Consider the following 57,671-nt stretch of genomic DNA (forward strand, 5'->3'; position numbering starts at 1 on the left):
CATCCACTGATGGTTTATAGACAATTTCCAACGATTCCAGCCCTCTAGAAATCCCCTTATGAATGGGTTTAGCCCAATTTTCAAGCAAATAAAGAAACTCGAATCGCTTTAAAACAATCTTTACGGCCATATTAATAAACTGCTCGGTAAGAATTTCAAGCATGGTTTGGTCAGTCTGTTTTTTTATCTGCAGCATTTTCAAAAAATGATTACGCTGTTGTAGTATTTTCTGATATTGACTCATATCATGTAAATAAACAGGTGAAACCTGTCCAATTTCCATATCAATAAACCGCCGTCTTACTTGCGGGCTGCCCTTAACTAAATTGAGATCCTCTGGTGCAAACATGACAACATTCATATTCCCAACATATTGACTCAATTTTTGCTGTTCCATATGATTACATTTAGCCTTTTTGCCCTTTTTTGAAATAATTAATTGTAAAGGCAGTGAGCTATATTGCTTTTGAACCCTACCCTCTATTTTAGCATATTCTTGGTCCCAGCGAATAAGTTCTTTATCATTTGAGGTACGATGGGATTTTGCCATTGCCAAAACATAGATAGATTCCATCACATTTGTCTTCCCTTGGGCATTTTCCCCGAGAATCACATTCACTTTATTTTCAAATTCAACCGATAGGCTTTCATAGTTTCGATAATTTTTTAGCGCTAATTGTTCAATATACATAATTAGTCGGTAATCAAAAACTCACCAAACCCAGGAATTTGAATCTTGTCCCCAGCTCGTAGCTTTCTTCCTCTTCTTTGATCTTGTTCGCCGTTAATAAAAATTTCATGTTCACTCAAAAACCATTTTGCCATTCCACCAGATTGGATGACGTCAGCCAATTTAAGAAATTGACCTAACGTAATAAACTCAGTACTTAGCTTTAATTCTTCAGGCAATGTTTATCACTCATTTCTAAAATGGTCTCAATACTATATTTTACTAAAAATTAATAAATAAAGAAAGTCACCAAAAACATGGTGACTATTTTGTCCTAATACGTTCGGACTGGCAAAATCAGCTGCAAAGTGGTTTCATCGTGCATCGGCTTGATAACAAAAGGTCTCATAGCACCAGTAAAACTTACTCGTATATCTGTACCCTCAAGTGCTTTTAAGGCATCCATCATGTATTTAGCACTGAAGGAAATCTTTAATTCTTCACCATCAATAGACTGGCTTTGAATTTCTTCGACAACTTTACCCACTTCAGGTGTATTTGAGGAAATTTCAATCACACCTCCATCAATGGTTGAAAGTTTTACAACATTGTTCCTGCCTTCACGTGCTAGTAATGATGCGCGATCGATCGCATGAAGGAAATCCTTCGTATTAACGGTAATATCAGTTTTACTTTCATTTGGAATCAGTCTGGATGTGTCAGGATAATTACCTTCTAATAATCTTGAGAAAAACAGCAGATGTTTTGCTTTAAATAAAATTTGATTTTCAGTAATAACAATATCAATCAATTCATTTGAGTCATCAATAATTTTACTTAGTTCGTTCAAACTTTTACCTGGAATGACGACATTGTAGTTTTCATTATTTTCCGTTTCAATTTTTGCTTTTCTTAAAGCTAGGCGGTGGCTATCTGTTGCAATACAGTTTAGTTCGCCATTTTCGATTCTCCAGTTTACACCTGTCAAGATAGGGCGTGTTTCCGATGTAGACACGGCAAAAGAGGTCTGTCGAATCATGGTTTTTAAAAGGTCTGTCGCAATATGAAATTTATTATTTTCCTCTATTTGCGGGAGGTGAGGATATTCTTCTGCATCTAGACCATTTAAGTTAAATTCTGATTTTCCAGAACGGATTACGGTTTGCAATGATCCCAGTACCTCAATTTCAACGCTGTCTGTAGGCAGTTTTTTAACAATTTCACTAAAGAATTTTGCTTGAAGGACAATTGAACCACTTTGTTTAATCTCAACGATTTCGTCTCCAGCTTCCTCTTTTGGTATAAATGATTCAATCGAAATATCCGAATCACTACCTGTTAAGGTAACTCCTTCGCTGCTAGCTGTAATTTTAATTCCTGTCAGAATGGGAATAGTCGTTCTTGATGTGACGGCCTTCATTACATCTTGAACACTTTGAACGAGGCGATCCCGTTGGATGATAAATCTCATTTAATAATCCTCCCAGCAAATTTTTATTCTAAGTATGCATAAATGGAATTTCTTAAACATATAATAATAAGTTTTTTAAATAAAAAACAGTAGAAGTACTAGTAGGGCCTGTTGATATGTGGATAACTTATTTTACACCATAGGAACACAGCCTATCCACATGTGGACAGACTGTGTATAAAGGAGTACAAGTTATTCACAGATGTATTAAACTTTCAACAGCTCATTTATCTCTTTCATTTGCCTTTGCAGCTGAATATCAGTTTGTAACAGCTTAGAAATTTTTTCGTGAGCATGAATAACTGTAGTATGATCACGGCCTCCAAACTCTTCACCTATTTTGGGTAATGAATAATCGGTTAATTCCCGTGATAAATACATTGCAATTTGTCTAGGGAATGCCACAGATTTCGTTCGTTTCTTCGCCTTAAAATCTTCAAGTTTAACACTAAAGTGTTCACCCACGGTTCTTTGGATATCGAGTATGGTGATTACCTTAGGCTTTGAACTTGGAATAATGTCCTTTAAAGCTTCGGAAGCTAAATCTGCGTTAATATCTTTATTAATTAAGGAAGAATAAGCGACTACTCGAATCAATGCTCCCTCAAGCTCTCTAATATTTGTATCAATTTGGTTTGCTATATAGAGCATAACTTCATTCGGTATATCCAAACCTTCTGCTTTAGCCTTTTTCCTAAGAATGGCAATCCTTGTTTCTAGATCGGGCGGCGTTATATCCGTAATTAATCCCCATTCAAAACGTGATCGTAAGCGGTCCTCAAGTGTCGGAATTTCCCTAGGCGGCCTGTCACTAGAGATAACAATTTGTTTGCTTTCCTCATGAAGAGTATTAAAAGTATGGAAAAATTCCTCTTGTGTTGATTCTTTTCCAGCTAAAAATTGAATATCATCTATTAGCAAGACATCTACATTTCGATATTTATTACGGAATTCGACAGCTTTATTGTCTCGAATTGAATTGATAAATTCATTTGTAAATTTCTCTGAGGATAAATAGACAACTTTGGCGTTTGGTTTATGTTCTAACACATAATGACCAATCGCATGCATTAAGTGTGTTTTGCCTAAACCTACCCCGCCATAAATAAATAATGGATTGTACGCTTTTGCTGGAGCTTCTGCAACAGCAAGGGAAGCTGCGTGAGCAAATCGGTTTCCTGAACCAATAACAAAAGTGTCAAATAAGTACTTTGGATTTAGAATATTTTGAGGAAAATCATGTTGATCGTCCTCTCTTTTTGCCTTTTTAGCAGGCAAATGCAAATCTGAATCATCCTCTTTTTGATTTTGCGGAATAATGAACTTTATTGATAGTTCTTCCCCAGTAATTTCATAAAGAATACCGGAGATTAACTGGGAATAGCGCTCCTCAAGCCAATCGCGTGCAAATTCATTGGGAGCAGTAATCACTAGTAGATCGCCTTGAAGGGAATGGGCTTTAGTGGACTTCAGCCAGGTGTCAAAACTAGGCTTGCTAATCTTTTTCTCAATATTGGATAGAGCAGCGTTCCAAAGATCCGCAATATTCTCCAACGGTTATCCCTCCTTTTTCTTTTTATCTGTCTATTATTGAAATGCACTTTGCAGGTATGTTTTTTGTCTAAACTCCATATATAAAGATATTTTTTCACAAACAGTTGTGAAGTATCCTTGCATCATTTTTATATCAAAATGGACAAGAGTTCCGCGGAAAAACAATGTTATACAAGTTGTACAACCTACTAATTTATAAATATACGAAACAATGATTGTGGAAAAACATAATATAGGAAATAAAGTGGAGTTTCGACAATATCCACTGCTTGTGGACAAGTTTCTTCAGTGTGCTTGAACAACTTGTCCACATGTTATCCACAGTTTGTGGATAACGTATTTAGGGGGCAAAGTTATTCAGAGTGAAAACACAAATATAATATCAAATAAAATGCAGATACGCAATGCCTTTTAATGGTTTATCCACAACCACAACAATATGTGATTAAAACTTGTCCACAAGTAGTGTTTCCTGTGTAAAAACTGTCAATATCTTGTGAAATGGTGAAAAAAATGTCGAAAAAAGTATCCACAGGATAAATTTAAGAGGAAATTGGAGTTATTAAGATTTTTTGGGATGAAAAAAATCTGTGTGAAAAAAATAGTGATACAAGTACAATATTTTACGGGTAGTTGACAAGATAAAAGTCCGTCTTTATAATTAGTTAGACTGTCTTTAACAGCTATTCCTCAGGGAGGTGTCATATAATGAAAAGAACATATCAACCAAAAAAACGTAAACATAGTAAAGTTCACGGTTTCCGCAGTCGTATGAGCAGCGCTACTGGACGTAAAGTTCTAGCACGCCGTCGTCAAAAAGGAAGAAAAGTATTATCAGCTTAGGCCACTGAAACATCAGTGGTCTTTTTTCTAATATAGCTGTTGCCTAATGCTTATTGTTAAAATCTTAAAGCTGATTTTAACGCGGCAATAGCCTTTTGTGCTTAAGAATTAAATTTGTAGGCACTTTTCTTAATGAGTTATTCTTTCTCCGGAAAACTTAGCGCAATCATTAATTTTGTTCCAAAAACAAAAATGTAACAGAAAAGTGCCTATAATAAAGTGTCTTTCTCAATGGAAAAGTTTTGGTATAGATGGAAGGTGTTTTCTATGAAGAAAGAATTACGTGTGAAGAAGAATAAGGAATTTCAAGAGGCATTTCAAAAGGGGCAATCCTTTGCGAATCGACAATTTGTTGTATATAGTCTAAAAAAGGAAGATCAGGACTATTTTCGGATTGGACTTTCTGTAAGCAAGAAGATAGGAAATGCCGTAACAAGAAATCAAGTTAAACGATACATAAGACAAGCCGTTTTCGAATTATCCGATTTGCTGATGCCAGGGAATGATTACGTAATCATTGCTAGGAAGCCTGCAGCAGAAATGGATTTTTTTGAGGTAAAAAAGAGTTTAACTCATGTCTTTAAAGTGGGAAAGGTCTTAAAAAAACGATAATTTGTCAAAATATAGAGGTATCGTCATAAATTTAGGAGACAAATTATTCTAAAAGATGGTAAAATACCTATGAAATATTCCAAATGGATATAGTAGTTTAATCTATATATATATATACATTGTTCAAGGAGGAAAATTCAGGTTGAAAAAACGAATATTACTTTTGCTTGGTTTTGTTTCTGTCATTCTATTCCTTTCAGGATGTACTGAAATCAATAAACCAATCGATGCCGAAAGTACAGGTTTTTGGAATGAGTACATCGTATACCCGCTATCCTGGGTCATTGTGAAATTTGCAGATATACTAGGCGGAAGCTTTGGTTTTTCATTGATAGTCGTAACAATTTTAATTCGATTAGCGATTTTACCGCTAATGATCAAGCAGACAAGAAGCTCGAAAGCAATGCAAGCATTACAGCCAGAAATGAAGGCGCTTCGAGAGAAATACAGTTCAAAGGATCAAAAGACTCAGCAAAAGCTGCAGCAAGAAACAATGGCACTTTTCCAAAAGCATGGAGTAAACCCAATGGCAGGCTGTTTCCCATTAATCGTTCAGATGCCGATTTTAATTGGTTTTTATCATGCTATCTCTAGAACAAGGGAAATTGCAGATCATAGTTTCCTTTGGTTTGATCTAGGGGATAAGGATCCATATTTTATTCTTCCGATTGTTGCAGGGATCACAACATTTATTCAGCAAAAGTTGATGATGGCTGGACAGGAGCATAATCCTCAAATGGCGATGATGCTTTGGATGATGCCGATTATGATCGTCATTTTTGCTTTCAATTTCCCAGCAGCACTTTCTTTGTACTGGGTAGTTGGTAACATTTTCATGATTGTACAAACTTATTTCATTAAAGGACCGGACTTGAGGAAGACTGCAGAGGCCGGTAAAGCGGGAGGAGCAAAAAAGTGAAACAAGTAACTGCTACCGGACAAACTGTCGAAGAAGCAGTGGAATCAGCTTTAGCTCAACTAAACACAACAAAAGACCGCACGGATGTAGCCATTATTGATGAAGGAAAAAGGGGTATTTTTGGAATATTTGGTTCTCGCCCTGCTGTCGTTAAGGTTACGGTTATTATCGATCCAATTGATGAGGCAAAGAAGTTTCTGCTTCAGGTTAGTGAACAAATGGGTGCGCCTGTCAGTATTGAAGTTAAACGGGATGGTAAACAAGTGCATTTCGTTTTGACAGGCGAAAAGATCGCTCTTTTGATTGGAAAAAGGGGACAAACATTAAATTCATTACAATATTTAACGCAGTTAATCATCAATCGCTTTTCGAATCATTATTTAACCGTTATTTTAGATGCAGAGGATTACCGAAACCGGAGAAATGATACGCTTATCCAATTAGCACATCGTCTAGCCCTGAAGGCAATTAAAACAGGCAAGGATGTTGCATTGGAACCAATGCCTTCATATGAGCGTAAAGTTATTCATACAGCTTTATCCGATAATAAACGAGTAAAGACGTATTCAGATGGTTCAGATCCACATCGCCATATTGTTATTTCACCTGTCAGATAAATAAGAAAAGGCATCCTTTTTTGAAGGATGTCTTTTTTTTGGTCTAAATGACCTGTGAATAACAATTATTTGAAATTCTATGTTTTATTGTTATTCACATGTGGATAAGTTAAAATAATACGTGGACATTTATTTGGTTGTGGATAATTATTTTATAAGGTTTTTTGGTTTTTACACAAAACCAGATGTGGTATTCTAATATTTTGAGAAAAATAATTTGTATTTATATATATAAAGAGTGGTGAATGTAATGGAATTTGATACGATAGCTGCCATATCGACACCAATGGGTGAGGGAGCAATTGCAATAGTACGATTGAGTGGCGATGATTCCATTAAAATTGCGGATCAAGTTTTTCGAAGCATTAGTGGAAAAAGGTTGATAGAGGTACCAACTCATACGATCCATTATGGACATTTAATCGATCCAAAGAAGGATCAGGTTATTGAAGAGGTAATGGTATCGGTCATGAAGGGACCTAAGACTTTTACAAAAGAGGATGTAGTTGAAATAAATTGTCACGGCGGGATTGTATCTGTTAATCGTGTTTTGCAGCATGTATTAGCTCATGGAGCTAGACTTGCAGAACCAGGTGAATTTACCAAGAGGGCGTTTTTAAACGGACGGATTGATTTATCACAAGCAGAAGCCGTAATGGACTTAATTAGGGCAAAAACAGATCGGGCAATGAATGTGGCTCTAGGACAAATGGAAGGACGATTATCGAAGTTAATTAGGGGATTGCGTCAGGAAATCTTAGAGATCCTCGCACACGTTGAAGTAAATATCGATTATCCTGAATATGACGATGTTGAAGAAATGACTCATAAAATGTTATTGGAAAAGTCCATTTATGTTCGGGATGAATTAAGAAAGCTGCTGCAAACCTCACAGCAGGGGAAAATTTTACGAGAGGGACTATCGACCGTTATTGTCGGCCGCCCGAATGTTGGAAAGTCTTCTTTATTAAATAGTCTTGTTCATGAAAATAAGGCAATTGTTACCGATATTCCTGGGACAACCCGTGATGTAATTGAAGAATATGTAAATGTCCGCGGAGTCCCGCTAAGACTATTAGACACAGCGGGTATTAGAGAAACGGAAGATATTGTTGAACGCATAGGAGTAGAAAAGTCACGGCAGGTATTAAAAGAAGCTGATTTAATCTTGTTAGTGCTAAACTACGCAGATGAATTTACAAAAGAGGATGAAAACCTTTTTGAAGCGGTTAAAGGGATGGATGTCATCGTCATTGTGAATAAGACTGACCTTGAACAGCATATTGATATGGACCGTGTTAAGGAGTTGGCAGCGGAGCATAAAATCGTCACCACTTCCTTATTAGAGGACCGTGGTGTGGATGAACTTGAAGAAGCAATATCCTCTCTGTTCTTCGCCGGCTCCATTGACGCTGGTGATATGACCTATCTCTCAAACAGCCGCCATATTGCGTTGATTGGGCAAAGTTTGCATACGATAGAAGAAGCCATCGCTGGAGTAGAAATGGGCACTCCAATTGATATTGTCCAAATAGACGTTACAAGAACCTGGGAGATACTTGGGGAAATTATCGGTGATAGTGTTCATGAAAGCCTCATCGACCAGTTATTCTCACAGTTCTGTTTAGGAAAATAGGAAAATAATAAAAGCAGCAGCACCTTCGGAACAAGCACAGCTTGTTCCTGCGAAGATTATTCTAAGGAGCATTCCTTAGCGTTCAGCCCCGAGGTTACCTCGGGGGGCTAGGTGCTGCAGCTAGAAAATAAGAAAGTTGGTGAAGTAAAATGTCATACGAAGCAGGTAATTTTGACGTTGTGGTCATTGGTGCTGGCCATGCTGGCTGTGAGGCTGGCCTTGCGGCGGCACGAATGGGCGCAAAAACATTAATGCTTACCATTAATCTCGACATGGTTGCTTTCATGCCATGTAATCCATCAATTGGCGGACCCGCAAAAGGGATTGTTGTTCGGGAAATTGATGCACTTGGCGGGGAAATGGGAAAAAATATAGATAAAACACATATCCAAATGAGAATGTTGAATACGGGTAAGGGTCCTGCAGTCCGTGCACTGCGGGCTCAAGCCGATAAAGTTGACTATCAGTCCGAAATGAAAAATACAATTGAAAATACTCCAAATCTCACACTCCTTCAAGGAATGGTTGAAAGATTAATCGTCGAAAATGGCGTCTGTGTTGGGGTTATTACAAAAACAGGTGCCATTTACCGTGCAAAAACAGTCGTCATTACGACCGGTACGTATCTTCGCGGTGAAATTATCCTCGGAGAATTGAAGTACTCCAGCGGTCCGAATAATCAACAGCCATCCATAAAATTATCTGAGCATTTAGAAGAACTTGGGTTTGAGCTTGTTCGTTTTAAGACTGGAACTCCGCCGCGTGTGAATAGCCAAACAATTGATTACAGCAAAACGGAAATTCAGCCTGGTGATGAGGAACCGAGGGCGTTTTCTTATGAAACCACTAAATATATCACCGATCAGCTCCCATGCTGGTTAACCTATACAAATGAACAAACACATACGTTAATTGACCAAAACCTTCATCGGTCACCCATGTATTCTGGAATGATAAAAGGAACAGGTCCACGCTATTGTCCATCCATTGAGGATAAAGTAGTCCGCTTTAATGATAAGCCTCGTCACCAGATCTTTCTAGAGCCTGAAGGAAGAAAAACACAAGAGGTTTATGTTCAAGGCTTATCGACCAGTCTTCCAGAAGATGTTCAACATCAACTCATTAGAAGCGTTCCTGGATTGGAAAATGCACAAATGATGAGGGCCGGATACGCGATTGAGTACGATGCGATTAATCCAACACAGCTTTGGCCGACTTTGGAAACAAAAGTGATAAAAAACCTTTATACGGCTGGTCAAATTAATGGAACATCCGGATATGAAGAGGCAGCTGGCCAAGGGATTATGGCCGGCATTAATGCTGCACTGAGTATACAAGGAAAAGATTCATTAATTCTTAGCCGTTCAGATGCCTATATCGGTGTATTAATAGATGATTTAATTACAAAGGGTACCGCTGAACCTTACCGCTTGTTGACTTCACGTGCAGAATACCGTCTTTTGTTACGACATGACAATGCAGACCTAAGATTAACGGAACTAGGGCATTCGATTGGCCTTATTCAAGAGGAGCGTTATCAAAGATTTCTTGTAAAGAAAGCAGCAGTTGAATCAGAAAAAGAAAGACTTTTATCCGTTAGACTAAAGCCCTCAGCCGAAGTTCAAGAACTCATTAGAAGCATGGGCGGCAGTGAGCTTAAAGACGGAATTCTAGCTGCAGATTTATTGAAACGTCCTGAGATGACATATGAACATATTGAGAAACTAACTCCTAGTCATGTGGAATTAGATCAAGATATTAAAGAGCAAGTTGAAATCCAAATTAAATATGAAGGTTATATTGAAAAATCACTCCAGCAGGTTGAACGCCTAAAGAAAATGGAGAATAAGAAAATTCCTGACAATATTGATTATGATTCGATATCTGGGCTTGCAAATGAAGCGAAGCAAAATTTAAAACAAATCAAACCATTATCTCTTGCTCAGGCTTCAAGGATATCTGGTGTAAATCCAGCGGATATTTCAATCCTCCTTATTTATTTAGAACAAGGAAAAATAGCTAGGACGAGTAATCTATAATTTTGAAAAAAAGAGGAAGTTTTGCTGATGAACGTCGAACAATTCAAAGCTATGCTTCTTGAAAAGGGCATTACCCTTAGCGATGAGCAGCTGCACCAATTCGAAAATTACTTTCATACCTTGGTTGAGTGGAATGAAAAAATGAACCTAACGGCCATTACAGATCAAAGTGATGTTTATTTAAAACATTTCTATGATTCCATATCTGCTGCCTTCTATTTTGATTTTACGCAGCCTCTTCACCTTTGCGATGTAGGTGCGGGCGCAGGGTTTCCAAGTATTCCATTAAAAATTGCCTTTCCTCATCTAGAGGTAACCATTGTTGATTCATTAAATAAGCGGATATCCTTTTTAAACCATTTAGCAAATGTTTTAAAATTGGATAAGGTCCACTTCATTCACGATCGTGCTGAGACCTTTGGGGTGAATCCATCCCATAGGGAATCATACAATCTTGTGACTGCCCGGGCAGTTGCGAGAATGTCTGTACTTAGTGAGCTCTGCCTGCCGCTTGTAAAAGTTGGCGGACATTTTATCGCTATGAAAGCGGCACATGCAAATGATGAATTGGCAATAGGGCAGAAGGCAATTACAACCCTTGGTGGAAAGTTAGAGCAGATGTTTACTTTTACTTTGCCGATGGAAGACAGTGAAAGAAATATTCTTGTGATTAAAAAAGAAAAACAAACGCCAAAAAAGTATCCAAGAAAACCAGGAACACCTGGCAAAATGCCAATTGAATAGGATGATTTATTTGTTTAAATAAAGCCTGCTTACGTAAAGATTGTTGTTAAAATCTTAAAGCCGATTTTAACGTGGAAATAGCTATTTTGCACTTTAGAATATAGTTTGCAGGCTCTTTTCTTATTAAATTTTGCTAATTTCTGCAGAGATTTAGCATTATCATTAAGTTTTGTTCCTACAGGCAACAAAGTTTAAGAAAAGAGCTTAAATAAAACAGCGGAATTGGCAGGAAGTAAAAGGATAGACAGCGAATAAGTAATAGGGAGTTTCGTAAAGGTGGTGTTGGGGATGAAGAATTCGTTTTCACGCTTTTTTGGCCTCGGCGAAAAGGGAGATCAAAAGGTTGAGTTAGAAAAAGAGCAAAACCAAGAGCTTGATGGCGTAAAAAATGAAGAAATAAAAAAGATTCCGATTGAAAGAATTGTTCCAAACCGTTTTCAGCCTCGAACCGTATTCGATGACGAAAAAATAGAAGAATTATCACGAACAATTCATACACACGGAATCATACAGCCAATTGTTGTCCGCCAGTTTGATGGAAATTATGAGATTATTGCCGGGGAGCGCCGCTTTCGTGCAATGAAGAAGCTAGGCTGGGATGAAGCGCCCGCAATTATTAAGAATTATTCAGACACAGAAACCGCTTCGGTTGCTTTAATTGAAAATTTACAGCGGGAAGAATTATCTCCAATTGAAGAGGCGATTGCTTATGGAAAGCTGCTCGAGCTCCATAATTTAACGCAAGAGGCTCTTGCTCAGCGGCTTGGAAAAGGGCAGTCAACCGTAGCAAATAAGCTAAGGCTTCTTAAACTGCCGCAGCAAATCCAAGAATCCTTGTTGAATAAGGAAATAACGGAGCGGCATGCACGAGCCCTGATCCCGCTTAAGGATCCAGAGAAGCAAGTTTTACTCATGCAGGACATTATTGCAAGAAATCTTAATGTGAAGCAGACAGAAGATCGAGTGGCACGGCTGCTGGAAGAAAAAAACCAAAAGCCAAAGCCAAAACGGAAGGCCTTCAGCAAGGATATGAGAATTGCAGTAAACACCATTCGTCAATCATTAACGATGGTGACAGATAACGGAATTTCTCTCGACGCCGAAGAGGAAGAATTCGAAGAGTACTATCAATTTACAATCAAAATACCAAAGAAAAAATAAAATATTCTACAAAATGGAACCAGACTTTTCAGTAGTTTGGTTTTTATTTTGTGTAAAATAGTGGAAGTTAAACACAGCCTAATCATTATTAATATTTTATGAAAAAAAATAACAATAAATCAGTTTCATGATAAAATAACAGAGCATGGATTTTTATATTACTAGTTTTACTTACTAGACTTTAAGTTTTATTATTTGAAACAAGGGTAGGTGACATCGTGGGCAAAACCATTGCAATCGCGAATCAAAAAGGCGGGGTTGGAAAGACAACTACCTCTGTCAATCTAGGCGCCTGCTTAGCATACATTGGGAAAAAGGTTTTATTAGTAGACATTGACCCTCAAGGAAATGCAACAAGCGGAATTGGTATTGATAAAGCAGATGTAGAGCAGTGCATCTATGATGTTTTAGTAGATGATGTGGAAGCAAAGGATGTTATAAAATCAACATCAGTGGAAAATTTATATGCTATACCTGCTACCATCCAGTTGGCGGGGGCAGAGATCGAGCTTGTTCCTACAATTTCAAGAGAAGTCCGGTTAAAGCGTGCCCTTGAAGAAGTCAAAGACCAATTTGATTATATCATTATCGATTGCCCTCCTTCATTAGGGTTATTAACACTCAACTCCTTAACAGCTTCTGATTCTGTATTAATTCCAGTTCAATGTGAGTATTATGCTCTAGAAGGTTTAAGTCAGTTATTAAACACTGTGCGTCTAGTACAAAAACACCTAAATCAAGACCTAAAAATAGAAGGTGTTTTGCTGACAATGCTTGATGCACGGACCAACTTAGGCATTCAAGTCATTGAAGAGGTTAAGAAGTACTTTCAAGACAAAGTATATAAAACCATTATTCCAAGAAATGTACGTCTAAGTGAAGCACCGAGCCATGGCGAACCAATTATTACGTATGATTCAAAATCTCGAGGAGCAGAAGTTTATTTAGATCTAGCAAAGGAAGTGGTCTCAAATGGCTAAGGGTCTAGGAAAAAAAGGCTTAAATGCATTTTTTACGAATATCGAGGCCGGTAAGGAAGAGACTGTCCAAGAAATTAGTGTAAAAGAGCTGCGTCCGAATCCTTACCAGCCAAGGAAAACCTTCCAGCAGGAAGCAATTGATGAGTTGAAAGCATCAATTCTAGAACATGGAATTCTCCAGCCGCTTGTAGTAAGAAAAAGCATAAAGGGCTATGAAATTGTTGTTGGAGAAAGACGCTTCCGAGCAGCAAAAGAGGCAAAACTAGAAAGTGTGCCAGCAGTTGTTAGAGAGTTAACAGAGCAGCAAATGATGGAGTTAGCGGTATTAGAAAACCTCCAGCGAGAGGACTTGAATCCAATTGAAGAGGGTCAGGCTTACCAGACATTAATGGAAAAGCTAAAATTTACCCAAGAAGAGGTAGCGAAGCGTTTAGGAAAAAGCCGCCCGCATATCGCGAATCATATTCGATTGCTCTCCCTTCCTGTTAAGATTCAAGAGTTAATTTCCGATGGGAAAATCTCGATGGGTCATGGACGCGCGCTATTGGGCCTTCGTCAAAAGGCCAAGGTCCCAGCTTTAGTGGATAAAATTATTCAAGAGTCCTTGAATGTACGCCAGTTAGAGAAACTCATTCAACAATTGAATGATAATGTTCCACGTGAAACAAAAAAGCCTGAAAAGAAAAAGGATGTATTTATCCAGGAGCGTGAACACTCCCTTAGGGAACGCTTCGGGACAACTGTAAATATTAAACAATCAAAAAATAAAGGGAAAATTGAAATTGAATTTTTTTCCAAAGAAGATCTAGAACGAATTCTAGAAATGCTTGGTCAAGAAGAATCACTTTAAGCCATCAAATCGGATGGTTTATTTTTTTTGCCAGAGCTTTGATAAAACGGACTTTTCCAAAAATAAATATCTTTTCATTGACCATAAAACATGATAGGTTAATACTATTATAAATTTCGAGATTCGAAGAATAGGTGAACAAACGATGTTTTTATTAGGGACGCTGGTCAATGGAGCATTAATCATTATTGGTACTTTAATAGGAAGACTTTTGAACCGAATACCTGAAAGCATGAAAACAACGGTCATGTATGCAATCGGATTGTCGGTGATTGTCCTGGGATTACAAATGGGCTTGAAAAGTGAGAATTTCCTGATTGTCATTATTAGCTTGGTGATAGGAGCCGTCCTAGGTGAACTCATGCAATTAGATGAAAAGCTAAATCAGTTAGGTTTTTGGCTGGAAAAGAAAATTGGTTCTTTGGGAATAGGCTCTACTGGAAAAGGCAGCATCTCAGAAGGATTTGTTACAGCTACTTTAATCTTTGTGATTGGGGCTATGGCAATTATTGGAGCCCTCGACAGTGGTATCCGCGGTGACCATGATGTTTTGTATACGAAGGGGCTTATAGATGGATTTACATCGATTATATTAACCTCTACCCTTGGAGTCGGCGTTATTTTTTCTGCCATTCCTGTCATGCTCTATCAAGGGCTGATTGCATTATTCGCCACCCAAATTGATCGTTTTATTCCGCAGCTCTTGATGGATCAATTTATCGTTGAACTAACTGCGACCGGCGGAGTCATGATTTTTGCAATCGGATTGAATCTAACTGGATTAGTAAAAATAAAGGTTGCGAACCTCCTCCCTGCTATTCTCGTAACGGCGATTATAGTAGCCATTCTCTATCAATATCATCAGTATTTTTAATTTACTTACAAGAAACTCCAAAAAGAGCAATTGGGCTATTCCCGATTGCTCTTTTAATTCGTCTTTTTCTGCTCTTGCATTAACTCCTGCAGACGTCCCTTTGAATGGAGAATACTCGCTTGATAAATACCATTAGCAATTGTTTTTGCCATTTTCATGACGAGATTTAGACGGGTGTTTTGGAGGACAAAAAACTCCATAAAGCCGCTGACATTAACAATTCCGGTAATATGGATATCTCCGACAGCAGGAAGATCCTTGTTTACCCCAGCACCTGGTTTCACAGGGCCATCAGCTACCTGAATTACCCCAACATTTTTCATTCTTCCTAAGCAGGCATCAATGCCAATGATATAGGGATCTTGATGTTTGAGTGTAATTTCCGACAATCGTTCAGTAAGATTTACGGCATGAATAGGCTCATCTAATGTACCGTACACATGAAAAAAAGGAATATCCTTTTCTTCTAAAAATGATCCCACAAGTGGCCCTAATGAATCTCCTGTTGAGCGGTCAGTTCCAATACAAACAAAAACGATTGGCCGTTGTGACGTCCTGGGTAAAAACTTGACTAATTCCATGGCGAGATTTTCAACTGCTTGAAAATCCTCATGATTAATTTTTTGTGTATTGGTCCTCCTATCAAGAAAACTTGGCTTCAGGTTCATAAGTCCACTCCTTAACTTGTGACCACTTATTGTTTTAAAAATTGCTTTCTAACAGTATACGGAAAATTTTGAAAATCTATACGTAGTCAATGAAAGATATTCCTATTGAAAAAATGAATAAATCACAATACTATAAACTACAAAGGAAAATTGATAAAATAAGTGTGATTCAATAGGAAACGAGGGATTGGTTTTTAAATGAATTCAGTTATTAACAGATTTATTGATAAATTTCAAAACGAAGATACCTGGCTGGCCATCGGGGAAGGTGTACTTAAAATCATTGCCATTTTGATTGTTGCCAAAATTTTAATTAAGTTAGGCAGCGTAGCAATTGATAATGTATTTAAGATTCGAACACGCTCTCCTCTAAAGACTTCAGAACGACGAGAAGAAACTTTGTATAAACTTCTCGATAATGTACTTACATATGTTGTCTATTTTATTGCCTTTATGATGATTCTTTCTGTTCTAACGATTGACGTAAAAGCCTTGATTGCCGGGGCAGGAGTTGTAGGACTCGCCGTTGGTTTCGGGGCACAAAGTTTGGTCAAAGATGTAATAAGCGGCTTCTTTATTATTTTTGAAGATCAGTTTTCAGTTGGCGATCAAGTTCGCATTGACCAGTTTGAGGGAACGGTTCAGGCAATTGGTCTCAGGACAACAAAACTAAAAAGCTGGACGGGAGAAGTACACATTCTTCCCAATGGAAGTATCATTCAAGTAACCAACTTCTCTTTAAATAACAGTCTGGCTATAATTGACATTGCAATTGCCTATGAAGAGGATATTGATAAGACGCAGAATATTATCCGAAACTTACTTGAACAAATGCCCGATAAATACGAACAATTAACAAAGGTACCCGAACTGTTAGGTATTCAAACCTTGGGATCAACAGAAGTAGTATTACGAATTGTAGCGGAAACCTTGCCAATGAAACATGCAGGTGTTTCTCGTGATATTAAAAGGGATATAAAACAATCTCTAGATGAACATGGAATTAAAATCCCATATCCACGTATGGTCATGTACTCAAAGGATTCTGGAAACGTTAATGAACCTAGTGTTTAAAAGGAGAGGAATTTAATGGAGGAAAAGGAATTTGGGTTAAATGATGTCGTAGAAATGAAAAAGCAGCATCCATGCGGGACGAATCGTTGGAAGATAATTCGGATGGGGATGGACATCCGCATTAAATGTGAAGGCTGTGAACATAGCGTAATGATTCCAAGACGTGAATTTTCACGGAAAATGAAGAAAATATTGGTTAAGCATGAGCAGTAGTTCATGCTTCTTTTTTTTGAGTAAATAGATTATCCTTTTTAAATATGGATGTTTTCGTAAAGATTGTTGTTAAAATTATATAGATTGATTTAGGGGGTGGGGAAAATGACTGAAATACGTAAATCGGCTTGTCCGCTAAATTGTTGGGACAGCTGCGGTTTCCATGTAACGGTAGAGAACGATAAAATAACTAAAGTAGAAGGAGACCCTTCCCACCCAATTACAAAAGGGAAAATTTGTGGAAGAGGTAGAATGCTAGAAACGAGGACCAATTCAACAGAACGTCTTCTTCATCCCTTAAAAAAGGTAAATGGCGAATTCAAGCAAATATCATGGGATCAGGCTCTTGATGAAATAGCTCTCAAGTTGAAGGAAATTAAAGAACAGTATGGATCGACTGCCGTTCTTCATAGTCATGACTATGCGAACAATGGAATATTAAAAAATTTAGATCAACGGTTTTTTAATTCGTATGGCGGTGTTACGGAAGTTTATGGATCACTCTGTTGGGGTGCGGGAATTGAGGCACAGAAATGGGATTTTGGTAATGCCTGGAGTCATGAACCGGAGGACGTTTTAAACAGTAAAAACATCGTCATTTGGGGCAGAAATGTCGCAAGAACTAACATGCACTTCTACGAAAAGCTCTTAGAAGCAAAGAAAAAAGGAGCAAGAATTCTTGTTATTGATCCACTATTTAATGCCACTGCAAAAATAGCAGATAAATATATATCAGTAAAACCTGGAATGGATGGTCTTTTAGCTGCGGGTATTATTAAGGAAATTCTCCGATTAGGGCTAGAAGATCGGGAATTTATCGATCATCATACCCTTGGCTTTCGCGATGTAGAGAAGATGGTTGACAGTATTACACTAGAGAAAATTAGCAAAATGACAGAGGTTCCTGTAGAAAATATTCAATATTTAGGACAGATTTTTGGCGATCGTCCAACCTCTACCTTCATGGGACTTGGGATGCAGCGCTATAAAAATGGCGGAAATACCATCCGCTTGATTGATGCCCTTGTCGCGATAAGTGGAAATATTGGAATTCCTGGCGGAGGTGCCAATTATGCAAACCTCCAAGTAGGGCAGAGCTTTGATATCGGTAATTTAACATTGAATCATCGAAAGAGCAGCCACAGACAGTTTTCGATCATGAAACAAGCAGAGGAAGTATTGGCTGCAGTAGACCCAGAAATCAAAATGATTTTTGTTACTTGTGGCAATCCACTGACACAGGTTCCGGATTCATCTATTGTAGAAAAAGCATTTTCTTCCGTTTCCACGCTCGTCGTGGTGGAACAATATATGACAGACACAGCTCGTTTAGCGGATTATATTCTGCCAACGACAACTTCTTTTGAGGAAGAAGATTTCTATTACTCTTCTATGTACCATCATTACGTCAATTATGGGCCAAAACTTGTTTCTGCCCCTGGAGAAGCGAAATCTGATTTATGGATTTGGACTCAGCTTGCAAACAGGCTGGGATTTGGAGAGGATTTTGCTTTTTCAAGAGAACAATGGATGGAAATGGCTCTGGAATCATTAGCAAAAAAGGGAATCACTTTTGAGCAGCTTAAAGAAAAACACACACTGGAGCTTCCGGTGGAACCCATCCCGTGGAGCAATTATAATTTCAAAACTCCTTCCGGAAAATATGAGTTCACATCGATTGGGAAGGGGGATGACGGCCAGTTAAAATTGGCCCTTCCTGAAGAGTCAAAGTGGAGTAACCCAGAACTAGCTGAGAAATATCCGTATCATTTATTAACCATTCATCCTTTAAGATCGAATCATTCGCAAAACTATCATCTATTTTCTAAGGATCCTGAGCTAAAGGTGGAAGTTGCAGAAAATATTGCGGCAGATAAACAACTTACGAATGGAGATTTAGTGAGAGTATGGAATCAGCGTGGTGAGGTAAAAGGGGTTATTTCTATTTTACCCAAGGCACATCCCAATACGATTAATATCGATGAGGGTATTTGGAAAAGGTTTGGCGGTCCTGTCAATAGCCTAACCTCAAGCGGGGAATCAGATAATGGATTAGGCAGCACTTTGTATGATTGCCTTGTTAATCTTGAAAGAACAACTTAGCTGGTGCCTTAGGTACCAGCTAAGTTGTAATCCAGTTCCGACGCCCAGCCCCTCGAGGTCAAATACCTCTCCCCAATGAAGTCAAAGTGCGGAATTCATCGGGGAGAGGTTATTTGCTTGTCGGGGCTAATCAAGGCGTCTCCACTTTTTGTTGTTCTTGTCTTTTTAGCTTCTAATGCCTATAATTGTGAGAGGCTTTTTAAAATTTGTACGTAAATTTATTATAAAATAGATGGATTTTTTATGAGGAGTGAATTTTATGGCTTTAACAGCAGGTATTGTGGGACTTCCAAACGTGGGTAAGTCTACATTATTTAATGCAATTACACAAGCTGGGGCAGAATCAGCGAACTACCCATTCTGTACCATTGATCCAAACGTAGGAATTGTAGAAGTACCGGATGACCGCTTAAATAAATTAACGGAACTCGTTCAGCCGAAGAAGACAGTTCCCACTGCCTTTGAATTTACCGATATTGCAGGAATTGTAAAAGGTGCAAGTAAAGGTGAAGGACTTGGAAACAAATTTCTGTCCCACATTCGTCAAGTGGACGCTATTTGCCAAGTGGTTCGCTGCTTTGCAGATGAAAATATCACGCACGTAGCAGGGAAAGTAGATCCTATTTCCGACATTGAAGTTATTAACTTAGAGTTAATCCTTGCTGACATGGAATCTGTTGAAAAACGGATTAGCCGTGTTGAAAAATTGGCCAAGCAAAAGGATAAAGATGCGGCTGCTGAGTTTGAAGTTCTTTCAATGCTTCGTGAAGCATTTGAAGCTGAAAAACCAGCACGGACCGTAGAATTTACCGAAGAGCAAATGAAAATCGCAAAAATGCTTCATCTTTTAACGATTAAGCCTGTTTTATATGTAGCAAATGTTGGTGAAGATGATGTAGCAGATCCTTCAGGAAACGAATATGTACAAAAAGTACGTGAATTTGCTGCGGCAGATAATGCTGAAGTTATTGTAGTTTGTGCAAAGATTGAAGAGGAAATTGCTGAACTGGATGGCGAAGAAAAGCAAATGTTCCTAGAGGAGCTTGGAATCGAAGAATCTGGACTTGATCAATTAATTCGGGCTGCCTACAACCTGCTTGGATTAGCTACTTATTTTACAGCTGGTGTACAGGAAGTTCGTGCATGGACGTTCCGACATGGCATGAAGGCTCCACAATGTGCGGGAATCATTCACTCCGATTTTGAAAGAGGATTTATCCGTGCTGAAACCGTTTCTTATGAGGACTTATTAGCAGCTGGAAGCTATAATGGCGCTAAGGAAGCTGGAAAAGTCCGTTTAGAAGGTAAAGAGTATTTAGTAAAAGATGGAGATGTCATTCACTTCCGATTTAATGTGTAAAACAGTAAGCCTTGCATCTGCAAGGCTTTTTACCATTCTACAAGGAATATCTAGAATTGGTGAACAACGTTGCATTCCAACGAATCCTATGCTATAATCTTACATTGTGAGTAATGAATAATTGCTCCTTGCCCAAATGGGCCGTTTAGACCAAAAGGAGGTGACTGTGATGAATAAGTACGAAATCATGTACATCATCCGCCCAAACATTGAAGACGAAGCGAAAAAGGCTCTTGTAGAGCGTTTCAACGGAATTCTTCTTGAAAATGGTGCGGAAACTGCTGAAACAAAAGATTGGGGTAAGCGTCGTCTAGCTTACGAAATCAACGATTTCCGTGATGGATATTACGAAATCGTGAAAACTACATCTTCAGCTGACGCGGTACAAGAATTTTCTCGTCTTGCGAAAATCAGCGAAGATATCATTCGCCATTTAGTAATTAAAGAAGAAGCTTAATATAAATATACTTTGGTTTAAATGTTCCACATGGAACATTTTACCAGAAGAAAAGGAGTTGATTCTGATGATGAATCGTGTCGTGCTTGTAGGCCGTTTAACAAAAGATCCTGATTTGCGTTATACACCAAATGGGGTTCCTGTAGCTACCTTTACTTTAGCAGTTAACCGTCCGTTTTCTAGTCAGTCAGGTGAGCGTGAAGCAGACTTTATTAACTGTGTTGTTTGGCGAAAACCTGCTGAAAATGTGGCAAACTTCTTGAAAAAAGGCAGTCTTGCAGGTGTCGATGGCCGCATTCAAACCCGCAACTATGAAGGACAAGATGGTAAACGTGTATACGTTACTGAAGTTCAGGCAGAAAGTGTCCAATTTCTTGAGCCTAAAAATTCATCAGGCGGCGGTGGCGGAAGAAACGACAATGATTACTTCGGTGCACCACCAAGGGAACCGCAGGGAAATCCTTATGGCGGCGGCAATCAGAATCAACAACGCCAATATCAAGGCAATAACAATAATAACAATAATAACAATAACAAAGGTTTTCCTAAAGATGATGATCCGTTCGCAGGTAACGGTCAAATAGACATCTCCGATGATGATCTACCATTTTAACGTCAACCTTTTCTGAACGTAATCATAACTAAAAGGAGGGAATTTTCATGGCAGGTGGAGGACGTAAAGGCGGACGCGCGAAGCGCCGTAAAGTGTGCTATTTTACAGCAAATGGTATCACTCGCATCGATTATAAAGAAGTAGATTTACTTAAAAAGTTCATTTCTGAGCGTGGAAAAATTTTACCACGTCGTGTAACTGGTACTAGCGCTAAATATCAACGTAAACTAACAGTTGCAATCAAACGTGCACGTCAAATGGCATTATTACCATTCGTTTCAGGTGAATAATAAAGCGTAAGCGCCTTGACAGGGGCGACAGGCATAAGACGAGCCGGCAAGAGGTTGCTTTTTACCTTCTTGCCGGCTTGGCCTATGACCCGAGCCCCTAGGCGCTAAGGCTAGAGTAAATTGTTCTAAGGCAGCCAGGGTCATCCCTTGCTGCCTTTTTTATTTTTAAAGTTGAATAGCAATGCTTTTCTAGCTAAAATTAAGGAATAGGCTTTTTGATATATTGCTGTTTTTGAAACGACTGTTGTTAAAATCCTAAAGCCGATTTTAACGTGGAAATAGCTATTTTGCGCCATTGAAATTAGCGTGCTAGCTCGTTTCTTATTGTATTTTCCTGTTTACGGTGAAGACACAGCAGAATCATTAAATTTCATTATAAAAAGCAACAAAGTTTAAGAAAAGAGCCTAAATAATTGAGGTGAAGCAGTGAAAAATGTTCGTAAACTAACAGAAGGTGCTATCCTTTTAGCAGCCTTTGCAGTCTTATTATTACTTACCATTTATGTTCCGGTTCTTGGAATGCTTGTGAATTTATTTTTAGCTGTACCCTTTATATTATTTGCCGCTAAAAATAATGGCAAAAGTATTTTTGTTTTTATTATTGCATCCCTTTTCCTTTCGTTTATTGTAGGGACGATTATGTCGCTGCCATTAACGTTAGCATACGGAACAACAGGTGTTGTGATTGGGTACTTAATTCAAAAACAAAAGAATATGGGGATATTATTTATTAGCGGGTCCCTTGTCTTTTTAATAAACTTAATAATTATTTATGTGACAAGCATTGTTTTATTTAATGTGAATATGATTACTGAAATGATTGATATATTGCGTGAATCATTCGATACATCCGCAGGTTTGCTGGGGAGTTTTGGTAATCCAGAGGACAATAAAAAAGTTATAGAACAATTTAATAATGGATTAAACCTTATTAAAACCTTAATTCCAACTTTATTTGTTGTCACTTCATTTTTCATCGTTTTCATTATGCAGCTTGTATCGTTTCCGATTATTAAGAGATTTGGCGTTAAGGTAGAAAAGTGGAAAAGCTTTAAAGAGATTTCCTTGCCAAAAAGTTTATTATATTATTTTCTTCTTACCTTGTTACTGAGCATGTTTATGAACCCTGAAGAAGGCACCTTCTGGTATATGGCTATAATTAATTTGACTTATATCCTCCAGTTTTTAATGGTGTTGCAAGGATATACATTTATATTTTATTACTTCGATCAAAAGGGTATTTCGAAGGCTATCACTATTACAATAGCGATTGTCGCTTTTCTAGTTCCAATTTTCCTTTATATTGTAGGGATATTAGGTATAATTGATTTAAGCTTTGATTTACGAAAAGGCTTTACTAAAAAAGAGAGATGACTACTGTTTAGGAGCTGAAAAAATTGCCTGCATTTATTGAAAAACGCTCGATTCGCTATCCTTTTTACGGGCTGATAGGCATTACAGTGGTGCTGCTCATTGTCCTGACCTACTATAATTGGATATTAAGCTTGGTGGGATTATTTCTGATCATTCCGCCGTTATACTATATGATCGTCATCGAATCCCGCCAAAGAAAAGAGATGGAAGATTATATCTCAACCCTTTCTTACCGAGTAAAAAGGGTAGGCGAAGAAGCGCTGATGGAAATGCCGATAGGGATTATGCTTATTAATGACGAATATTTTATTGAGTGGACCAATCCTTTTCTTTCCTCCTATTTCGATGAAGATACGCTGGTTGGTAAGTCTCTTTACGAGGTGGCAGACACATTAATACCGTTAATCAAGCAAGAAGTTGAAACAGAAATCATTACCCTTCATGAACGTAAATTTCGAGTGATTCTCAAAAGCGAGGAAAAGCTTCTATACTTTTTTGATGTCACTGAACAAAAAGAAATTGAAAAAATGTATCATGATGAACGGACCGTTATTGCCATTATCTTCTTAGATAATTACGATGAACTAACACAAGGTATGGATGACCAAATGCGCGGAAGCATTAATAATATGGTTACATCTACCCTCAATAAGTGGGCGCATGACAATGGTATTTTTCTAAAAAGAATCTCATCCGAACGATTTATCGCAGTGTTTAATGAAGCGATTCTGCAACTCCTTGAAAGAGGTAAATTTCCTGTCCTTGATGATGTTAGGGAAATGACTTCTAAGCAAAATATATCCTTTACCTTAAGTATTGGAGTAGGTGCTGGAACCCCTTCACTGCCTGAATTAGGCGTGTTAGCACAATCCAGTCTCGATCTAGCATTAGGAAGAGGCGGAGACCAGGTAGCGATAAAACATCCAAATGGAAAAGTAAAATTCTTTGGCGGGAAAACAAATCCTGTTGAAAAACGGACAAGAGTACGTGCCCGCGTTATTTCTCATGCGTTGAAGGATTTAATTACGGCAAGTGATAAAGTCATTATTATGGGTCATAAAAATCCTGACATGGATTCGATTGGGTCTTCCATAGGTATATACAAAGTAGCACAGATGAATCAAAAAGACGCCTACATAGTTTTGAACATACAAGAAATGGATAGCGCTGTTCAAAGACTTATGGGGGAAATCCGTCAGCAGGAGCAATTATTTTCTCGATTTATTGGACCAGAAGAGGCATTGGAAATCGCCACTGAAAAAACACTACTGGTGGTCGTGGATACCCACAAGCCGGCACTCGTAATTGAAGAGCGTCTCCTTAATAAAATTGATAATGTCGTTGTAATTGACCATCATCGCCGCGGAGAAGAATTCATTGAAAATCCGGTACTTGTTTATATGGAACCCTATGCGTCATCGACTGCGGAACTTGTAACCGAATTTCTTGAATACCAGCCAAAACGCGGTAAAATAGAAATGATAGAAGCAACTGCACTTTTAGCTGGAATTGTGGTGGATACCAAGAGTTTTACATTAAGAACAGGTGCCAGGACCTTCGATGCAGCCTCTTATTTAAGAGGTCAGGGTGCAGATACCATCCTTGTACAGAAGTTTTTAAAAGAAAGCGTTGATACGTATATAAAAAGAGCAAAATTAATTGAATCGGTTCTTTTTTACCGCGATGGTATTGCTATTGCAAAAGGCAGTGAAAATGAACATTACGACCAAGTCCTTCTTGCCCAGGCAGCAGATACACTCTTGACGATGGACGGTGTAGCAGCCTCATTTGTAATTGCAAAACGCAGCGAAGGGCTTATTGGAATAAGTGCCAGATCGCTTGGAAATGTAAATGTTCAGGTGATTATGGAGAAGCTTCAGGGCGGCGGGCATTTAACCAATGCAGCCACACAATTAGCTGGTATCTCGGTGTTAGAAGCAGATAGACAATTAAAGCTAGCAGTTGAAGATTATTTTGAAGGTGGGAGTAAAGAATGAAAGTAATTTTTCTGAAGGATGTTAAAGGAAAAGGAAAAAAAGGTGAAGTGAAAAATGTAGCCGATGGCTATGCACATAACTTTTTGATTAAACAAGGTCTTGCGATTGAGGCAAATAGTGCCAATATCAGCACGTTAGAAGGACAAAAGAAAAAGGAAGACAAACGCGCTGCTGAAGAGCTTGAGGAAGCGAAAAAACTTGGTGAGCAGTTAGATAAAATAACGGTTGAATTATCAGCAAAAGCCGGTGAAGGCGGCCGTCTATTTGGTTCAATTACAACGAAGCAAATTGCGGAAGAGCTTCAAAAGAAACACGGAATTAAAATTGATAAACGCAAAATGGAACTTGCAGATGCGATTCGTACCCTTGGTCACACAAAGGTTCCGGTGAAGCTTCATCATGAAGTTACAGCGACATTAACAGTTCAAGTAAAAGAGGTAAAGTAATTTCCAGTTCAAATTTTAGATAAACATGTTAGAATAATAAAAGTGATGTGATCGGTTCTGGCTGGTCACTTTTCTTTATTCTGGCTTTTTTTCTTAAACTTAATTTGGACTTAAACTATGAAAATATATAAATGATCCTCTTAATAAATGGAGGTTTTGATAGATGAGCGATTTATATGCAGATCGTCTGCCGCCGCAAAATATTGAAGCTGAACAGGCTGTATTAGGTGCTATTTTCCTAGAGCCGTCTTCATTAACTGTGGCATCAGAAATATTAATACCAGAGGATTTCTACCGTGCTTCCCACCAAAAGATCTTTAATGCCATGCTGAAGCTGAACGACGAAGGCAAGGTAGTTGACCTTGTAACCGTAACGGAAGATCTAGCAGCACAGAAACTCATTGAAGATACTGGTGGAGTAAGTTATTTAAATGAATTGGCTAGTTCTGTCCCAACAGCTGCCAATATTGAATATTATGCGAGAATTGTAGAAGAAAAGTCTTTGCTGAGACGATTAATTCGAACAGCAACGGAGATTGCCTCAGACGGCTATTCCCGTGAGGATGAAGTCGAAGCACTTTTAAGCGAAGCAGAGAAAAATATTCTCGCAGTCGCGCAGCGTAAAAATGCAGGTTCTTTTCATAATATTAAAGATGTTTTAGTTCGTACGTATGACAATATTGAAGAAATGCACAACCGTGTTGGAGATATAACCGGTATATCTACAGGATTTGCTGAATTGGACCGGATGACAGCAGGGTTCCAGCGCAATGATTTAATTATCGTAGGGGCCCGTCCTTCCGTGGGTAAAACAGCCTTTGCCTTGAATATTGCTGCCAATGTTGCGACAAAAACAAGTGAGAATGTCGCTATTTTCAGTCTCGAGATGGGTGCTGAACAGCTTGTTATGCGTATGCTTTGTTCGGAAGGAAATATCGATGCGCAAAGATTACGTACGGGTTCCCTTACGGATGATGACTGGGGCAAGCTGACAATGGCCATGGGAAGTCTATCGAATTCGGGGATTTTTATCGACGATACACCTGGGGTTAAAGTCAATGATATCCGCTCAAAATGCCGCCGTCTGCAGCAAGAGCATGGTTTAGGCATGATCCTAATCGATTACTTGCAGTTGATCTTAGGAAGCGGTCGTGCTGGAGAGAACCGTCAGCAGGAAGTATCAGAGATTTCCCGTTCCCTAAAACAATTAGCACGTGAACTTAAGGTTCCAGTTATCGCCCTTTCTCAGCTTTCCCGTGGTGTGGAACAGCGTCAGGACAAGCGTCCAATGATGTCTGATATCCGTGAATCCGGTTCAATCGAGCAGGATGCTGACATCGTTGCTTTCTTATATCGTGATGATTACTATGATAAAGAGTCAGAGAACAAAAACATCATCGAAATCATCATCGCTAAGCAGCGTAACGGCCCAACAGGCACTGTATCACTCGCCTTTGTAAAAGAATACAATAAATTCGTAAATCTTGAGACCCGGTATGATCCGAGTGCATAGACTTTTTGAGCCAGCCAGCTATTTGGCTGGCTTTTTTTTTATCTGGGGTTAGCGGTTTTTCTAAAAAAGGTAGTTTAGAGGGGGTGGTTCCTCCTGTGGGGAGGGGAAATTCAGAGGATCGAAGGAAATAAAGACCTTTGATTCCCCTCATGAGGTAAAACAGGGCTTAGAGGGAACCAAAAGAAGTCTTTGATTCCCTCTAGTATTAAAAAAACTGTTTAGAGGGAATCAAAAAGGAACTTTGGTTCCCTCAAGATGGAATACAACGGTTTGGAGGGAACCAAAAAGGGTTTTTGGATCCCCAATAGCTGTAATAACCAGTACGATGGGAAACAAAAAAGCTCTAGGCATTATTTATAAACATAATGAGCTGAAGTCCTATGTCCAACCAGTTTAAAATCCCTACCCAGTACCCTCCGGATTACCTTCTTTGACCTAATCCCTCCGCACCACTCATAGATCTCATTGGTGGTAATCTTCCTCTCTGGAAACAGCAGGATAAATTCTCTTACACTCCTCAATATCGCCGTCTCTGCCTCATCTACGTATCCACAATTCTTACAGAGCAGTGCGCCCTCATAAATTGCCCTGCATTCGGGGCAGGTAATTCCTTTCTTTAATTGATCATAGGTATAGGAGAATATCCGTTCATAGGGGGAGTCCTCAATGTTACGATCAACAAGCTGCTGTGCTAACTCGTAGTACCTTTTATGGAGCTTGACTTGTCTGGTATTTAACTTTTTTAAAAAGCGGTTAAGCTGTGTTGGAAAAATGATAGCAGGATTATTGGAGGTGGTATATAAATGAAACTCGGGGTGGTTGAAGATTAAATAGGATTCAATTGAATAGTGAAAGCCCCACTCATGCAGCATTCTTTGAAATAAGGTCTCACACCTCTCCAACTGGTGTAATGGGTTCTTTTCAGGTTTTCCTGTTGGAGTAGACCACTTATCTTCTTTAAACGTGTGATCACCTTCCCAGTATTTAATATCCAATATGTATAACTTTTCATACGCAATAAGCAGGGTGTCAATTTGAAAGCGGGAACCATGATAGTCAAATAATAAATCATTTAGAATCAACCACTCGTCTGCTAACCCTTTAAGCCAATCGTCACTTTTAAGCTCTCCCTCATAGCCTTTTTCAATGGTGAAGAAGGTTAGTGCTTGACCTTCGTTAAACACCATTCGGGGATGTAAATACTGTAAAAGAATCAATTTCATATTTTCTGGCCGTGCTCTAAAAATCATATAACGCCTCCCTATCATTATTTTAATAAAGCTATATTATCTATTTTATGGAAAAACAAAACGAATGACAACCTAGATTGCTAAAGTAATATTTTTACGAACGTATTTTAATATCTTAATATAAATCGTTCGGGTTTTATTGACTTTTAGCTCCATTAATTGTTAAACTTGTGTATGGAAAAAGAAAAGCGTATTTAATTTGGAGGTGCCTATATGACGTCAGTAGTGGTAGTTGGTACACAATGGGGAGACGAAGGAAAGGGCAAAATCACTGATTTCCTTTCTGAAAATGCAGAGGCAATTGCTCGCTATCAAGGTGGAAATAACGCAGGACATACCATTAAGTTTAATGGAGAAACATACAAATTACACTTAATTCCATCTGGAATTTTTTATAAGGAAAAAATCTGTGTGATTGGCAACGGGATGGTCGTTGATCCAAAGGCTCTTGTAGCAGAACTTGCCTACTTACACGAAAAGGGAATTACAACGGAAAACCTTCGCATCAGTAATCGTGCACATGTCATCCTTCCTTATCATTTGAAGCTTGACGTTGTAGAAGAAGAAAGTAAAGGTGCGAATAAAATTGGAACCACTAAAAAAGGAATTGGCCCTGCTTACATGGATAAGGCAGCACGCGTTGGAATTAGAATTTCCGACCTATTAGAGCGTGATGTTTTTGAAGAAAAGCTGGAACGCAACCTTGCAGAAAAAAATCGTTTATTTGAACGTATTTATGAGACAACTGGTTTTACAAAAGAAGAAATCTTGGATGAGTATTATGAATATGGCCAGCAAATCAAGCAATATGTTTGCGATACATCTGTCGTTTTAAATGACGCATTGGATGAAGGAAAACGTGTTTTATTTGAAGGTGCACAGGGCGTTATGCTGGATATTGACCAAGGTACGTATCCATTTGTCACTTCTTCAAACCCTGTTGCCGGCGGTGTAACAATTGGTTCTGGCGTAGGCCCATCCAAAATTACTCATGTTGTGGGAGTTTGTAAAGCTTATACCTCTCGTGTAGGTGATGGACCGTTCCCAACAGAGTTATTTGATGAAATTGGAAATCAAATTCGAGAGGTTGGCCGTGAATACGGCACGACAACTGGCCGTCCGCGCCGTATTGGCTGGTTTGACAGTGTAGTTGTTCGCCATGCCCGTCGTGTCAGTGGTTTAACAGATCTTTCTCTAAACTCAATCGATGTATTATCCGGAATTGAAACATTGAAGATTTGTACGGCATACAGCTATAAGGGTGAATTGATTACCGAATATCCTGCCAGCTTAAAGATTCTATCTGAGTGTGAGCCTGTATACGAAGAACTTCCAGGCTGGACTGAGGATATTACAGGAGTTAAATCGTTAGATGAACTGCCAGTGAATGCTCGTCATTATGTGGAACGTGTTACGCAGCTAACTGGAATTCCATTAACTACTTTCTCAGTTGGACCAGACCGTAATCAAACAAATGTGGTTCGCAGTCCTTGGAGACAAATTTAGACTAATATAAGCCCTCAATTTTGGGGGCTTTAAAATTTATTAAAACTTTTTTCAAAAAAGTATTGCACGATAGCTACATGCCATGCTATTATAAAAAGCGTCGTCACGAACGAGTAACAATCTTAAGTACGAGCCATTAGCTCAGTTGGTAGAGCATCTGACTTTTAATCAGAGGGTCGAAGGTTCGAGTCCTTCATGGCTCACCAAAGTTTTTTCGCGATAGCGAAAATAACTTTCCATTTGCGACAGCAAAATAAACTTCCATAGTAAATAACATTTTAAAACATGGCCCCTTGGTCAAGTGGTTAAGACACCTCCCTTTCACGGAGGTAACACGGGTTCGAATCCCGTAGGGGTCATTGGCATTTGATTGTTGGTAAGCGATTGGCAAGTCCGGTCTGCTTGCTAACGATCATACTATAATATTGGTCTGGTAGTTCAGTTGGTTAGAATGCCTGCCTGTCACGCAGGAGGTCGCGGGTTCGAGTCCCGTCCAGACCGCCATAACTTGATTTTAGGAAACAATCCTAAGAGTTGGCTCAGTAGCTCAGTCGGTAGAGCAAAGGACTGAAAATCCTTGTGTCGGCGGTTCGATTCCGTCCTGAGCCATTATAAAAGGGAAGCTTACTATGTGTAAGCTTCTTTTTTATTTGTTACAAACGTAACATTTTTGTAAAAAAACATCCAAGTATTTACATATTTTTTTACGAGGCTTGTCTTGTTTTGTAAAAGATAGTCATTTTCTATTAACAGCTATAACCATTGATATAATAACTTTTACCTATGAATATAGGGAAAATATCATAGGGGAATTTATAATTTTCCCCTGTTTCCAACTCCTACCAATGTAGTAAAATGTCAGCTTTTATACAATTTTGTTACATTATCAAGACTAATCGTTATTTAAATTGAAATTGTGATAAAGTTATAGAGTAGAAAATGAGGCAAATTTCTTTTTGATGGTTAAAAAGCACTAGATTAAGAGAGTTGTTTCCGTAATTTAGGAGGATTCCAATGTTATTTTTTAATAAAGGAAGAAAATCAAGTAAATTAGAGAAAAAACAATCTTTAAAGACAGCTGTTATGACAGCGTTTGCGGCTTCCGCATTACTATTTAGCACTATTTCAGGAAGTGCTGCTGCTTCAATTAAATTGACAACTGTTTACCATGTATACCATAACCAACAATATGTAGGTACTGTTTCCGATAAAGAGGTTGTTGAAAAAATTGTCGAAGAAAAAGCAGAAATGCTAAAAGAATCCTTGAAGGATAAGGACATAGAATTTGGCTCAAATATTGAGTACATAAAAGAGCAGGTTTTTCGTTCCACAGCAAATAACGCTGAGACGGTAAAAAATCTCGAGAACACAATCCAGCTTCAGGCAGAGGCTTCCGCGATTGCGATTGACGGTCAGCCAATTGTTTTCTTAGAAAACCAAGAAACTGCTGAAGAGGTCATGAACAGACTTAAACTTGCCTATGTAACGCAGGCTCAACTAGATGAGGTAGAAGCAAGAAAAGCAGCACCAGCAACAGAACTTCCACCACTTGCTGAAAATGAAACTCGTATATTAGACGTAAGGGTATCTAAAAATGTTTCATTTAATCCAGAAAAAGTTACTCCGGATAAAATTCTGTCAGTTGATGAAGCTGTAATCTTTTTACAAAAGGGCACATTAGAAGAGAAGAAATATGTTGCTCAAGAAGGCGATGTACTTGGAACGATTGCCAATAACCATGGGCTGCCACTAGCAGACTTTCTTGCACTAAATCCTGACCTGACAGATAGTTCTATTGTAAAGATCGGTCAAGAGGTCAATGTTACGGCATTAAAACCGTATCTTGAAATTATTGTCGATAAAGAGGTAAATCAAAAAGAGGCTATTCCATATGGTAATGAAATCGTTAATGATGATTCTATGCCAAAAGGTGAAACTAAAGTCCAGCAAGAAGGTAAAAACGGAGAACGCTCTGTAAATTACCGTATTTCCACACAAAACGGAGCAACTGTTAGCAATGAAGTTACAAGCGAGGTTGTCCTTTCACAGCCCGTTAATCATATTGTTGTAAAAGGAACAAAAGTAATTCCATCACGTGGTACTGGTAACCTTGCATGGCCGACATCTGGAGGCTATATATCAAGCCAGCAGGGCATGAGATGGGGTAAAAGTCATAAAGGTATTGATATTGCAAGACCAAGCAACAGAACAATTAAAGCAGCAGATAATGGTAAAGTTGTATCAGCTGGATATGATGGCGGTTATGGAAACAAAATTGTAATTGACCATCAAAATGGATTACGTACCGTATATGCTCACCTTGAATCCATCAGCGTAAGTGCTGGGCAAACTGTTTCACAAGGTTCAGGTATTGGGGTAATGGGTACAACAGGAAACTCAACTGGCGTGCATTTGCATTTTGAAGTATATAAAGATGGTGCGTTGCAAAATCCTCTTAGTTATTTAAAATAAGGGTAGATTAAATAATAAGGGTCTCTAGTCCGTACTAGAGACTCTTTCTGTGTTAAATACTGCTAATACGTGAATTACTGAAGAAACCATGGTAAAGTAAACTAGAGTAGAAATGACATTTTGTATTTATTTTTTAAAACAAAGGAGCAATGGGTATGGAAAAGAAAATTCTCGTAGTAGATGATGAAAAACCGATTGCGGATATTTTGCAGTTCAATCTAAAAAAAGAGGGCTACGATGTTTACAGTGCTTATGATGGAAATGAAGCCCTTGTGATGGTGGAAGAAGTACAACCAGATTTAATTCTTTTAGATATTATGCTTCCATTAAAAGATGGTATGGAGGTTTGCCGCGAAGTCCGCAAGAAATATGATATGCCGATTATCATGCTGACCGCCAAAGATTCTGAAATAGATAAAGTACTAGGACTTGAGCTTGGTGCAGATGATTATGTAACAAAGCCGTTTAGTACAAGGGAATTAATTGCCCGAGTGAAAGCAAACTTACGTCGTCATCAGGTGGTAGTTTCTCAATCAGATGAGGAAGTTGAAACCAATGAGATTGAAGTTGGCTCACTGACCATTCATCCAAATGCATATGTAGTTTCAAAACGCGGAGAGACAATTGAATTAACACACCGTGAATTTGAGCTGCTCTATTATTTGGCGAAACATATTGGACAGGTCATGACAAGGGAACATCTTCTTCAAACCGTTTGGGGCTATGATTATTACGGAGATGTTCGTACAGTAGACGTAACAGTTCGCCGATTACGTGAAAAAATTGAAGATAATCCAAGCCACCCTACATGGATCGTTACGCGTAGAGGAGTGGGCTACTATTTACGTAATCCAGATCAGGAGTAATGCCTTTTATGAAAAAGGTTAGTTTTTTTCGATCGATACATGTGAAATTTGTCATCATTTATGTCCTGCTTATTTTAGTTGCTATGCAGGTTATTGGCGTTTATTTTGTCAGGCAGCTCGAAGAAACATTAAGGACCAATTTCCAAACTTCTATAAAAGAACGAGTTAATTTATTGGCCTATAATGTTGTCGAGGAGATGGAGAGGAAAAGAACACCTGAGGATCCTATCCTTGAAGGCGAAATCAGAAAAATTCTTCGAGATTTTGAGTCTGCAGATATTTTTGAAGTCAGTGTGATTGAAGGAAAGTCACGCAAAATCCTAGGAACTTCAGGCGCCAATCAGGGAGTCGTCGGTCAAAGGACAACTGAACTGCGGATTACACAGTCCATTAATTTAGCAGAGGACCAAAGCAGTATCAAGATTGATAAAAAAAGCGGCCATCGAATATGGGTGCTGTCTACGCCAATAAAATCAGGCAGTCAAGTAATTGGTGCGATTTATCTGGAAGCAAAAATAGAAAATGTATTTACCCAAATGAAAACAATCAATAGTATTTTTGCGACTGGGACCGGTATTGCTTTAGCCATTACTGCTTTTTTAGGAATCCTCCTTGCCCAAACCATTACTAGACCGATTACAGATATGAAAAAGCAAGCAATGGCAATGGCGAAGGGAAATTTTTCGCGAAAGGTTCGAGTGTATGGTCAGGACGAAATAGGGACCTTAGCGATGACCTTTAATAATTTAACGAAAAAACTTCAAGAGGCTCAGGCTATGACGGAGGGAGAGAGAAGAAAGCTTTCTTCTGTCTTATCCTATATGACCGATGGTGTTATTGCGACAGACCGAAAAGGCAGAGTAATCTTAATCAATGAACCAGCAGCAGAGATGCTGAATGTTTCACGTGAAACGGTCCTCTCTCAGCCGATTGTTTCTTTGTTAGGTTTAACGGACACGAATACCTTTGAAGATTTATTAGAAGAAAAGGATTCGTTGATTCTAGATTATAGTACAAAAAAGGAACGGTATATTTTACGAGCAAACTTTTCTGTTATTCAAAAGGAGACTGGGTTTGTGAATGGATTGATTGCAGTCCTTCATGATATAACCGACCAGGAAAAAATTGAAGCAGAACGAAGAGAATTTGTTGCCAATGTATCACATGAATTAAGAACACCGCTTACTACGATGAGAAGCTACTTAGAGGCACTGGCTGATGGTGCATGGAAGGATGAAGAAATTGCCCCTAATTTCTTAGAGGTTACACGTACAGAAACAGAAAGAATGATACGTCTGGTAAATGACCTCCTTCAACTTTCAAAATTAGATAGCACCGATTATCGCCTGTCAAAAGAATGGGTGAACTTTGTTGATTTCTACGACCGAATTATTGACCGGTTTGAAATGGCGAAGGATCAAAATGTCAGCTTCAGAAGAAATCTGCCAGGCCATGCTATCTTTGTTGAAATCGATGAAGATAAGATGACACAAGTTCTCTACAATATCATTTCAAATGCATTAAAGTATTCTCCTGAAGGCGGGCATGTCACTTTTTCAATCAAAGAGGAAGAGGAAAAGATTGTAGTCAGTGTCTCGGATGAAGGTGTGGGAATTCCAAAGGAGAATATCGGAAAGATATTTGACCGTTTTTACAGGGTTGATAAAGCAAGAACAAGAAAATTGGGCGGTACGGGGTTAGGTTTGGCCATTGCAAAGGAAATGGTAAATGTTCATAGTGGCATAATTTGGGCTGAAAGTGTAGAAGGCAAAGGCACTACGATTTCCTTTTCACTTCCATACGAGCAATCTGAAGAGGATGAATGGTCATGAGGTATGAAAGTAGTAAATCAGCGATTCTAATATTTCTAATCCTGGTCAGCATTGTTTTAACCTGGAATCTTTGGACGTACCAGCCTAATTTTGACTGGATGGAAAACAGTGATTATGTTGCTGAGGTGACGTTGAAAGAGAAGCAGGAGCTCCAGGAGATCATCCGTCCTGATTTAGCGCTATTTCATGTTAATGGTCAGCACTATGGAACAACCAATGCAGCAGACCTTGATAAGATGATAAGTGAAATAAGAGGATGGTCATTCTATGACGTAACTGATTATTCAGATCATGTTAGTGATATCAAGGAATTGGTGCATGGAAATGGGAATACAGAAATTGTTTTTCCTGCTGATGTCCCGATTGATCTTTATAGAAGTGTATTAAAATTTGAAGAAAAAAAGATTCCTGCTTTTAATTTTAATCGTATGATTATTAATGTTGAAAATTCGGATAAGGGAAATGGGAAAGTTTATTTTATTTCTTCTGATTATCGGCGGGTATATATGAGCCATATCTCACCAGAGTTATTAAATGGATTTAACCGTACTTTTTTTAAAAATGCCGAGCAATATCAGCGTTATTTTGCCTTTGAAACAACAGCAGAGCGGACAATTTTTATCCCTGATGGTAAATTGGAAATGATGGAATATACGTATTTACCGGTCATTTTAAACTCGGAGGCATTCAAAGAGGCGTTGTTTAGTGACCCAAGATTTGTCCAAAGGGGAACGATCGTTAACGGAGAAGAATACAGTGATGTTTCAAGTAAGATGACCGTAAACAACCAAACCAATATGCTGCATTATGTCAATCCAAACGTCGATCCTAATTTTATTGCCAACTCTTATGATTTACTTACTAGAAGTATTGATTTTATTAATGGACATGGGGGTTGGACAGATCCTTATCGGTATGTTGCTATGGATTTGAAAAGAAAATCTGTGAAGTTCCGTTTATATAGTATGGATGGCTACCCTGTCTTTAATGAAATTGGCATGTCAGAAATTCATGAGGTTTGGGGCAGAGAAGAGATTACAAAATATACAAGATCAAATATAGCATTAGAGCTTCCGTTAACCACAGAAATGGTAGAGGTAACACTTCCATCAGGCTCTGAGGCGCTGGAATTTCTTAAAAGCCGAAAGAGTTTTAAACCAGAATTACTGGAACAACTTGTTTTAGGATACCGGATGGCAAGGAACACCGATGAAAACAAACTGATCCTCCTAGAGCCTGCTTGGTTCTATCGATATAACCAGTCATGGGGACAAATCACGAAGGAAGACCTGGGGGGATTGTTACATGGATTGGAGTAAAATAAAAACGATTTTTATCTTAACGTTTTTGATATTAGATGTGTACCTTTTGTTTCAATTTATGAAAATTAGAGACGCAAATAAGTACGAAATTATTGCAGAGGCATCAATTGAGGAAAAGCTGGATGCAGACGAAATTAGCTATAAAGAATTGCCGAAGGCACCTATAAAGGACCAGTACCTTAGTGCAGAACCTAAAATGTTTACCAAGGATGATATAACGAAACTTAAGGGACAAACAGTGAATCTGAAGGAACCAAGCGCTACATTGCAGGTGAAGTTGGATAAGCCATTACAATTAAATGCAAAGTTCGAAGCTGCAGAGCTTACTCCTTTTATCAAGGATCATGTTTTGTTTGGGGACGAATATCACTTTTGGAGGAAAAATGATAAAAAGAATACAATCATCTACTTTCAACATTATGAGAATATGACCTTATATGAAAACCTCAGCGGGATGATTATCTTTCAACTTGATGATAAAAATCAAATCATATCCTATGAACAAACGTATTTAGAGGATATTGAAAAAATGATAGAGAGGAAGGAACTTCTCCCTCCTTTGAAGGCACTTGAAACCTTGCATCAAAAGGGTGCCCTGAAGCCAAAAAGCAAGATTACAAAGGTTGAGCTTGGTTATTCTACCTTAATACAGCTGGCAGCTTCACAAGCATTAGCTCCTACGTGGCGTTTCGTGGTGGATGATAAAGAAAGTCTCTATGTCAATGCATTAGAAGGACAGATTATTCAATTTAACAGCGATGGAAATTAGAGATGGAGTGAAAAAGTATGGATTTGAGGTTTAGCATTTTAGCGAGCGGAAGTACGGGGAATTCGCTATATGTAGAGTCAGATGAACACTCCTTTCTAGTCGATGCCGGATTTAGCGGCAAGCAAATGGAGGCATTTTTCAAACATATAGATCGTGATATAAGTAAATTAACAGGAATTTTTGTAACCCATGAACACAGCGACCATATTAAAGGAATTGGTGTTTTGGCCCGTAAATATAAATTGCCAGTTTATGCGAATGAAAAAACCTGGCAGGCAATGGATCGTCTGGTTGGGGATATTCCATTAGAGCAAAAGATGATTTTCGGTACAGAATGTGTAAAGAGCTTCGGCTCAACAGATATTGAATCCTTTGGTGTATCCCATGACGCAGCAGAACCAATGTTTTATGTATTTCATCATTCTGGTAAAAAGCTGGTATTGATTACGGATACTGGCTATGTAAGTGATCGGATGAAAGGAATCATCTCAAATGCAGATGCCTATATTTTTGAGTCCAATCATGATGTGCAAATGCTCAGAATGGGAAGATATCCTTGGAGTATTAAACGAAGAATTCTCAGCGACCTTGGCCATGTCTCGAATGAAGATGCAGCGATTGCGATGAGTGAAGTCATTGGCGACAATACAAAAAGGGTATATCTAGCCCATTTAAGTCTCGACAATAATATGAAGGACTTAGCAAGAATGTCAGTAGCACAAACATTGCAAAGCCAAGGATTAATCGTCGGTGAGGGATTTGATCTCTATGACACGGATCCCAAGGTACCAACGATTCTTACTGCAGTCTAAGGGGGAACAAAGATACTTATCTTTGTTCTTTTTTATGCTCTTTTCTTATTAAATTTATGAAAAAATTTAATAAGAAAAGAGCTGCAAACTAAATTAAAAGCGCAATATAAATCTTGCCACGTTAAAATCGGCATTAGGATTTTAACAACAAACATTAAGAAAACAGCCTTTTTTTTATAAAATTCTCCCTGAAAGAGTATAATTGTAAGTATAAGCCAAAATATAAATAAGCTCACTTATGAAAGGGAGACGTGGTGGAAATGGGTTATTATGATGATCATTCACAAGAGCGCTACCAAAAGAAAAATGGAAGCAGTAGAGGATATCTTTTTTCAAGTATCGTTGGTGCAATAATTGGAGCTATGCTTGTTGTTCTTTTGATTCCGACACTATCAAATCAGGGATTCCTTCCCTATAATGTTCAGCCAAATCAAAATCAGCCTGCGGGATCAAATAATGATAATCAGAACAATTTTATCCAGCAACAGGTATCGTATGATGTACAAACAGATACAACGAAGGCGATTGATAAGGCTGCAGATGCGGTAGTTGGAATCAATAATATCCAGACATCTAACTTCTGGTACGATGAGTCTGGGGACAATCAGGGGCCTGCTGGGACGGGCTCGGGTGTTATTTATAAAAAGGACGGAAATAAGGCTTATGTTGTGACCAATCAGCATGTGGTAGAAGGTGCTACTCATTTAGAGGTTACCCTTAATGATGGGACAAAGATACCCGCTAAACTGCTTGGCGGGGATGTATGGACAGATTTAGCCGTCCTTGAAATTGACGCAGATAAGGTTGAGAAAGTAGCGGAGTTTGGCGACTCAGACGCCTTAAAAATGGGCGAGCCTGTTATGGCGATTGGAAATCCGCTAGGTGCTACATTCTCAGGTTCTGTTACCCAAGGAATTATTTCGGGAATTAACCGTACGATTCCAGTTGATATCAATCAAGATGGGATTATGGATTGGAATGCAGAAGTATTACAAACAGATGCAGCGATCAATCCTGGGAACAGCGGCGGTGCATTAATTAATATTGCTGGACAACTTATCGGAATAAACTCGATGAAAATTGCCCAAAGTGCTGTTGAAGGGATTGGCTTATCGATTCCAATTAATTACGCGAGACCAATTATTAATGACCTAGAGCAATTTGGCGTGGTTAAACGCCCATATATGGGAGTCGATTTAAAATCTGTTGCAGAGATCCCAGGATATTATCAAGAGGAAGCGTTAAAATTACCTCGTGATATCACGTATGGAGTTGCACTTCGTCAGGTTATGCCAAACTCACCTGCAGCGCAGGCTGGATTAAGAGAGCTCGATGTTATCGTTGAAATGGATGGCGAAAAAATCCACGATGTCATTGATCTAAGAAAGCATTTGTATCAAGAAACAAAAATCGGCGATAAGATGGAAATAAAGTTTTATCGTGAAGGAAAGCTGCAAACGACCACTATCACATTAGCTGAAGATCAGTCATAACAGGAAGCAGGAAGGTGATATAGCCTTTCTGCTTTTTAACGAAAATTTTGTGGATAACTTATCAACAGGGTGTGAATTCTGACAAATTGCAGCTGTATATATTGTGGCGAACAAATGATTCCATACAAGATGTGGATAAAAATTGTGGACATGTGGATAACTTTTGTGGATAACTTGTTTGTAAACTGTTTGTAAACTGTTTGTAAAATAAAAAAGGGGGTTGTGGATTGTGAATATCTCAATTGTCACGGTTGGCAAATTAAAAGAAAAATATTTAAAAATGGGGATCGATGAATATTTAAAGCGATTGAATTCCTATGCGAAAGTGGAAGTCATAGAAGTCCCAGATGAAAAGGCACCTGAGGAGCTAAGTGATGCGGAAATGCTCCAAGTAAAGCAAAAAGAGGGAGAACGAATATTGGCTAAGATTAGCCAGGATACATATGTGATTGCATTAGCGATCAATGGAAAAATGCAGTCTTCTGAGGAGCTTGCGGATACGTTAGATAAGCTGGCTACCTACGGGAAAAGTAAGATTGCCTTTATAATCGGCGGGTCTTTAGGTTTAAGTGAGGAAGTAGTTAAGCGATCGAACGAACAGCTTTCTTTTTCAAAAATGACCTTTCCGCACCAATTGATGAAGTTGATTCTTGTAGAGCAGATCTATCGGGCTTTTCGGATTAACCGAGGTGAACCTTACCATAAATAGAGGCGGTTTTTAGTTTTAAAAACGGAAAAATGACATTAAATCATAGGCAGCCCTTTATTTCAAAGCGGGGTTACCTATGATTTATTTCATACCATTGACTAGCTATTAATTATAGCTAAATATTATGCGGCTTTAACATTATTCTCCTACATATTCCACCGAGTAAATATGGGTTTTCGTTAAATTAATTATTTCTTCGATAAATTCATCTTGGGATTCTTTGAAACCACAATTTATCCAATTTAGAAGGATTCCGTAAAAGCCATAGGCTGTATAACGTTTAAAATAACCCATGTTTACTGAGATATTGTTTATCGTCTCGAATTTAAACTTTTCTTGATAGATTTTTAGGATGGACTGAGGGAATCTTGTATGTAATCCCGGTAAGGTATCATTATATTTGATAAGATCAAAAAATTCCCTCTGCTCAAATATGTAAGTAATAATATTAAAAGATAGTGTTTGCAACTTTGCTGTATATACCTTTTGTCCAGGTACATAAGGTTGTCCTACTGAATCTTCTAACCCTTGAAGCATGGATTCGAGTAAATCTTCAGCTAATTGTATTTTATCTTGATAATGAAGATAAAAGGTACTTCGATTATAAGCAGCATAATCTACAATGTCTTTTACAGTAACAGAATGGTAACCATTCAGTTTTATTAGTTTAATTAATGCTAGCTTTAAATGTTTTTTTGTCCGATTATTCCGTTTGGATGACATAATTTGTTCATATTTCATGGAGAATCCTCCTCACTAAACGACAGTTTTCTACTAAATGTCTACTAATTCTACATTTAATGATATCTTAATGGTTGTTAAATGTGAACAGAATAGTACAATTAAATTGTGAACAAAATAGTACATATCTTAATTATTCTATGAATTTTAATTAAAATATGTTATACAAAATTAATAATCTGACAGGGGGATTATATGATGGGAAAACTACAAAACAAAGTAGCCGTAATTACTGGTGGAGCATCTGGTATTGGAGCAGCGACAGCACAATTATTTGTTTCAGAAGGTGCTAAAGTAGTACTTGTAGATTTAAATGAAGAAAAGGGAAAAGCTTTTGAAGCAGAGTTGAAAGCGCTTAACGGGGAAGCTCTATTTGTTAAAGCGAATATTACAAATGAAGATGATGTAGCTAATGTATTTAAACAAACAGTTGAAGCCTTTGGCAGAGTCGATGTTGTATTTAACAATGCAGGCATTGGCCGAGTTCACTCTTCACATGATTTAGAATACTCCGAGTGGCGCAATACTGTAAACGTTGACTTAGATGGTGTATTTTTAGTAGCACGTGAAGCAATCCGTGAAATGTTAAAAACGGGTGGAGGTACAATTGTGAATACGGCCTCTATGTTTGGTTTAGTTGGATCATCAGGGTCAGCAGCCTATAACGCGGCAAAAGGTGGAGTGATTAATCTAACACGTTCACTTGCAGTTGAATATGCAGAAAGGAATATTCGTGTAAATGCACTATGTCCTGGTTTCATAGACACACCAATTATTCCTGAAGAAAGTAAGCAGGCATTATCTGAAGCTACTCCGATGAAACGCCTTGGCAAAGCGGAAGAAATGGCAACAGCAGTATTATTCATGGCTTGTGATGATTCTTCTTTCATGACTGGAAATTACTTAGTTCTTGATGGTGGATATACATCTCGATAATCTGTTTCGTCAAGGTTATTGTTTTTTGACATAAAATAGATTTGCATCGTAATGTAACTCATAATATAAAATATAGTAAGGAAACCCCCGCTGAATTCGTTGGGGGTTTCTTTAGTTTAATTGATATAAAACCGCTAATATAATCGGTGAGGTGAACCGTACCATAAGTAAATGAGGTTATTTAGGACCTTTCCCCCAAGCCTACAACGGTGAAAGCAAAGGCTAATCCTTATTTCTATGGCTACACTCCTGAAATTACAGTAGGTAAGAATGGTAAAACATCAGTTGAAAAACATTACAGTACAGGACGTTTCTCTCATGAGTTAGCTAAAGTAATGCCTGATAATAAAACTGTTTTTTACGGTGATGACGGCGGCAATACAGGAATGTTTATGTATGTAGCTGACAAGGAAAAAGATTTATCATCAGGTACACTCTATGCAGCAACATTCAAACAAACAGGTACTGAAAACGGTGGTTCAGGAGATTTACAATGGATTAATTTAGGACATGCAACGGATAAAGAAGTGAAAGATATTATTGATAGCGGCATTACATTCAATGATATTTTTGAAACTTCAGATGCTCCTAAAGAAGGTTTTACGGCTATTAAAACATACTCAAATGAAGGAAAAGTTGAGTACCTAAAGCTTAAACCTGGCAAAGAAAAAGCAGCAGCCTTCCTTGAAACTCGCCGTTATGCAGCCATGCTTGGTGCGACTACAGAATTTAACAAGATGGAAGGTCTAGCGCTAAACGAAAAGGATAAAAAAGTATATATTGCCATTGCCGATCAAAGTAAGGCTATGGAAAAAGATTCAACTGGTAAAGATCCAGCAGACCATATTCAATTACCAAAAATTAAAGCTGGAGTAACTTATCAATTAGACTTGCAAGGCGGCCAAAAAGATAGCAATGGAAAGGCTATTAATAGCTCGTATGTAGCACCATCCATGTCTGGGTTGGTAGTAGGGGAAGACCTTCCTGCTGCCGATGCATATGGAAACACTGCGAATGTAGATAAAGTAGCTAATCCAGATAACTTAAGTTACTCTGAAGCAATGAGAACTCTCTTTATTGGTGAAGATAGTGGCGCCCACACAAACAACTTCGTTTGGGCTTATAATGTTGACACAAAAAAATTAGAACGTATTTTATCTGTCCCAGCTGGAGCAGAAGCAACTGGATTATTCGCTGCTGATGACCGCAATGGATTCTCATACATCTTCAGTAATTTCCAGCATCCTGGTGATGAAGTAGATGGTAAGTCCATTACAGCTGTTAATAAAGAAGAACTGCTTAAAGCTGTTGACGAACAAATTGGTATTAATAAAACAGGTGGTATTGGTTATATCTCCGGTATGCCATCTGTAACAAAAATGCCAAAGAATAAATAAGGTAACTGATTTAAGCAACATCTATTAAAAATAATTTAAATAGTTATAAATTGGGCTCCAGTCATATTAGACTGGAGTTTTATTTTTTTCTAGGATCATAGTTATAAGTGCCTAGTCACCACCCGATTTTATAAATTGGGGCAGTTTTTTTACATTAATTTCTCTGAACAGTACAATAGGTAAATGAGTTTCTATGAAATCAGTAAATCAGTTTCAACTGCCATTAATGGTTTTTGAAAAAACAGTGCCTGCCCCCTCCAATGCGTTAAAGCTTTGTATCATGGGGAGCAGGCACTGTTTCCATATCTTTAAATTTAAAACCTTCTAGGGAATTGTCTCACAATCGCAACCGTTATGGTATCTGCCATTTCTAAAGCTTCCGCCTCAATTTTATCAAACACGTCGATACTAGCTTTAAAATGCTTTTGAAGAATTAATACTGCCTCCTGTATAGTGAGTGCTAGATGTTCAAAAAACATTTCTCTGAATTCTCTTTCTGATATAAAGGGATTTATTCTACTAAGGAATTTGGAAATTTCTGCTCCATTTGCGTACCAACGTCTCTCTGCGTCCGCTACAGCTTTTTGATTGCCTGCTTTTGCAGCTTTAACAATTTCAGCAGCAATGACCAGGTGATCCCTGATTAAGTTGCTGAAAGTATCTGCTACTCTATTTCCATAGAAAGGCTTTAGTAAATTCCCCATATCTGTAGCGTTTCGGAGAAGACGTGCGGTAACAGCATCTAAATCAGGTAAATTAAATGCTATGCTATTGATTGTCATTCTTGTCCAATATACATGTTGTTCCCAAGCTAAACGCATAGCATTACTTAAACGAACTTCCTGTTCACTAATATAAGAACCGTTAAACCAAGGTGTATTCATGATTTCACCTCCACATTCAAAATCATTCCAGTATATTCAATTTATAAATAAATGCTTGTACATACTTATTTGCAATCGTTGATTTTAACTAAGACACTCGAGAGCAGAAAAAGTTTAAAAAAAGCTGTGGGGTAAAAAGCTAGGAGTTTGTCCTCCTTGCTTTTTGTCTTAGAATACTTTGCCAATTTAGCGCAATTCACGAGCAATATTTTTTGAAGGCAAATACCCAATAAAGGTAGTTGGAATAAAAAACTGCAGGTATAGTAGGTGTGGTGAATCGTATCATAAGTAAATGAGGTCTTTGAAAATTTTTATAAATGCGAATACCGTCCTCCTCAGTACCACGAAGAGTAATGAATATTTTTCAGGATAAGGATAGCGAATAAATAACCTCAGTAGGTTTAGGTAGGTGTTTACAATGGTTAATAGTAATGAAATTTATGTAAACGAAATGGAGCGAAGGGGCAGAGTCAGTTTAATCAAAATTGGGTGCCAGACACCATCGAGATACAATTTAAGGATTTTAAATGAGTGTATTTTTTAGAAATCGTTATTGTACCAGCCCCGCCTTTGTTATAGAAAGATATGAATTGAAATATCAATAAAAAACCATGGGGGAAAACCCCCATGGCCCTTAAAAGCAAATTTGTGCACCTTCTATTTACTCATTAAACGCTGGGAACGCTCGGAAGTAAACCATGAAGAGCTTGGAGCAGGCCGTTAGCGATGTCTGTTTGCTGAGCTGTAAGTGGACCTGTTCCGCCAGTATATACAGTGACACAGACAGGGCAAACATCCACGTGGATACCCAATAGGTTAATGGCTAGTCCACCAGGAATGCTCACAGTAAGGATCGGAGTCGAACCTTGTGGAGGGGTACATGTCTGACAATTTCCATCATATGCAGCAATATTACTCATTGTTTCGTCTGTTATCGAGGTTTCGGGAGTTCAGTCGTGGTGCAACTGCTTCTGCAGTAGTTTTCCTGTTAATGGCTTTTACTCTGGGTATAGCGCTCGGTGTGATTGGGTTAAAATTAAAATCCAGCTAAACAAATCTGTTTCCATTGGCAGAGGGAATATACTGTTGGTTGACCAGAACGATGAATTTGAAGGATTGCTTCAGGAGCGATAAAAAAATCCCCTTTGTCACGGGATGAATTCCTATTTACGGAGGAGAAATAAGGAAAATTAACAATGCAGCTAAATTAGACTTAGGAGCGGTGTATGCTATCACATGTTAAAAACTGGGCAAAAACTGCTGCTTAGGCAGGTGCGGTGAACCGTATCATAAATAGAGTCAAAAGTTGGAGACTTTCCTCAAATGTTTTCTTACATGGCGTTGGCTTTGTTAAGCTTTGTTGCAATATTCTCTAACGATCTATCAATTGTATTTATTAGTTCTGTGGAACCGCAATGTTGGTAGGGACTTAGTAATAATTCATCTATTGTTTTACATAAGTAACGACTAAAACTTTTATCATAAAGAAAAACACATTGAATTATGGGATTCAGTGTGTTTTTCAGCAGCTTCTCAAATGGAAAAGTTTTTTTACTCAGGTTTAACAGCAATAAATTCGTCAATAGTTTCAGGGGTATGTTTACCTTCTTTTCCTTGGAAAAGGTCGATATTAACGGTCACATCCATGCAACCAAGATATTTTCCGTTTTTATCACGCACTGCCATGAACTTTTGATAAATTTGACCAGTTTCACCAGTACGTTTTGGGAACCAAAATTCCCATTCGTCACGTGTTCCTGAATGAAAGTCCTTCAACAGTTTTTCAACGTGGTGAGCCACTTTTGGGTGAAGCTCAAGTACATGGCGTCCAATCGCGTCTTTACGACGGCCATGGACACGGTTAGGATTATTTGAATACCAGCGGAAAATATCGTCGGCATCACAAAAACCCATTTCAAAGGGTAAAAGATTGATAATCGAATCCAGAGTGCTTGCTTTAATTGCACCAGTTTCAAAATTAATGACAGCTTCAGGACTAATTAATTCAGACAACTTTCCATCAAACATTTAAAAACCTCCTATATAATCTCCGTTTATAAGAAGAATAAAATAGTACGAATATTAGCGAAAAAAAATCAGCCACTTTCAGGCGATTATTACCAACCTCATTAATAATGATAGCATTATTAATAATAGACAAATGTGATTTATCTCACAGAGATTGTTTTTGATTAATATTTGTAATTGAATGTTTAGGAATTACAGATTAATATTGCCGGTTGAGTATATATCTTTAATTTAATTTAAAAGGTTACTTTAAAAATAAAAAAGCCGAGGTTACTGCCTCGGCTTTTCCTAATATAATTTATTTTAAACTAAAGCCAACTGTTTTAGGAGCTTTATGTTTACGGTATTCTTAGTATAATCAAAGTATCAAAAAATATATAAACGGGAGAGTCATATGAATCTGGATGAAATCATTATCAATATAGATTTTGAGGACAGAACGGGATTAGGGTATGAGATATTCGAGGTTTGTGAGAAAAATGGGATCGATAAAATCAGCATGGAGGTCATTCCAGATCAGGGAATGTTTATCAAAATGCGGGCGATTGAAGAAAATAAATTAACGTTTCTGCAGGATTTAAAGGGAATAAAGGGTGTAAATAAGATTTCATTTCGAAATTATATGCCCTATGAATCTCGTGAACATAAATTAAACACAATTCTTAATGCTATTAGTGAGGGTGTCGTTGCTGTAAGCGAAAATGGGGAGATCCAGCATATAAACAAACTGGCCTGTAAAATTTTTGAATGTGCAAGCGAGGAGGCATTAGGCCGAGGTGCCGATGAGCTATTTGGCAAAAATCCACCGATTCTTGAGACACTTCAAACCGGACGATCTCATCGTTTGATTGAGAGGAAAATAAGAAGAAATCAAAAGTTCATTCGGATTCTGACTAGCAGCGACCCAATTGTTGATTCAAAAGGCAATGTGATTGGTGCTGTGGCAACAATAAAAGATTTTAAAGATGTGGAAGAGATTATTTCAAAGGTAGATTTAAAGAATGGTTTAACAACATTCGACGATATTATTTATCAAGGTTCAAAAATGAAATACTTAATTGAGATGGCTAAAACGGTAGCACGTGGGAATTCAACCATTATGCTTAGGGGGGAAAGCGGGACTGGCAAAGAGCTATTTGCAAGAGCCATTCATATGGAAGGAAATCGGGCAAATGCCCCTTTTATTGCTATCAACTGTGCTGCTTTGCCGGATTCATTATTGGAAAGTGAATTATTTGGTTATGAAGAGGGTGCCTTTACTGGTGCCTTAAAGGGTGGAAAAAAGGGGATATTTGAACAAGCCAACAATGGCACTATTTTTTTGGATGAGATTGGAGAAATATCCCCGTCGGTACAAGTCCGTTTATTAAGGGTACTTCAGGAGGGAACAATCCGAAGGGTAGGAGGAATGAAAGAAGTTCAGGTAGATGTCCGCATTATCACTGCTACGCATCGTAATCTGGAAGAAATGATTAAAAAGGAGCTTTTTAGAGAGGATCTTTATTATCGCTTAAATGTAATTCCATTAACAATACTACCTTTACGAGAACGAGTTGAAGATATTCAACCGATTGCGGAACACCTTTTAAGAAAAATTGCAAAGAAGCTGGGAAAAAAAGAAGTTTGGTTAACAACGGAAAGTATCAATCTTCTAAAAATGCAGGCATGGCCGGGAAACGTACGGCAGTTGGAAAATGTGCTGGAACGGGTGATGAATATGATGGATGGACAGGTAATCACGCTGCAGCATTTTTATGATTGGACGGATCTTTCAACGCCAATTCTCAAAGCTGAAAATCATGACGGTGAAGAATTTACTATAAGGGTCCCAGTCAATCAGCAATTTCCTAGCATGAAGGAAATCGTTGCTCAGGTGGAATATCAAGTTCTATCACATGTATTAAAAGAACATAATTCGTCGAGAAAAGCCGGGAAGATTCTAGGTGTATCCAACACGACCATATTAAATAAAATGAACGCCCTGGGTATTACTAGTACAGTTAAGTGACAAGTTTTTTTATCAGTGACAAATAATATTGTCACTTTTTTTTATCACTCCTTCAGAAGTCTATGGAAATCCGGTTTTTTAGAGCGCTTTCAAACTGGCATGGAACTTGCATAAATAATCAATGTAGAGATTTTACAAGCAATTTAGTGACATTGATCTATTTTATCTTTTAGGAGGAGTTTGAATATGGCTATAAAATATGTTGCAGAACCATTTAGAATTAAATCCGTAGAACCGATCAAGATTTTATCCCGTGAAGAAAGAGAAGAGAAAATTAAAGATGCGAAATTCAATTTATTTGGGTTAAAAGGTGAGGACGTTTACATTGACCTTTTAACAGACAGCGGAACAAATGCAATGAGTATCGATCAGTGGGCCGGCATAATGAAAGGCGACGAGGCATATGCCGGGGCTTCTAGTTTCTTTAAGCTGCGCGATGCAGGTATTGATATATTCGGTTATCAGTACATACAGCCTGTTCACCAAGGTCGTGCGGCTGAGAAAGTATTGTTCCCAACCTTTTTAACTGAAGGAAAATATGCAATCTCAAATATGTTCTTTGATACCACACGTGCTCATGTAGAACTTGCCGGTGCAAGGGCCATTGACTGTGTCGTAGAAGAAGCAAAGGATCCTTCCATTCGCAGTCCTTTTAAAGGAAATATGGATGTTGAAAAGCTAGAAAAGTTAATCAATGAATACGGCCCAGAAAATATCGGCCTCGTGGTTATGACAATCACCAATAACTCAGCAGGCGGCCAGCCAGTTTCCATGAAAAATATGAGAGAAGTATCCGAGATTTGTAAAAAATATAATATTCCTCTTGATATTGATGCAGCTCGTTATGCAGAGAATGCATACTTTGTGAAACAAAGAGAAGAAGAATGCAAGGATATGTCTATTAAGCAAATTATTCGGCAAATGTTCAGCTATGGCGATATGTTCACCATGTCTGCCAAGAAAGATACCATTGTTAATATGGGCGGTTTAATCGGGGTTAAGGATGGTAATTCCCCATTAATTCTAAAAATAAAAGCGAACTGTATTTCTTATGAAGGATTCTATACTTACGGCGGTCTATCCGGACGAGATATGGAGGCGCTTGCAATTGGAATGTATGAAGGAATTGACGAATCTTACCTTGCTTATCGTATTGGTCAAAGCGAGTATATCGCAGCACGTTTAGATGAAGCAGGAATCGGTTACCAGGCACCAGTTGGCGGACATGGAGTGTTTGTAGATGCACAGGCTATGTTCCCGCACATTCCTTACAATGAATATCCAGGACAAGTGTTAGCGATTGAATTATATAAAGAAGCTGGAATCCGTACCTGCGATATTGGCTCTTATATGCTCGGAAATGACCCTGACACCAAAGAGCAATTGAAGGCAGACTTTGAATTTACCCGCTTGGCTATTCCAAGAAGGGTATATACACAAGCACATTTAGATGTTGTAGTGGATGCATTAATTAACATTAAAGAAAGAGCACATGAAATCAAGCGCGGATACAAAATCTCTTGGGAGCCGCCAATTCTTCGCCACTTCCAGGCAAGCTTAGAACCAATTACTGGAACAGCTGAAGAAACTGCAAAAAAAATTGAAGAGCTAGTTACAATCTAATAGAATAGCAACCAACCATTCGTGCTGGACTAACCCTGTCTATAGTATTTTTGTAAAAGGCGGCGACTTTTCAACGGGAAAGCGCCGCCTTGCTTTAAGCAAAATGCAAAAAAAATGTCGATATAATATACTTCTAAAAAGGGGATTTATAACATGAAACTGATTGAAACAGCAAATGCACCTGGGGCAATTGGACCATACTCACAAGGCTATGAGGTTAACGGAATGGTTTATACTTCAGGCCAGATTCCGGTTAATCCTGAAAATGGAGAAATTCCCGAAGGCATTCGTGCGCAAACAGAACAATCCTGTAAAAACGTCGGTGCTATCTTAGAAGCTGCTGGGGTCAATTTTGAAAGCGTTTTTAAAACAACGTGCTTTTTAGCAGATATGAATGACTTCACAGCTTTTAACGAAGTTTATGCCAAGTATTTTGTGTCAAAACCTGCACGCAGTTGTGTAGCTGTAAAGGAGCTCCCAAAAGGGGTATTGTGTGAAGTAGAAGTAATTGCTGTAAAATAACAAGGTGAGTCTTTTAAAAAGTTAGTCCCTTGGAAATGAAAGTGATCGAAACAAAATAGGCTGCCGACCTCCACCTCAGTCATTCCATCTTTGAGGACGTCTACCTGTAGAATCCTCTTTCAGTCCGTCTTACCTGATTTTCTTTTATTTCAGATCCAAATTTGCTTTATTAAATCATTCGTTTGTAACAATGCAAAACAAATTGGAGCGTGGGAAATATGGAGGAAAACCAAGAATTAAAAAGGGGTCTCAAAAATAGGCATATCCAGTTGATTGCTCTAGGAGGGGCTATCGGGACAGGCTTATTCTATGGCTCGGCCTCAACAATCGGGCTTGTGGGGCCAGCAGTAATGTTATCGTATGCACTCGGTGGATTTTTTATTTTCCTAGTTATGCGCTGCATGGGTGAAATGACTGTACATACACCTGTTTCAGGTGCATTTAGTACGTTTGCTTATAAATATTGGGGGGAAATGGCAGGTTTTATTTCCGGCTGGAACTATTGGTTCTGTTATGTGGCTGTATCAATGGCTGAAATAACCGCGGTGGGGATCTATGTCAACTATTGGTTCCCTGATATTCCGCAATGGGTGTCTGGATTTGTAATGTTCCTGATTATTACCGGCATAAACCTAATTGGAGTAAAAGCTTTTGGCGAAATAGAATTTTGGGGAGCAATTATTAAAGTTTTAGCAGTTATTGTTATGATTCTTTTTGGCCTTGCGATTGTTTTCTTCGGTTTTGGGTATGGAGGAGAAGCAATTGGGTTTTCGAATTTATGGGAACATGGGGGATTCCTGCCTAAGGGATTTAAAGGATTATTGTTGTCCTTGGTCGTTGTAACCTTTGCGTTTGGCGGTGTCGAGTTGATTGGTATTACTGCCGGTGAAGCAGAAAACCCTGACAAAACGATTCCTAAAGCCATCAATCAGGTACTTTACCGAATCCTTATTTTCTATGTAGGTTCCATGCTTGTATTGGTCACTTTATTCCCTTGGGATAAAGTAGGCTTAAAGGGAAGTCCATTCGTATTGATTTTTGATCAGTTAGGAATTCCAGCGGCTGCATCCATTTTAAATGTTATCGTACTTACCGCAACATTCTCTGCATATAACAGTTGCTTGTATAGTAACGCCCGCATGCTTTTCGGACTTGCAAATCAAGGAAACGCTCCGAAATTCCTAAAAAAGGTTGGAAAAACAGGCGTTCCAATTTATTGTGTATTATTTTCATCGGGTGTTGTCGGTATAGCGGTTATTTTAAACGCATTTTTGCCAGGGCAAGTATTTGGGATTGTCATGTCAATTGCAGTTCTAGCTATTATTATTAACTGGATTATGATTTTAATCACTCATAATAAGTTTAGAAGAATCATTAGTCCTAGTGAAGCAGGGCTGTTAAAGTTTAAAATGCCTTTCTACCCGATTTCTAATTATGTAACAATGGCTTATTTAGGAATGTTGATTGTTTTAATGTGGTTCCTGCCAGATTTCCGTGTATCCCTTTACCTTGCCCCAGTTTGGTTGGGAATTTTAATTATTGCCTATAAACTTAAGGGACGTGGAAAAGGAATGGACGATAGCAAATATCTTAAGAAAGCTAATTAGTCACCTAGACATTAACAGATTCATATTTAAAAAAATTGACTTTTGTTGAAAATATTAATGATCCCCTTGCATAGAAATGCGAGGGGATTCCTATTTTCAATTCTGCTCTCTCATCCGCTTTGGCGCCTTTGAAGCGACAAGTCCACAACAATCTTTAAGGGTGCTTTTGTAAATATGCCTGTTCCACGTGAAACAAATAGTGCCAAGAAGAAAGCCGCCATTTAATTAGGTGCGGGGAACCGTATAATAAATAAGCGCGTTTTTTTATTTTAGAATTTGCTGTTAGGGTAATCATTTTTCTCTTGGAGGTTAGAACATCATAAGTCTTCTTAAAGTGATAAGATAAGAATAACAGCACTCATTAATTTTAAGAATCTAAACAGATGGGAAAGTTCCACTTAATAGGAAATACTAATAAAAATAGTGGCAAAGTGGAGTGAAGAATATATGGTTGATATCAGCAAAATTATTCAAGGGAAAAATTTATCAGAAATAGAAGTTCAAATTGTACAATATATCATTATTAACATCGATAATGTCTTGCAAATGGGAGTACGAAATATTGCGAAAAAGAATTTTACCTCTCCTGCAACTGTAATTCGCCTTTCTAAAAAATTAGGCTATACGGGATTCATCGATATGTATTACCACCTCCTCCCTCTGGTTAAAAAAGCGGATTTACCGAAAAACGGCGTGATGGAGGACTTTTTTGAGATTAATTCAAAGGATTTTATGACCCATAATACAGTGGAGGATATTGGAATCTTCATTAAAAAAGTCTTAACCCTCCGCCAAAGTTATATTTTTATTTATGCTACAGGTTTTTCAGCAATTGCAGCAGAGTATTTGTACAAAAAACTATTAGTACTTGGGAGAAAGACAATCTTTGCCAGTGGAACCGATTCGATTGGCGTATTCGAAAATAATCTTGAAGATATCGGTGCTTTAATAGTCATTTCAAAATCAGGTGAAACACAGCTTGTCCTCGATAAAATACAGGCTGCCAAGGAGCACCATATTTTCACTGTTTCTTTCACAAAGGAAACTGAAAATAGGATTGCAGAGCTTTCCGATTTAAATTTTAAAATCACCGATCATAATAAACTAGATGATAGAAACATGCTGCCGAATAGTTTTTTTCCCGGTCTACTGCTGATGTTCGAATATATTGTCAAACAGTATGTTGGAACACTATTACCAATAAAAGATAAGAATGAGTGAAACGTGTTTCAATATGTGAAACACGTTTTTTATCTTGTTGAATCTATCGACTATAAAACGGTTACATTGTATTCTAAACCTGTCAACAAATCATGATAAAAGGGGGAGGCAAAATGAAAACAAAAGTCATGGAAGGCATGCAGCGCTTTTCCAAAGCAATGTTCATTCCAGTGCTTATTTTGCCGATTGCGGGTATTTTAATTGCTCTGGGAAATTTATTTACAAATCCAAGATTAATAGAAGTTATCCCGTTTTTAGATAATCCGATTACTACTGGTTTTGGTACGATTTTAACCGGATCATTGGTTTCGATTCTCGGTAACTTGGGACTTATATTTAGTGTCGGTATTGCAGTTGGTTTAGCCAATAAAGAAAAAGCGGTGGCGGGATTTACGGCCTTACTTGGCTACCTAGTATTTGTCAATGCGATGAATAAATTTATGCAGCTGAGCGGTGTGCTGTTTGAAGGCGAATCTCTGCAGGGTACCGGGCAGACCTTGGTCTTGGGTGTACAAATCCTCGATATGGGTGTATTCCTCGGGATTATCCTCGGGATTGTCACTGCGATGGTTCATAACAAATTTATTGATAAAGAATTTAAAGGTGCGTTTCAGATTTACGGCGGATCACGCTTCGTCTTTATCGTACTGATTCCAATCGTTGTTCTTTTATCAATTGGACTTACTTTTATCTGGCCGTTTTTCCAAGCCGGAATTAATAACCTTGGTACACTAATCAATCACAGTGGAAGCTTCGGTATTTTCTTATATGGAATGTTAGAGCGTTTGTTAATTCCAACCGGGCTGCACCACTTAATCTATACGCCATTCTTATATACCTCATTGGGTGGTACAGCTGAAGTTGGCGGACAAATTTTTGAAGGAGCAAGAAATATTTACTATGCGGAGATTGCAGATCCAACGGTAAAAGTGCTTTCTTCATCTGTAGTTTGGGACGCACGTGGTATTTCAAAAATGTTTGGATTAATCGGAGCCTGTTTAGCGATGTATCATACAGCCAAGCCTGAAAACAAGGCTAAGGTAAAAGCGATTTTGATTCCAGCTGCCGTTACTTCCTTTATTGCAGGTGTTACAGAGCCTATTGAATTCTCATTCATGTTTGTCGCACCTCTGTTATTTGTTGTTCACGCGGCCTTAAGCGGTTTAGCGATGGTGACGTTTAATCTATTGGATGTCAGAGCCATTGGCCCAAACGGCATGATCGACTTCCTATTATTCAACCTGCCGCTTGGAATTGAAAAAACACATTGGCCAATGTACATTTTGATTGGACTAATCTTCTTCTGTATTTACTATTTGGTCTTCCGATTCTTAATCGTGAAATTTAACTTCAAGACAGTAGGAAGAGAAGATGAAGGCCACGAGACAAAATTATATTCGAAGAAAGATCTAAAGGAAAAGCAACACCAAGGAAAAACCGGGGCTTCAGGGCCGCAGGGGAATGACGGAATTGCCCCAGTGATCGTCGATGCATTAGGCGGAGCAAGCAACATTAATACAGTAACAAACTGTTACACAAGACTTCGTTTAACACTGGATAACCCTGAAAAGGTCAACGAAGAAGTTTTGAAAAGAGAAACTGGTGCCAGTGGAGTCGTGATTAAAGATAAGAATGTTCAGGTTGTTTATGGCTTACAGGTAACAAACATTAGAAAAGCTGTCGACAGCTATTTAGGATTAACAACAAACGAGTAGAACCGTGAAGAATACAATAACAAAGATTACTAGAAGGGAATGGGGAAAATGAAAAAGTTCTCAGTCGTTATTGCAGGTGGAGGAAGTACCTATACACCAGGGATTGTTATGATGTTATTGGATAACCTGGACCGTTTCCCGCTTCGAACATTAAAATTATATGATAATGATGGTGAAAGACAAGCGGTATTAGGGGAAGCTATCGAAATTGTATTAAAAGAAAAAGCACCGGAAATTGAATACTGCTATACAACGGATCCGGAAGAGGCCTTCACAGATATCGACTTCTGTTTTGCACATATCCGGACTGGAAAATATGAAATGCGTGAAAAGGATGAAAAAATTCCATTAAAGCACGGTGTTGTCGGGCAAGAAACTTGTGGACCTGGCGGAATTGCTTATGGGATGAGAAGCATCGGTGATATGATTGAATTGATTGACATTATGGAAAAATACGCACCAAATGCGTGGATGTTAAACTATTCCAATCCTGCAGCCATTGTTGCAGAAGCTTGCCGCGTACTTCGTCCAAATTCAAAAGTATTGAATATTTGTGACATGCCAGTAGGAACCTTGCGCAGAATTTCACATATCATCGGAAAAGAGCCGCAGGATTTAGAAGTCCGTTATTTCGGATTAAACCACTTTGGCTGGTGGACTAGCGTTAAAGATAAAGAAGGTAATGAATATCTGCCTCAAGTCCGAGATTATGTTGCAGAGAACGGCTATCTTACTCAAAAAGAAGTAGATACTCAACATACGGATGCCAGCTGGCAGGAAACACATAAAAAAGCGAAAGATTTGTTAGCTGTGGATCCAAGATTCCTGCCAAATACGTATTTAAAGTATTATTTATATCCTGATTACGTGGTCGAACATTCAAATCCAGAATATACAAGGGCCAATGAAGTTATCGCCGGCAGAGAAAAAACAGTTTTTTCAACAGCTAGAACCATCATTGAAAGAGGAACAGCAGAAGGCTGTGAATTTGAAATGGGCGCTCATGCAACCTTTGTCGTTGACCTAGCCCGTGCTATTGCCTTTAACACGCACGAAAGAATGCTGTTAATTGTTGAAAACAATGGTGCCATTGCGAATTTTGATGATGACGCCATGGTAGAAGTTCCATGTATAGTCGGAAGCGATGGTCCAGAGCCATTAAGCCAAGGAAAGATTCCTGAATTCCAAAGAGCGTTAATGTACCAGCAAGTAACGGTTGAAAAATTAGTCGTACAAGCTTACATTGAAGGAAGCTATCAAAAATTATGGCAGGCTTTAACACTATCAAAAACAGTACCAAGTGCAAAAGTTGCAAAAGAAATTTTGGATGATTTAATTGAAGCTAATCAAGGTTACTGGCCTGAATTAAACTAACTTTATAGATACTAAGAAGGCGAAAGGTGAAGAGCTTTTCGCCTTTTTTGGGTCCTCATATCAATTGGATGAGAGCGGAATGTTCAAGAAATGGTTTGGAAGAAAAGAGACATCATCCTGTCCGTCAAAAAATTAAGTGCCTTACCTGCTATACCTGTCCAATACAATTAAAATTCTTTTTCATAATATATATGAAAGGATTTAAGACAAGGTACTCTTAGGAGGGGGACTATGAATCAACCTAATAAAAACCCAAAGCGTATATTCATTGGCAAATGGCTGTTCAATGAAATTGACCTTAACGACAAACTTCTTTTTGAAAAGTTTGTTAAGGAAAGCGAATATCCGGCCACCGTCTGGTCCTCTAACTTTGCTTACCTATGGGCATCTTCACAGTCTGGAAAAAGGAAAACAGTTTGGAAAATCATTGATGGTATGCTAGTACCGTTTTTTTATAATGTGTACCATCAATATCTTTCTCTTGTTTGTTTGCCTTTTGGGAAAGGAGATGCAGAACATGTCGTTAAGGTTCTATATAAATGCATGGCATACTGCTATGAGTTGAACAAATTAACTGGAAATCAGATATATAGCAGAGTACGGACTATTAACGAAGCCCAACTACAATTTTTACAAACCTCCAAGAAATTTAATCAACGTTTCGACCCTAAGAAATTATTGGGGATTGAGAGGCATTTTAGTATTCAAAAACTCATCCGCTTGGCTGGAAAAGAATTCGCATACGTCCGCAGAAAAATCAATAAATTTCATCGCAAGTATCCTCAAGCTATTATTCGAAAATATGAAGGTGATACCGACTATCACAAAGTGATGGAATTTAATAAAAATTGGGCAAACGAGAAAGGTGAATCCATATTTGATGGTACCTACTCTAAGGAAATCTTAAAGTATCCAGATGAGTTGGACCACACTGCTTTAGTTGTTGAAATTGATGGTCAAATTGTTGGTATGACATCAGGAGGTTGTTTGCCAACGGGTCAATCTTGGACTTGTTTAAGGAAAGGTGACCATAAGGTTGAGGGACTATCAGAGCTGCTTTTATATGAGTTCGTAAAAGAAAGCTTTAAGGTCAATTCTTCTATTGAATACATGAATGACGGCAGTGATCTGGGAGATCAAGGATTAATTTTTTTTAAGGAACGGTTTAGACCAGAATTAAATTTAAACCGGTACCGGGTTTATCTTAAAGATTTTAATTACCGCTAAACCATGAAAATGGATCCTTATTTAGAAAAAATGAGGGAGAGTTTAAGATAGGATTTATATCGCTTAATTACTTCGTTCCTGATGTTATAATTAGGGATCCATCATGTTTAAACATATTGAGAGATTGTCTTACATTTCCGGTTCCATATTTGATAATTCTAGGCCTGGTAGTAGCTGGATCTCCCCATTGACAGTTGGTCACGATACCACTAGTGCCATCATCCCAGTACATAACACCATTAATATTACAACTATTGAACACAATCCCATTTTGTTTGA

51 protein-coding genes, 4 tRNA genes and 1 pseudogene (1 of these 56 running past the window's edge) are annotated in these 57,671 nt (G+C 38.2%); 46 read left to right on the plus strand and 10 right to left on the minus strand.

What is annotated here, in order from left to right; genetic code table 11:
- The 4 genes from recF to dnaA form a co-directional block, all read right to left on the minus strand.
- A partial coding sequence (recF, locus tag V7108_RS00005; RefSeq protein WP_335567034.1) for a DNA replication/repair protein RecF occupies positions 1 to 691 on the minus strand: 691 nt, incomplete at its 3' end.
- A gap of 2 nt (positions 692 to 693) precedes the next feature.
- The gene (gene yaaA / locus V7108_RS00010) at positions 694 to 909 is read right to left on the minus strand and encodes a S4 domain-containing protein YaaA (RefSeq protein WP_335510786.1); all 216 of its coding nucleotides are present in this window, start codon (positions 907 to 909) and stop codon (positions 694 to 696) included.
- A 95-nt stretch (positions 910 to 1,004) separates the two neighbouring features.
- Positions 1,005 to 2,141 carry a DNA polymerase III subunit beta gene (gene dnaN, locus V7108_RS00015; RefSeq protein WP_335510785.1) on the minus strand — a complete coding sequence of 379 codons (1,137 nt, stop codon included), beginning with the start codon at positions 2,139 to 2,141 and terminating at the stop codon, positions 1,005 to 1,007.
- A 207-nt stretch (positions 2,142 to 2,348) separates the two neighbouring features.
- A complete protein-coding gene (dnaA, locus tag V7108_RS00020) occupies positions 2,349 to 3,695 on the minus strand; it encodes a chromosomal replication initiator protein DnaA (RefSeq protein WP_335510783.1) in 1,347 nt (448 codons plus the stop codon).
- Between the two features lie 708 nt (positions 3,696 to 4,403).
- Between dnaA and rpmH the strand changes: the two genes are divergently transcribed.
- From rpmH to V7108_RS00075, 11 genes are all read left to right on the plus strand, one after another.
- Positions 4,404 to 4,538: a 50S ribosomal protein L34 gene (gene rpmH / locus V7108_RS00025; protein ID WP_335510781.1), complete on the plus strand. Its 135-nt coding sequence runs from the start codon at positions 4,404 to 4,406 to the stop codon at positions 4,536 to 4,538.
- A 267-nt stretch (positions 4,539 to 4,805) separates the two neighbouring features.
- Positions 4,806 to 5,150: a ribonuclease P protein component gene (gene rnpA, locus V7108_RS00030; protein WP_335510779.1), complete on the plus strand. Its 345-nt coding sequence runs from the start codon at positions 4,806 to 4,808 to the stop codon at positions 5,148 to 5,150.
- Positions 5,151 to 5,292: 142 nt separating this feature from the next.
- Positions 5,293 to 6,069 (plus strand): YidC family membrane integrase SpoIIIJ, encoded by a 777-nt coding sequence (spoIIIJ, locus tag V7108_RS00035; RefSeq protein WP_335510777.1) that lies wholly within the window; start codon positions 5,293 to 5,295, stop codon positions 6,067 to 6,069.
- Complete coding sequence (gene jag, locus V7108_RS00040; RefSeq protein WP_335510775.1) at positions 6,066 to 6,686, plus strand: RNA-binding cell elongation regulator Jag/EloR; 621 nt, start codon at positions 6,066 to 6,068, stop codon at positions 6,684 to 6,686. Before spoIIIJ ends, jag begins: the two co-directional genes overlap by 4 nt.
- Before the next feature lie 250 nt (positions 6,687 to 6,936).
- Positions 6,937 to 8,322 (plus strand): tRNA uridine-5-carboxymethylaminomethyl(34) synthesis GTPase MnmE, encoded by a 1,386-nt coding sequence (gene mnmE, locus V7108_RS00045; protein ID WP_335510773.1) that lies wholly within the window; start codon positions 6,937 to 6,939, stop codon positions 8,320 to 8,322.
- 149 nt (positions 8,323 to 8,471) lie between these two features.
- Positions 8,472 to 10,361 carry a tRNA uridine-5-carboxymethylaminomethyl(34) synthesis enzyme MnmG gene (gene mnmG / locus V7108_RS00050; RefSeq protein ID WP_335510771.1) on the plus strand — a complete coding sequence of 630 codons (1,890 nt, stop codon included), beginning with the start codon at positions 8,472 to 8,474 and terminating at the stop codon, positions 10,359 to 10,361.
- A 27-nt stretch (positions 10,362 to 10,388) separates the two neighbouring features.
- Positions 10,389 to 11,105, plus strand: a complete 717-nt coding sequence (gene rsmG, locus V7108_RS00055) for a 16S rRNA (guanine(527)-N(7))-methyltransferase RsmG (RefSeq protein WP_335567035.1) — start codon at positions 10,389 to 10,391, stop codon at positions 11,103 to 11,105.
- A gap of 288 nt (positions 11,106 to 11,393) precedes the next feature.
- Positions 11,394 to 12,266 (plus strand): nucleoid occlusion protein, encoded by an 873-nt coding sequence (gene noc, locus V7108_RS00060; RefSeq protein WP_335567036.1) that lies wholly within the window; start codon positions 11,394 to 11,396, stop codon positions 12,264 to 12,266.
- Between the two features lie 218 nt (positions 12,267 to 12,484).
- Positions 12,485 to 13,246 (plus strand): ParA family protein, encoded by a 762-nt coding sequence (locus V7108_RS00065; protein WP_132087294.1) that lies wholly within the window; start codon positions 12,485 to 12,487, stop codon positions 13,244 to 13,246.
- A complete protein-coding gene (locus V7108_RS00070) occupies positions 13,239 to 14,096 on the plus strand; it encodes a ParB/RepB/Spo0J family partition protein (RefSeq protein ID WP_335510764.1) in 858 nt (285 codons plus the stop codon). The genes V7108_RS00065 and V7108_RS00070 overlap by 8 nt, the downstream gene beginning before the upstream one ends.
- A gap of 145 nt (positions 14,097 to 14,241) precedes the next feature.
- The gene (locus tag V7108_RS00075) at positions 14,242 to 14,970 is read left to right on the plus strand and encodes a DUF554 domain-containing protein (protein WP_335510762.1); all 729 of its coding nucleotides are present in this window, start codon (positions 14,242 to 14,244) and stop codon (positions 14,968 to 14,970) included.
- Positions 14,971 to 15,023: 53 nt separating this feature from the next.
- Here the strand turns inward: V7108_RS00075 and yyaC are convergent, their stop codons facing one another.
- Positions 15,024 to 15,638 carry a spore protease YyaC gene (gene yyaC / locus V7108_RS00080; protein WP_335510760.1) on the minus strand — a complete coding sequence of 205 codons (615 nt, stop codon included), beginning with the start codon at positions 15,636 to 15,638 and terminating at the stop codon, positions 15,024 to 15,026.
- Positions 15,639 to 15,836: 198 nt separating this feature from the next.
- On the opposite strand from yyaC, the gene V7108_RS00085 reads away from it, so the two are divergent.
- From V7108_RS00085 to dnaB, 11 genes are all read left to right on the plus strand, one after another.
- Complete coding sequence (locus V7108_RS00085; protein WP_335567037.1) at positions 15,837 to 16,712, plus strand: mechanosensitive ion channel family protein; 876 nt, start codon at positions 15,837 to 15,839, stop codon at positions 16,710 to 16,712.
- A gap of 15 nt (positions 16,713 to 16,727) precedes the next feature.
- Positions 16,728 to 16,925: a DUF951 domain-containing protein gene (locus V7108_RS00090; RefSeq protein WP_045519309.1), complete on the plus strand. Its 198-nt coding sequence runs from the start codon at positions 16,728 to 16,730 to the stop codon at positions 16,923 to 16,925.
- A 105-nt stretch (positions 16,926 to 17,030) separates the two neighbouring features.
- Complete coding sequence (locus V7108_RS00095; protein ID WP_335510756.1) at positions 17,031 to 19,028, plus strand: molybdopterin-dependent oxidoreductase; 1,998 nt, start codon at positions 17,031 to 17,033, stop codon at positions 19,026 to 19,028.
- Between the two features lie 259 nt (positions 19,029 to 19,287).
- Positions 19,288 to 20,388 carry a redox-regulated ATPase YchF gene (ychF, locus tag V7108_RS00100; RefSeq protein WP_335510755.1) on the plus strand — a complete coding sequence of 367 codons (1,101 nt, stop codon included), beginning with the start codon at positions 19,288 to 19,290 and terminating at the stop codon, positions 20,386 to 20,388.
- A gap of 169 nt (positions 20,389 to 20,557) precedes the next feature.
- A complete protein-coding gene (rpsF, locus tag V7108_RS00105; protein ID WP_045519104.1) occupies positions 20,558 to 20,845 on the plus strand; it encodes a 30S ribosomal protein S6 in 288 nt (95 codons plus the stop codon).
- Positions 20,846 to 20,912: 67 nt separating this feature from the next.
- Entirely contained in the window at positions 20,913 to 21,458 is a 546-nt protein-coding gene (gene ssb / locus V7108_RS00110; RefSeq protein WP_335510753.1) for a single-stranded DNA-binding protein, read from the plus strand.
- Positions 21,459 to 21,505: 47 nt separating this feature from the next.
- Positions 21,506 to 21,748, plus strand: a complete 243-nt coding sequence (gene rpsR / locus V7108_RS00115; RefSeq protein WP_335510751.1) for a 30S ribosomal protein S18 — start codon at positions 21,506 to 21,508, stop codon at positions 21,746 to 21,748.
- 426 nt (positions 21,749 to 22,174) lie between these two features.
- Positions 22,175 to 23,122, plus strand: a complete 948-nt coding sequence (locus V7108_RS00120; RefSeq protein WP_335510748.1) for a YybS family protein — start codon at positions 22,175 to 22,177, stop codon at positions 23,120 to 23,122.
- A 23-nt stretch (positions 23,123 to 23,145) separates the two neighbouring features.
- A complete protein-coding gene (locus tag V7108_RS00125; RefSeq protein WP_335510747.1) occupies positions 23,146 to 25,119 on the plus strand; it encodes a DHH family phosphoesterase in 1,974 nt (657 codons plus the stop codon).
- On the plus strand, positions 25,116 to 25,565 hold the full coding sequence (rplI, locus tag V7108_RS00130; protein WP_335510745.1) for a 50S ribosomal protein L9: 450 nt from the start codon (positions 25,116 to 25,118) through the stop codon (positions 25,563 to 25,565). The genes V7108_RS00125 and rplI overlap by 4 nt, the downstream gene beginning before the upstream one ends.
- Before the next feature lie 163 nt (positions 25,566 to 25,728).
- Complete coding sequence (gene dnaB / locus V7108_RS00135) at positions 25,729 to 27,078, plus strand: replicative DNA helicase (protein WP_335510743.1); 1,350 nt, start codon at positions 25,729 to 25,731, stop codon at positions 27,076 to 27,078.
- 350 nt (positions 27,079 to 27,428) lie between these two features.
- Here the strand turns inward: dnaB and V7108_RS00140 are convergent, their stop codons facing one another.
- Positions 27,429 to 28,328, minus strand: a complete 900-nt coding sequence (locus tag V7108_RS00140) for a nuclease-related domain-containing protein (RefSeq protein ID WP_335510741.1) — start codon at positions 28,326 to 28,328, stop codon at positions 27,429 to 27,431.
- A gap of 213 nt (positions 28,329 to 28,541) precedes the next feature.
- Between V7108_RS00140 and V7108_RS00145 the strand changes: the two genes are divergently transcribed.
- The 13 genes from V7108_RS00145 to rlmH all read left to right on the plus strand — a co-directional run bounded on the left by V7108_RS00145 (position 28,542) and on the right by rlmH (position 40,109).
- Positions 28,542 to 29,834, plus strand: a complete 1,293-nt coding sequence (locus V7108_RS00145) for an adenylosuccinate synthase (protein ID WP_335510739.1) — start codon at positions 28,542 to 28,544, stop codon at positions 29,832 to 29,834.
- Between the two features lie 130 nt (positions 29,835 to 29,964).
- A tRNA-Lys gene (locus V7108_RS00150) sits at positions 29,965 to 30,040 on the plus strand.
- 81 nt (positions 30,041 to 30,121) lie between these two features.
- Positions 30,122 to 30,193, plus strand: a tRNA-Glu gene (locus tag V7108_RS00155).
- A gap of 68 nt (positions 30,194 to 30,261) precedes the next feature.
- Positions 30,262 to 30,338: transfer RNA gene (locus V7108_RS00160), tRNA-Asp, on the plus strand.
- 32 nt (positions 30,339 to 30,370) lie between these two features.
- Positions 30,371 to 30,443: transfer RNA gene (locus V7108_RS00165), tRNA-Phe, on the plus strand.
- Positions 30,444 to 30,848: 405 nt separating this feature from the next.
- Positions 30,849 to 32,306 carry a peptidoglycan DD-metalloendopeptidase family protein gene (locus V7108_RS00170; protein ID WP_335567038.1) on the plus strand — a complete coding sequence of 486 codons (1,458 nt, stop codon included), beginning with the start codon at positions 30,849 to 30,851 and terminating at the stop codon, positions 32,304 to 32,306.
- Positions 32,307 to 32,461: 155 nt separating this feature from the next.
- Entirely contained in the window at positions 32,462 to 33,172 is a 711-nt protein-coding gene (gene yycF, locus V7108_RS00175; RefSeq protein ID WP_335510735.1) for a response regulator YycF, read from the plus strand.
- An 8-nt stretch (positions 33,173 to 33,180) separates the two neighbouring features.
- Positions 33,181 to 35,004 carry a cell wall metabolism sensor histidine kinase WalK gene (gene walK / locus V7108_RS00180; RefSeq protein WP_335510733.1) on the plus strand — a complete coding sequence of 608 codons (1,824 nt, stop codon included), beginning with the start codon at positions 33,181 to 33,183 and terminating at the stop codon, positions 35,002 to 35,004.
- The gene (locus tag V7108_RS00185; protein WP_335510730.1) at positions 35,001 to 36,323 is read left to right on the plus strand and encodes a YycH family regulatory protein; all 1,323 of its coding nucleotides are present in this window, start codon (positions 35,001 to 35,003) and stop codon (positions 36,321 to 36,323) included. Before walK ends, V7108_RS00185 begins: the two co-directional genes overlap by 4 nt.
- Positions 36,310 to 37,095 carry a two-component system regulatory protein YycI gene (locus V7108_RS00190; RefSeq protein WP_335510728.1) on the plus strand — a complete coding sequence of 262 codons (786 nt, stop codon included), beginning with the start codon at positions 36,310 to 36,312 and terminating at the stop codon, positions 37,093 to 37,095. Before V7108_RS00185 ends, V7108_RS00190 begins: the two co-directional genes overlap by 14 nt.
- 17 nt (positions 37,096 to 37,112) lie before the next feature.
- On the plus strand, positions 37,113 to 37,907 hold the full coding sequence (locus tag V7108_RS00195) for an MBL fold metallo-hydrolase (RefSeq protein WP_335510727.1): 795 nt from the start codon (positions 37,113 to 37,115) through the stop codon (positions 37,905 to 37,907).
- A 260-nt stretch (positions 37,908 to 38,167) separates the two neighbouring features.
- Positions 38,168 to 39,400: a S1C family serine protease gene (locus V7108_RS00200; protein WP_335510725.1), complete on the plus strand. Its 1,233-nt coding sequence runs from the start codon at positions 38,168 to 38,170 to the stop codon at positions 39,398 to 39,400.
- A gap of 229 nt (positions 39,401 to 39,629) precedes the next feature.
- Positions 39,630 to 40,109, plus strand: coding sequence for a 23S rRNA (pseudouridine(1915)-N(3))-methyltransferase RlmH (rlmH, locus tag V7108_RS00205; RefSeq protein WP_335510722.1), 480 nt, complete (start codon positions 39,630 to 39,632; stop codon positions 40,107 to 40,109).
- Positions 40,110 to 40,247: 138 nt separating this feature from the next.
- Here rlmH and V7108_RS00210 read toward each other — a convergent pair whose 3' ends face one another.
- Positions 40,248 to 40,850 (minus strand): TetR/AcrR family transcriptional regulator, encoded by a 603-nt coding sequence (locus V7108_RS00210; protein ID WP_335567039.1) that lies wholly within the window; start codon positions 40,848 to 40,850, stop codon positions 40,248 to 40,250.
- A 198-nt stretch (positions 40,851 to 41,048) separates the two neighbouring features.
- On the opposite strand from V7108_RS00210, the gene V7108_RS00215 reads away from it, so the two are divergent.
- The gene (locus V7108_RS00215) at positions 41,049 to 41,786 is read left to right on the plus strand and encodes an SDR family NAD(P)-dependent oxidoreductase (protein WP_335520075.1); all 738 of its coding nucleotides are present in this window, start codon (positions 41,049 to 41,051) and stop codon (positions 41,784 to 41,786) included.
- 215 nt (positions 41,787 to 42,001) lie between these two features.
- A pseudogene (locus V7108_RS00220) lies at positions 42,002 to 43,183 on the plus strand (PhoX family protein); the annotation flags it as partial.
- A 314-nt stretch (positions 43,184 to 43,497) separates the two neighbouring features.
- Here the strand turns inward: V7108_RS00220 and V7108_RS00225 are convergent.
- Entirely contained in the window at positions 43,498 to 44,067 is a 570-nt protein-coding gene (locus tag V7108_RS00225) for an acetylglutamate kinase (RefSeq protein ID WP_335567041.1), read from the minus strand.
- Positions 44,068 to 44,947: 880 nt separating this feature from the next.
- Between V7108_RS00225 and V7108_RS00230 the strand changes: the two genes are divergently transcribed.
- The gene (locus tag V7108_RS00230; protein ID WP_335567042.1) at positions 44,948 to 45,118 is read left to right on the plus strand and encodes a hypothetical protein; all 171 of its coding nucleotides are present in this window, start codon (positions 44,948 to 44,950) and stop codon (positions 45,116 to 45,118) included.
- A gap of 500 nt (positions 45,119 to 45,618) precedes the next feature.
- Here V7108_RS00230 and V7108_RS00235 read toward each other — a convergent pair whose 3' ends face one another.
- On the minus strand, positions 45,619 to 46,095 hold the full coding sequence (locus V7108_RS00235) for a PAS domain-containing protein (RefSeq protein ID WP_335520087.1): 477 nt from the start codon (positions 46,093 to 46,095) through the stop codon (positions 45,619 to 45,621).
- A 394-nt stretch (positions 46,096 to 46,489) separates the two neighbouring features.
- Here V7108_RS00235 and V7108_RS00240 point away from each other — a divergent pair, with 394 nt between their 5' ends.
- The 8 genes from V7108_RS00240 to V7108_RS00275 all read left to right on the plus strand — a co-directional run bounded on the left by V7108_RS00240 (position 46,490) and on the right by V7108_RS00275 (position 57,392).
- Positions 46,490 to 48,103: a sigma 54-interacting transcriptional regulator gene (locus V7108_RS00240; protein ID WP_335567043.1), complete on the plus strand. Its 1,614-nt coding sequence runs from the start codon at positions 46,490 to 46,492 to the stop codon at positions 48,101 to 48,103.
- A gap of 186 nt (positions 48,104 to 48,289) precedes the next feature.
- Positions 48,290 to 49,726 (plus strand): tryptophanase, encoded by a 1,437-nt coding sequence (locus tag V7108_RS00245; protein WP_335567044.1) that lies wholly within the window; start codon positions 48,290 to 48,292, stop codon positions 49,724 to 49,726.
- A 153-nt stretch (positions 49,727 to 49,879) separates the two neighbouring features.
- Entirely contained in the window at positions 49,880 to 50,248 is a 369-nt protein-coding gene (locus tag V7108_RS00250; protein ID WP_335567045.1) for a RidA family protein, read from the plus strand.
- A 218-nt stretch (positions 50,249 to 50,466) separates the two neighbouring features.
- Complete coding sequence (locus V7108_RS00255; RefSeq protein WP_335511807.1) at positions 50,467 to 51,855, plus strand: amino acid permease; 1,389 nt, start codon at positions 50,467 to 50,469, stop codon at positions 51,853 to 51,855.
- Between the two features lie 447 nt (positions 51,856 to 52,302).
- Positions 52,303 to 53,076, plus strand: a complete 774-nt coding sequence (locus V7108_RS00260) for a MurR/RpiR family transcriptional regulator (RefSeq protein WP_335567046.1) — start codon at positions 52,303 to 52,305, stop codon at positions 53,074 to 53,076.
- A gap of 113 nt (positions 53,077 to 53,189) precedes the next feature.
- Positions 53,190 to 54,791, plus strand: a complete 1,602-nt coding sequence (locus V7108_RS00265) for a PTS transporter subunit EIIC (protein ID WP_335511811.1) — start codon at positions 53,190 to 53,192, stop codon at positions 54,789 to 54,791.
- 48 nt (positions 54,792 to 54,839) lie between these two features.
- Positions 54,840 to 56,165, plus strand: a complete 1,326-nt coding sequence (locus V7108_RS00270) for a 6-phospho-alpha-glucosidase (RefSeq protein ID WP_335511813.1) — start codon at positions 54,840 to 54,842, stop codon at positions 56,163 to 56,165.
- Positions 56,166 to 56,396: 231 nt separating this feature from the next.
- A complete protein-coding gene (locus V7108_RS00275; protein WP_335567047.1) occupies positions 56,397 to 57,392 on the plus strand; it encodes a phosphatidylglycerol lysyltransferase domain-containing protein in 996 nt (331 codons plus the stop codon).
- Between the two features lie 67 nt (positions 57,393 to 57,459).
- Here the strand turns inward: V7108_RS00275 and V7108_RS00280 are convergent, their stop codons facing one another.
- Positions 57,460 to 57,671, minus strand: the 3' end of a protein-coding gene (locus V7108_RS00280; RefSeq protein ID WP_335567048.1) for a hypothetical protein. The gene runs 283 nt beyond the window's last position; 212 of the gene's 495 nt are visible here — the last part of the coding sequence; its start codon lies beyond the right edge, outside the window — the gene reads right to left on this strand; its stop codon occupies positions 57,460 to 57,462.

This window comes from Neobacillus vireti (assembly GCF_036962345.1).
Lineage (GTDB): Bacteria > Bacillota > Bacilli > Bacillales > Cytobacillaceae > Neobacillus > Neobacillus vireti_A.

Excerpts from the sequence above, each read along its gene's own strand:
- rpsR (WP_335510751.1), top strand. The coding sequence starts at position 21,506 with ATGGCAGGTGGAGGACGTAAAGGCGGACGCGCGAAGCGCCGTAAAGTG.
- mnmE (WP_335510773.1), top strand. The coding sequence starts at position 6,937 with ATGGAATTTGATACGATAGCTGCCATATCGACACCAATGGGTGAGGGA.
- V7108_RS00210 (WP_335567039.1), bottom strand. The coding sequence starts at position 40,850 with ATGAAATATGAACAAATTATGTCATCCAAACGGAATAATCGGACAAAA.
- rplI (WP_335510745.1), top strand. The coding sequence starts at position 25,116 with ATGAAAGTAATTTTTCTGAAGGATGTTAAAGGAAAAGGAAAAAAAGGT.
- V7108_RS00235 (WP_335520087.1), bottom strand. The coding sequence starts at position 46,095 with ATGTTTGATGGAAAGTTGTCTGAATTAATTAGTCCTGAAGCTGTCATT.
- V7108_RS00145 (WP_335510739.1), top strand. The coding sequence starts at position 28,542 with ATGACGTCAGTAGTGGTAGTTGGTACACAATGGGGAGACGAAGGAAAG.
- rpmH (WP_335510781.1), top strand. The coding sequence starts at position 4,404 with ATGAAAAGAACATATCAACCAAAAAAACGTAAACATAGTAAAGTTCAC.
- ssb (WP_335510753.1), top strand. The coding sequence starts at position 20,913 with ATGATGAATCGTGTCGTGCTTGTAGGCCGTTTAACAAAAGATCCTGAT.
- V7108_RS00095 (WP_335510756.1), top strand. The coding sequence starts at position 17,031 with ATGACTGAAATACGTAAATCGGCTTGTCCGCTAAATTGTTGGGACAGC.
- rnpA (WP_335510779.1), top strand. The coding sequence starts at position 4,806 with ATGAAGAAAGAATTACGTGTGAAGAAGAATAAGGAATTTCAAGAGGCA.
- walK (WP_335510733.1), top strand. The coding sequence starts at position 33,181 with ATGAAAAAGGTTAGTTTTTTTCGATCGATACATGTGAAATTTGTCATC.
- dnaB (WP_335510743.1), top strand. The coding sequence starts at position 25,729 with ATGAGCGATTTATATGCAGATCGTCTGCCGCCGCAAAATATTGAAGCT.
- V7108_RS00250 (WP_335567045.1), top strand. The coding sequence starts at position 49,880 with ATGAAACTGATTGAAACAGCAAATGCACCTGGGGCAATTGGACCATAC.
- V7108_RS00200 (WP_335510725.1), top strand. The coding sequence starts at position 38,168 with ATGGGTTATTATGATGATCATTCACAAGAGCGCTACCAAAAGAAAAAT.
- V7108_RS00260 (WP_335567046.1), top strand. The coding sequence starts at position 52,303 with ATGGTTGATATCAGCAAAATTATTCAAGGGAAAAATTTATCAGAAATA.
- V7108_RS00195 (WP_335510727.1), top strand. The coding sequence starts at position 37,113 with ATGGATTTGAGGTTTAGCATTTTAGCGAGCGGAAGTACGGGGAATTCG.
- V7108_RS00215 (WP_335520075.1), top strand. The coding sequence starts at position 41,049 with ATGGGAAAACTACAAAACAAAGTAGCCGTAATTACTGGTGGAGCATCT.
- V7108_RS00140 (WP_335510741.1), bottom strand. The coding sequence starts at position 28,328 with ATGATTTTTAGAGCACGGCCAGAAAATATGAAATTGATTCTTTTACAG.
- noc (WP_335567036.1), top strand. The coding sequence starts at position 11,394 with ATGAAGAATTCGTTTTCACGCTTTTTTGGCCTCGGCGAAAAGGGAGAT.
- V7108_RS00070 (WP_335510764.1), top strand. The coding sequence starts at position 13,239 with ATGGCTAAGGGTCTAGGAAAAAAAGGCTTAAATGCATTTTTTACGAAT.
- V7108_RS00190 (WP_335510728.1), top strand. The coding sequence starts at position 36,310 with ATGGATTGGAGTAAAATAAAAACGATTTTTATCTTAACGTTTTTGATA.
- V7108_RS00240 (WP_335567043.1), top strand. The coding sequence starts at position 46,490 with ATGAATCTGGATGAAATCATTATCAATATAGATTTTGAGGACAGAACG.
- V7108_RS00230 (WP_335567042.1), top strand. The coding sequence starts at position 44,948 with ATGTCTGACAATTTCCATCATATGCAGCAATATTACTCATTGTTTCGT.
- V7108_RS00090 (WP_045519309.1), top strand. The coding sequence starts at position 16,728 with ATGGAGGAAAAGGAATTTGGGTTAAATGATGTCGTAGAAATGAAAAAG.
- V7108_RS00170 (WP_335567038.1), top strand. The coding sequence starts at position 30,849 with ATGTTATTTTTTAATAAAGGAAGAAAATCAAGTAAATTAGAGAAAAAA.
- mnmG (WP_335510771.1), top strand. The coding sequence starts at position 8,472 with ATGTCATACGAAGCAGGTAATTTTGACGTTGTGGTCATTGGTGCTGGC.
- V7108_RS00225 (WP_335567041.1), bottom strand. The coding sequence starts at position 44,067 with ATGAATACACCTTGGTTTAACGGTTCTTATATTAGTGAACAGGAAGTT.
- V7108_RS00275 (WP_335567047.1), top strand. The coding sequence starts at position 56,397 with ATGAATCAACCTAATAAAAACCCAAAGCGTATATTCATTGGCAAATGG.
- V7108_RS00185 (WP_335510730.1), top strand. The coding sequence starts at position 35,001 with ATGAGGTATGAAAGTAGTAAATCAGCGATTCTAATATTTCTAATCCTG.
- V7108_RS00255 (WP_335511807.1), top strand. The coding sequence starts at position 50,467 with ATGGAGGAAAACCAAGAATTAAAAAGGGGTCTCAAAAATAGGCATATC.
- yycF (WP_335510735.1), top strand. The coding sequence starts at position 32,462 with ATGGAAAAGAAAATTCTCGTAGTAGATGATGAAAAACCGATTGCGGAT.
- yyaC (WP_335510760.1), bottom strand. The coding sequence starts at position 15,638 with ATGAACCTGAAGCCAAGTTTTCTTGATAGGAGGACCAATACACAAAAA.
- rsmG (WP_335567035.1), top strand. The coding sequence starts at position 10,389 with ATGAACGTCGAACAATTCAAAGCTATGCTTCTTGAAAAGGGCATTACC.
- V7108_RS00265 (WP_335511811.1), top strand. The coding sequence starts at position 53,190 with ATGAAAACAAAAGTCATGGAAGGCATGCAGCGCTTTTCCAAAGCAATG.
- dnaN (WP_335510785.1), bottom strand. The coding sequence starts at position 2,141 with ATGAGATTTATCATCCAACGGGATCGCCTCGTTCAAAGTGTTCAAGAT.
- V7108_RS00245 (WP_335567044.1), top strand. The coding sequence starts at position 48,290 with ATGGCTATAAAATATGTTGCAGAACCATTTAGAATTAAATCCGTAGAA.
- V7108_RS00270 (WP_335511813.1), top strand. The coding sequence starts at position 54,840 with ATGAAAAAGTTCTCAGTCGTTATTGCAGGTGGAGGAAGTACCTATACA.
- V7108_RS00085 (WP_335567037.1), top strand. The coding sequence starts at position 15,837 with ATGAATTCAGTTATTAACAGATTTATTGATAAATTTCAAAACGAAGAT.
- ychF (WP_335510755.1), top strand. The coding sequence starts at position 19,288 with ATGGCTTTAACAGCAGGTATTGTGGGACTTCCAAACGTGGGTAAGTCT.
- V7108_RS00075 (WP_335510762.1), top strand. The coding sequence starts at position 14,242 with ATGTTTTTATTAGGGACGCTGGTCAATGGAGCATTAATCATTATTGGT.
- rpsF (WP_045519104.1), top strand. The coding sequence starts at position 20,558 with ATGAATAAGTACGAAATCATGTACATCATCCGCCCAAACATTGAAGAC.